Raw genomic sequence first — 56307 nt, 5'->3', positions numbered from 1 at the left:
TTCCGGACACACCTGATCCGCCTGATAAAGCCACGCTGCCTCCACCAGGGGCGGATATGCGCTGCGGACACGGCTGTCGGGTTCGGATGTGTCGTCTATCGCTGCCATGATTCATACGATGCCAGCACCGCTCGCGAGAGTGCCCGGAAAATTCAGACTGTCCCGGCAAACCGCCCTACAGCTGACCCAACTCATGCTGTTGCCCCGGTGACACTCCGCGACCGCTCCCCAAGATCTGTGCCAGAGCCCACGACCCGTGAATAAAGCCAACCGACCGCTACTCATGCTCGGACAAGCGGATCTCGCTACTCAGAGGCGTCTGCCAGGTCGACGGAGGGCTCTTGTCCACGCTGGAAGGCACGGCCGAAGTGTGGGCCGGAGCTGCCGACGGACAGGAGGTCCGGGCGTTTGGCCACGCGACCGTCTCCGGAGGAACGCCCACGCGCGCGCCTGCCGATCCACGGACCTAGGAATCCGGCGACCCAGCGCACCTCGGCTGACGCGGCACGCAAGAATCGTGCCCGACCAACAGGCAGGACGGGCAACGGGTGCGTCCAGGAGTCGTCAGTGTCTGGCAGGTTGAGCGAGTGAGCGAGCGCCGTCGCGATCCGCTGGTGGCCGAGTGGGCTCGAGTGGAGGCGGTCCTGACTCCACAGGCGTGGATCCGTGGCCACCGGATACAGGGTGACGTCGGCGACGACGACACCATGCCGGTGCGCCGCCGCGCGAACGCGGTGGTTCAGCGCCTCGAGACGCGGCCGGAGCGGACGGGCCAGTGGAGTGACGCGCGCGATGTCGGGAATGGTGAGCGTCGCCACGCGCGTCCCCTGGCCGGTGAGCGCGGCGAACATCGCCCTCAGATGCGCGGCCACCTCATCCGGATCGAAGCGGGGGCGCAGCATGTCGTTGACTCCGGCCACGACCGTCGCGAAGTCCGGCCGCAGCGCAAGCGCCGCGGGCAACTGCTCCGCGTGGACCTGCCCGGCCAGACGGCCCCGAAGGGCGAGATTGGCGTACCGGAGCTGCGGGCTGTGGCGAGCCAGGTGCTCGGCGAGCCGGTCGGCCCACCCGCGCAGGCCCGTCAGATCGTCGCCGTCGCCCACCCCTTCGGTGTGACTGTCGCCCAGGGCCACGAAGCGCAGGTAGCGGGTCTCAGTGCCTGACATGAGGGGCTGACTCCTTCAATCTGGCGTGAACCGCTGGATTTCTAAATGAGACAGGAGCTCTTGTATGGAAACCGGCGCATGACTGGTCTCCTGATTGCCGCAGAAGCCATCTTTCCGGCGGATCGCTTGGGCCGATGCTCATGCCTGGCCCCTAGAAACCATCACGAACTACCTGACAAGCGAACGAAACGCTCACTATGAGCTCGTAACAGGATCTTGTTGAAGTGCCCTGGTCGGACGTGACTGTTGTGACGATCCGGCGGTTCGGCAGGGTGTGACGACTCGGCTGTGGATCGTGGACGACGACTTGTGGCCGCTGATCGAGCCGCTGCTGCCGCCGTGGCCCGAGCGGTCACCGGGGCCGAAACCGGTGGCAGACCGGCTGTGTCTGCAGGGCATCCTGTACGTCTTGCACCAGGACATCGCCTGGCAACTCCTGCCCTTGGAGCTGGGGTTCGGCTCCGGACAGACCTGCTGGCGTCGGCTGGACAGATGACAGCAGGCCGGAGTCTTCGAGCAGCTGCACCGCATCTTGCTGGCGAAACTCAACGCGGCCGGCGAGTTGGATTGGTCGCGCGCCTGTGTGGACGGCTCCCACGTCCGCGCGAAAAGGGGGAGGTGCGACCGGTCCGTCGCCGGTCGACCGGCGGAAGACGGGCAGCAAACACCACCTGATCTGTGACGGTTAGGGCACCCCGTTCCATGTCATCACGACCGCCGCGAACGTCAACGACGGCACCAAGACCCTCGCCCTGGTCGACAGCATTCCGGCGGTAGCCGGACGCCCGGGTCATCCGCGTAAGCGCCCTGAGAACCGTCCTGGGCGACAAGGCCTACGACTCGAAGGCAGTACGACGTGCGCTACGACATCGCCGGATCCTGCCGGTGATCTCCCGCAAGGGCGCCCCGACATCAAAGGTCTGGGCAAGCTCCGCTACGTCGTGGAGCAGACTTTCGCCCTGTTCCACCAGTTCAAGCGCCTTGCCGTGCGCTGGGAGAGGCGCCTCGAACTCCACGACGCTTTCACCTCACTGGCCTGCAGCCTCATCTGCTGGAGGCGCCTCAAGAGGGTCGCATCGTGATCCATCGGGGGGGCCGTGGCTATGCCGAGGCAAGGAAGTCCCGGACCGCGTCCGCGAAGCCGACCGGGTCGTTGGCATACAGGAAGTGGTCCGTGCCCAGTTCGACGAGACGGGTGCCGGGCCGCCGGGCGGCCATCTGTGCTGCCTGCTCCGCCGGCAGGACACCGCCCTCGGCGCCGCGTATCAGCAGTGTCGGGCAGGCGGAGCCGGTCCAGTCGGCCCAGTGGTCGCCGTGGACCTGGTCCTCGGATTCATAGATGTCCTTGGGGTGGAAGTGCAGGCCCCAAGTTCCGTCCGGCTGCTCGCGAACGGCGGATTCGAGGAAGGGGGCGAACGGGCCCAGCTGGGCTACGAATGCCTCCCGGCTGAGGCAGGTGCCCTTCGGAAGGTTCAGCACGAAGGCGAGGGAATTGCTGCCGTCCAGGCCGAGCTCGGCGCAGCCCTCGCCGTTGATCAGCGCGGTGACGCGCTCGGGGTGGCGGGCGGCGAACTGGTAGGCGTTGATCGCGCCGAGCGAGTGGCCCACGAGGGCCGCGCGGTCCAGTCCCAGGTGGTCCATGAGGGCTTCCAGGTCAGCAAGGTAGCCCTCCCGGCTGTATTCGGCCGCCCGGTCGGAGTTGCCGTGGCCGCGCTGGTCGGGCGCTATGACCCGCCAGTCCGGGGCCAGGCGGGCGGCGAGATCGGCATACGACATGCCTTCGGACATGTGTCCGTGCAGGGCGAGCAGCGGGCGGCCCGGTCCCCCGAAGTCCACGTAGGACAGGGTGCGGCCGTCGATGGTGAGCGCAGAGCGCTTGGCGTTGTCGGTGTTCATGGGTTCACCGTAGACGATATCTATACGCTTGTACAAGACGTATGTGTGAGACGCGTGTATACATCTCGGTGCCGTGCGGTCGCCCAAACCGACTGATCGGCGGTGTGCGTGAACGGCTCCAGGTTCGCGCGAAAGAGGAGTGCCGCGCCTGGCCGCCTGCCGAGAGAAGCGCTTCGAACTCCACCGAGCCTTGCTCTCGTTGACCTGCAACCTCACCTGCCGGAGGTGCCTCAAAAGGGCCGGATCGTGATCGCGTTACGAGCTCTTAGCGAAGCGGTGGTTCTCCGGCGGATACCGACATGAGCCTCCGCGCACAGGGCAGGAGGCTGAAGTCTCGAGTCTCTCCCCTGCGGCTTCGACCGCATCGCGACTTCACCGCGAGGACTCCTGTCTGTGGCCGCTGCATCGTCGGCGGCCCGGCGCGGCGGCGCCGACGCGCGACACCGGCGCGCGCTCTGATCCCCGGCTGCGGCCTCGCCGCCCATCCCGCCCCTCCTCATCCTCAACTCCAGCCAGGGCATGGACGGAGGGGGGTCGCGCAACGGGGATGTCAGCGCCCGAACCATGCCGGACGGTGTCCGGCATCGTCACCACAGCCAGGCGTTGGAGTGCCGCAGCCGGGACAGGGCGCGGGCATCGCGGCGCGCGGCCGCGTTGCCGATCCGGTTCTGCCGTGAGCGGGGCCGGCGCGACTGCCCGGCGGCGAGTCGGCGCCGCCTGACTTTCTGGAGTCGCCGCCGCTGCTTGCGCAGCTCCTGCTTCTTCGCCTCCTTGGACTTCGGCTTCCGGGGGCGCTTCCAGATCGGCTGCCATCCCGGGGGCTCATCGGGCTCGGGCTCCTGGTCCTCGTCGAGCGCGGCGGCCATCTTCGCGCGGGCCGCGTGGGCGCGGGCGAGGGCTTCGTCGGGGTTGGGGCGTTCTTCCGGGGTGCTCATGCGACTCCTCCTGTGGTCCGGCCCGGTGTGTGCTGGGTGCCGGGCTCAGGAGCACTCTCCTCTTATGTGATCAAGCCTCGGACGCCCCACGATCTGGGTGGTGGTACGGCGGGCCCGTGCCGTCGAACAGCCCGTCCCAGTGGGCCCTTGTGGATAACCTGCCGCATACTGGAGAGCTCTGGGAGGGGAGGGGCGGCATGCTCGGTGCTTTTCTCATCACGGGAATCCCTTTTTTGTTGCTATTCCTTGGCCTGGCCATCAGCCAGTTGTTTCCCGAGGACTGGCGTCTGCGGTCGAGGTATGTGGTCCTGAGGCAGAGCGAAGCGCGCTTGGCACGCGAGGTCGCACGGGTTCTGCGGGCGCGTCGCCTCCGCGAGTTGACGATCCTTGCCGCCAGCCAAGGACCCATCGGGCTGATCGCCCAGGGCTCGGGCCTCTCGCCCCGACTGCGCACCGTGCGACGGCGAGTGCCGAACGCCTGCAGTTACTGCGCGGTCGAGAGCGTCGTCCGACGGCTGCCTGCCCACGTCCTCAAGTCGGTGAAGGGAGGCGCCGACCACGTCGTGGCGGACTTCCGCCAGAGCCTCGGCTCACAGCCGCATGCCGTCAGCATCCACATATACCGCGGCTTGCAGTGGTCGGTGGAAGCCATTCCAAGCCGGAGCAACTCGCCGCGTTACGAGCCCGTGGCCTGCCCCGTGCACATCAACGCTGCCACAGAGTTGCCATAGGCCTGGTGGGAAATCTGCCACCTGCCAGGGATCCGTGTAGCCGACTGCCTCATGCTCCGTATGCGGGGAGGCGGATGTTCGACGAACGTGCTGAGCTCTCGGCGCTGACAGTCGCACGCGCTGGTGACCGCTGGCATACCTGGGCTCCAAGGGCTGTAGACCATATGCACGAGCACAGGTGTCCGCGTGCGGGGTGGTGTGATATGCCGTAGCGTCGATTATGGGGACTTTCACTGTAGAACGGCAAACGTCAAATCTTGCAGTTTCTCTGTTGCTTCGGGAGCCTTGCATGTCTCGACGTGTGATTTCCCTTGGTGCCGCATTTGTGGCACTGTTCGCATTAAGTCCTTACATCCCTATTGCGGCTGCATCCGAGCCTCAGACGGCAACTCGCACTGACTCGGCAGTGGCGGGGCCGCACCCCGATGTCCTCCGCCCCATGTCGCAGCAAACGTTCGATGCGGCGTGCAAGGAACAGGGCTACGCCCAGGGCGTGACTACGGTCGGGAACGACGCGTACTCCATCCGGTGCGTCAATGAAGACGGAAGCCTCCAGACGTTCCGTCCACGAGAGGAAATCCACAACTTCGTAGCCCAGGCATGCCAAGACACGTATACCGATGTCAGAGTGACGGATCGCCTCGCCACTATGGGCCGGACCTACAGTGCTTGGGAATGTGCCGACTATGGGTCGTATGCAGGGGGCCCCGACTTCAAAAAATGGTGTGAGTCCAAAGGGCTCAAGCTCATCAGTAGTTCGAGTGCTAAGTACCCGGCCTACCAGTGGTTCTGTGCGAATTCATCGAGGACCAGAGTGGAAGGCATCCCCGTAGATGATGTCTGCGCGTCGCAATTCGATGAGTCCGCTCTGGACCGCGTGTTCAACGTGTACGGGAAGACTGTTGAAGATGCCTGGGACTGCTTCTATACCAGGTGAGCCCACCCGCCGGGCTTCCACCGATCCCTGACGACCCGGCTGTTTGTCGGCGATCCCCCGTGAGCCGGGCAGCGAAGATGCATGCCTCGGGGACTTGTGGTGTCCTGGAAGTGTCCGGAGGCTCAGTCGGGCCGGCTCGCCGTAATGCACGGAGCCACGGCTATGACCCGGAGCGCATGTCGAAGTCTCATCGCCCTCATGGGGGCACTCGTGGTCCCCGCCGGGCTGCTGGTCAGTGAGTCGGCGCCTGCGACCGCGGCACAGCCTTCCGCGCCAGCGCGCTGTCCCGTTCGCTTCCTCGGCCTCCATGGCCTGGATGAGCAGAGCGACCTGACGTCCCCCACCATCAACGCCACCTGGAAAGCGTTTCAGTCGGCCGTCACTGCCAAGGCGCTTCCCCCGAAGCGGGACTCGATCGCCTTTCCCAAGGTGACCAGGAGGGAATTCCTGGCCAGGAACATTGTGATCGGCATCGAGCCGGACGTGAACGTGGGGGTGGCGGCCATCCAGAGGGCCATGGACGGGGCCGTCAGGAATTGTTCGTCCACGAAGTTCGTGCTCACCGGGTACTCGTTGGGCGCGTGGGTCGTCGACAAGTTCCTCGTCACCGACATCCATCGACGGCAACTCGTCCGCGCCGCCCAGCTCTACGGTGATCCACAGTGGAGGGCCCCAGGAAAGGGAAAGGGCTTGGCCGTGGTTTTCAACCGTGGCCTGCGCACGCCTTATCCCCCGTCCGCCGACAAAGTGCACAGCCTGTGCAACCATCGCGATCCGGTTTGCGGGACCGGGTACCGAGACGACGGGCGCGACCTGGCACCCCGCCTCAAGGACCTGCAGGCCCCGATGAAGTGTCCCGGCTCGGCCCACTGTTACTCCGGCCGGTCCACCACCCAGGGCGGGGAGTTCTTGGCTTCACAGGTCGCCACCGACTGGAACAACCGTACCTACGGCGTGACCTGCGGCGACACCGTGAACAAGGCAGTACCAGTCACCGTGCGCAACGGCAGAGGCAACGTCAAAGCTGGTCGCAGCGACATCGGGAACTACGACCGCTGGGACGTGCGAATCCAGCGGATCGCCGCTGGAAGAGTGCCGCGTCTCGGGGACGTGACGGCCGTACTGTTCTGGTGCAGCCCCCAGCCGAGCGACTTCTCCCTCCAGGAACTACGGGTCTACCGCACTGCCGGCGGCCGGGAAGTGGGCCGGACGCCGGCGTTCGACGTCGACGGGCTCGCGCCCATCTACCAACCAGGAACCGTGACCTTCCGGAACGGCCGACTGCTTGCCGACGTCAAGTTTTATGGGCCGGATGACACACACGCCACCGGTCCCTCGATACTCCGCCATGTCACCTGGGTGTGGGACGGCAGCCGCTTCATCAAACGTTCCGAAGTCGATGCGAACAACCCCAGTCGCATGGACTTGAGCACACAGCGCATCACGGTGAACGGCATGGGGTTCCTGCGCCTGGGAATGAGCCGCGCGGAAGCCGAGCGCACGGTCGGCGCGCCGATCCCCGAAGGGCCGGGCGGGCCGGACTGTACGGACCTGTCCATCGATGGAGGACCGCAGGGCTTGTTGCTCCGGTTCTCCAACAACGATCGGCTCGTGGCGATTTACGTCCTGTCGCAGGCGTCGGAGTCGATCAGAACCGCCTCAGGAATCCACGTGGGCAGCACACGAGACGACGTGATCACGGCCTACAGCCCAGACCTTACGGTAAGCCAGGATGAACTCGTCTTCACACCCCAGGGGGCGCAGTTCCAGGGAAAGGTCATCACGTTCTTGATGAACGACCAAGGCACTGTGGAGTCTTTCATCGCGGGAGAGAGCAACTTCGCGGGCCCGCCAGTGCTGCCCTGCGGTGGCGACTAAGCGCTGTCCCGCAAATGATCTACGACGTGCTTGTTGACCCGTCCGTTTCTTCGTCATCCGGCGAGGACGAGGTTGTGCAGGCGGGCGATGCCGAGCATGGCGTGGTGGACGCCCTCGCCTTTCAGGCGGCAGTTGCGGAGGATCTTCCAGGCCTTCATGCGGGCGAAAGTGTGCTCGACGCGGGCGCGGACCTTGCGGTGTGAGGTGTTGTGTTCCCCTTTCCAGGCTGGGAGTTCGGCTTGGCCGCGCTCGCGGCGGTGTGGGATGACCAGGCCGGTTCCTCGGTAGCCGCCGTCCGCGATCACGGTCGTCTTGCCGACGGCAGCTTTGGCGCCGGACAGCTCCCATGCCTTGCAGTCATTGCGGTTGCCTGGCAGGGGCCGGCCGACCACTACGACGAGGCGGGTGTCGGCACCGATGACGACCTGGTGATTCGTGGAGTATCGATAGTTCTTCGACTGCTCGGCCACCGTGTGGTCACGTGTGGGGACCAAGGTCCCGTCCACGATCAACACAGTGTTCTTGCGGAACCGCTTGCGCGGCCGGAGCGCGAGCAGGGGGCCGAGGTGTCTGATGACACGGTCGGCCGCGGACTTCGATACCCCGAGGAGCGGAGCAAGCTGGCGCAGCGTCAAGTTCGTGCGCCAGTACGTCGTGACCAGCAGCACTCGGTCCTCCAGCGGCAGCCCCCACGGCCGACCCCGCCGCGCCTCATCGGCCCCCTCACTGCGCAGCGCGGTCACCAGCTTGTCGAAACAGCGCGGGCTCAGCCCAGTGAACGGGGCTATCCAGGACGGGGCCGACGCCGTGATCACTCCAGTCACAGCAAGATCATGACGCCAAGCCAAGGCCCTGTAGCACCATCCCGTCACGGGCCGCCTGGCCAAGTCCTCACCCAGCTGCACGATGCTCAAGGCACCGCCGGGCCGGCACAACGATCTGATAAGGAGCAGGACGTGGGAAGTCTCTTGAGAAGCGTCTCCGCGGTCCGCTGGGGAGAACTGTGCGATGCGACGGGCGCCGCGGCCGGCGGTATCCCCCCTCTGCTGTCCCGGATCGCATACGGGGATGAGGACACAGCTCGCATCGCTATCGATGAGCTGGGCGATGCCGTCTGTGCGCTGGGCTTCGTCGTTGGCGAGGCGACAGCTCCCACTGTTCCGTTCCTTCTCGAACTGGCCGGGTCCCCGCACGTCGCCTGCAAGGCCGAGGTGTTGGACCTGCTGGGAAGCATCTGCCGAACCGACCAGTGGCACTCCGCCGCTGCGGCGACCCAAGGCCGCAAGCACGACGCGAGCTACCGACAGCAGACCGGCTGGGAGGCAGCCTCAAGGATAGCCGTGCACGCAGGCCGGTCAGTCATCGAGCGTGTCGCCTCCTCCGTACGGCCAGAAGAAGCGACACCTGCTCGGAAGTTGTTGCAGGTGATGGACGAGACGCCGCCGTTCCCGGAGCCATAAGCGGTTATTGCGGGACAGCCCTTAGAACTCCTAACGAAATGAGTGTTGGAGAACGGTAGGCTCGGTGGCCATGAGTCACAGTGGTTCGCAAGCGGCGGCATTCTTCCGAGACGTCCGCCAAAGCGGCGTGGTCTGGCTTGTCCGGGATGACGACGGAAGCCCGACTCACCTCTCTGCGGACGGCACGCGAAGTCTTCCCTTCTGGTCGACCTCGCCCCGCGCCCAGAGGGCAGCAAAGATCTGGGGCCATGAGCTCCGCGTTGAGTCCATGCCCTTGGACACCTGGTGCGATCGCGTATTGCCCGATGCCGCTCGGGATGGACTCGTGATCGGCATCAACTGGAGCGGGACGCGCCTGGTCGGCTGGAGCTTCACCCCCAACGAAGTTCTTAACCGGCTATCGGCGGCTCGCACAATGACCTGAGTTGTCGTTGGGTGATCAGGCAGCACGCGAGCTTGAGGAAGGCTTCGTGGATGTCGGCTCGTCTTCCCCAGCGGATGCGGAGCCGGCGGAAGCCATGTAGCCAGGCGATGGTTCGCTCGACCACCCACCGGTAGGTGCCCAGGCCGGTCCCGTGCAGGGTGCTGCGTCGGGCAATGGCGGGAACGATGCCGCGGGCGCGGACCTGGTCGCGGTAGACATCGTGATCGTAGCCGCGGTCGGCGAACAGCGAGTCGGGCCTGCGGCGGGGATGTCCGACCCTGCCGCGCACCGGCGGGACGGCGTCGAGCAGCGGCAGGAGCTGGGTGACGTCGTTGCAGTTGCCGCCGGTCAGCAGGACGGCGAGCGGGGTGCCGTGGCCGTCGGTGATCACGTGGTGTTTCGACCCGGCCCGCCCTCGGTCGACCGGCGAGGGCCCCGTGCGGAGCCCCCTTTTAACGCCCGAACGTGCGAGGAGTCGACCACGCACCTTGACCAGTCCAGTCGCGCGGCCGCGTTTAGTTCGGCCAGGAGCACTTCGTGCAGGCGCTGCCACACGCCCGCCTCGTTCCAGTCGCGGAGCCGGCGCCAGCACGTCATCCCCGAGCCGAACCCGAGTTCCTGGGGGAGGTGTTCCCACTGGATGCCGGTGTGCAGGACGTACAAGATCCCGCACAAGACCTCCCGGTCTGGCAACGGCTTCCGCCCCGGATGCCTGAACCGCCTCGGCCGCTTCGGTAGCAGCGGCTCCAAGCCGTCCCACAACTCGTCCGGCACGATCCAAGGCGACGCCCCCATTGGGCTGAACGCTCAACTCCCTGCATGGACACGGCCAGCAGGACCGAACCAGCTCATTGTGCTAGCCGCTGTTAGCCGCCGAAACCCGCAGGTTCTTCCACCGCCGACAACGCCAACCTCACATCGCGCGCGGATACTTCGGCGGCCGACACGTCCGATATGCCATCGACGGGTGAACTCCATGAGTTTCTGATCAATAGCATTGGGATCGCCGGTTAGCCCAACCGGCGATCCCGCCCATCGTTGGTGTTCCACCGCCACTCTCTGCCTTTACTTCAAAGGCACGACTTGCCTTTAGAAGAAGTGCTTGCGTCCACCGACCGCGCGACCCGTCGCACCCATGATCCACAGGATGGCGCCAACCAGAATGAGGATGCCACCGATCGTCGTCAGCAGGCCCATGCCGACGAGCAGGCCGATAAGCAGCAGAATAAGCCCAAGAATAATCATCTCAAAACCCCATCGTTGATTCCGGCTCAAGCACTTGTGCGTTTAAGCTTCACAAGGGCATGAGTTCGTCCCTTGGTTGGTAGATCCCGACCGGCTGGGAAGGCCGGGCCCTCGGTGCGATAGTCCTTGTGCCCGGCGACTCGGGGTTCACGCACACCTTCGAGGCTTCGTTCTCGGCGTGATCGGCGCTCCGTTCGCCGACCTGGCCCTCGGCAGGTCGCCCACCGGCACGCAGGATCGGCTTCCGGCCTCTGCGGCCGCGGGCGTGGATGCGCAGCCGGTAGTCACCTGGACCGTTGAACGACAGGACGGGAAGTTCATCGTCCAGGTCGTCCATGATGCCGCGGACCATGAGTTCTCCGGAGGCGGAGTGCGCCGAGATTTCGCCGAGGTAAAGGACGGCGCTGGCCGCGAGCGCCCGGCGTGGGCCGAGTGCCGCGACGGCCGCACCTCCCAGCGCTAGGCCGAACAATTGCGCGCCGGCGGCAGCGATGTTGTTCAGTGACCGGCCCAGTACATAGGCGTCGCCCTCCAGCGACTGCGCGACCAGCCGACTCGACGCGCCGTGAAACACCGGTGTGGCGAGGGAGACCAGCGCCACGACACCAAGGCTTGCCGCGACCGGCATCTGCACCAGGGCGAGCAGCAGGGCGGCGGCGCACGTCAAGGCGTAGCCGCCGGTGATGAGCGCGCGGGGCGGCAGTCGGTCGGCCAGTGAGCCCAGCAGCAGCGAGCCGAACAACTGCGGGATGAAGCCGATGCCGAAGGCCAGTGCGCTCAGCAGCGCGGAGCCTGTGGCCGCGAAGACCAGCACCGAGAACGTGGTGATCCGCAGCGCGTCCGCAGTGATCGCGACGGCGCGGGTCGAGAAGAGCAGCCGGAATCGCGGCTCGGCCAGCACCTCCCGGTAGGTGGCACGGTGGTTGCCCTGCGCGGGCTCGGCGGTTGGGGTCATGACGGCCAGCCTCGCCATGCGCCCACACCCCTCACCGATGATTCGTCGCTGGACGAATCGGAACAGACGCCAGCGGTAGCATGGCGCGGTGCTCCGCTAGTCTCCGTCGAGGACCTGCTGCGCAGCCGCTTCGCGCTCTCCCCCGCCACGGGCCTGTGCTTCCTACTGCGCTCGCTCGCCGGCCAAGACCGGCCACTACCGCGAGCCTGGGCCACCCGACTCCTGCCGGCCTTCGAACGGCTTCGCCGCGAGACCGAACTGAACGCCGCCCTCGCCCTGCACACCACGCAATCCGGACCGAACTTCGTCGCCCCGCCCCCGCGCGGCCTGAACCAGACCTGGGCAGACGACCTAGGAGCGTGGGTCAGTAACGAGCAGGCGGCTCGGCTTCCTGTGGCCGGCGGATCGGTCGCGGCGGCCCTGTCGGGGCCTGTTGGGGCTCCGGTGGGGTCTGCCCGCCGGGTGTTCGGTCGGCAGGGCTCGCGACGTGGCCGGGGAGGCCCGGCTGGTCAGTCGGCCAGGGCGGCGATCCCTGCTGTCCCGGCGTGAAGGAAGATCTTGCGGTGGTTGTGGCAGGCGGCGAGCAGGCGCCACTCTCCTCGGGCGCCTTCCTCACCGCTCAGGAGGAGTTGGCGGCCGTTCTGGCAGGTCATGATCTGTCCGAAGACGGGTTCGACGAAGGCTTTCCGGCGGGCGTAGGCGGCCTTGCCGGGCTTGGTCCGCAGCTTGCGGGCCATGCGCTCCTTCAGGGTCGCGTCCTTGGGGATACGTCCGCGTGGTGTGGGCGGGACCTGTTCGTCGTGTCCGAGTCGGCCGGTAGCCATTAACGTGTCGGTGCTGCAGGCGAGGTGGCGATCCCGCGCGGCCTCAAGGTTCGTCTCGGAGCAGTAGCCGGCGTCGACGAGGGCCTGCTTGGGATGGGTTGCGGTGTTGGCGGCGGACTGGTCGAGCATCGTGGTGTAGTTCAGCGCGTCGGAGGCATTGGTCGTCACGTCGGCGGCAGTGATGACCTGGTGGGCCTCGTCCACGACGGCCTGAGCGTTGCAGGCCTGGATGTAGGCGCCGTCGCTGTTCTTCATGATCCGCGAATCGGGGTCGGTGAAGTCGGCCTGGGCCTTGGGCTTTGGCCGGGCCTTGGCGGCGGCGGCCTTGCTGGCGGCGGTGGCGGCCTGCTCGTCGCTGCTGCCAGCACGTGCCTGGCGGCGTCGCTCCTTGTCCTCGGCGTGGCGGCGGGCCTTGTCGGCGGCTTCGGCCTCGATCTGGCGCGGGCGGCCTGCAACCTGGCGAGGCGTTTCTCGCGGCGGTCGAGTTCGGCGGGCAGGTCGGTGTCCTTGCCATCGACGCCGAACGTGGCGTCCTCGGCCTCGTCGGTGGCCTCGGCGTCGGCGAGCAGGGCGGCGGCCTTCGCCTCCAGCGCGGCGATCTCGGCCTCGATGTGCTCTTCCTTGTCGATGAGGCGGCCGTAGCTCATCGCCTTGTGCTTGGAGGCGTTCGCTTCGAGTTTGGTGCCGTCCAGGGCTACGCGGCCCATCTTGACCAAGCGGAGTTTGATCGCGAGGTGCAGTGACTGGGTGAACAGGCCAGCCAGGGCGTTCAGGTGGCGGCGGCGGAACCGGGCGATCGAGCGGAAGTCCGGGGCTTGGTCGGCGGCCAGGAACCGGAACGCGACGTCGTCGGCGCACTTGCGCTGGATCGCCCGGGAGGAGCGGACACCGGTGGTGTAGCCGTAGATCAGCAGACGTACCATCAGTCTGGGGTCGTAGGGCGGGTAGCCCCGCTTCTCGGTGTAGTCGGCCAGGACCGGTCCCAGGTCGAGTACCTCGTCGACCAGGTCCGCGACGAACCGGGCCAGGTGTCCCTCGGGCAACCAGTCGTCCAGAGACGGCGCCAGCAGCAGGGCCTGATGCGGGTCGAACGCCCTGAACCGCTTGTCCGCTGCCGCCGTACGCGTCTGCGGCCGACTCTTCTCGATCGGCTCGACCTCGAACAGGCCCTCCCCATCACGCACCCCGTGATCATCTCGTATGAATGGTCACGGGATGCAGGCGAGGGCCGCCGGTTGCCTGCTCAGACGGTCGTCGACTGGATCTGGTGCGGCATGTTCCAGCCCTCGGCGAGTCTCGACGGGTGAACGTTGCGTCCCCCGCCGAAGAACTCGCAGAACTTCATGATCAGCGGATCCCAGCCGAGCGGGTCCACATAGTGCGTCCCCGGGATGACCAGGTCTTCCTCGACATGAGCGCGAAGGACCTCGACCTCGAAGGCAGTAGCATGCGGTTCGGGACCGCCGAAGGGATGGGCCGAGACGACCCGGCATTCCAGCTGGACCGGACATTCCGCAACCCTGGGGGCCCGGACCAGATCCGATGCCTGCTCGGTCAGCCGTGCGACCGAGAACTTGTCCGGCTCGTGCCGGTAGCCCTGCTTTGCCTTGTAGTCCGGCATGGCCAACTTTCCGGTGGTGAGCGCGATCCGGTCGACTGCATCGACCATCGCCGACGAGGGCAGGTTGAGCACGCACTCGCCCTCACGCAGCAGGTTCGCGGTGGTTTGGGCGTTGTTGCCGAGACCGAGCATGCAGGACTGGTCCAGCCACCACGCCGAGGACATCGGCGCGAGGTTCGCCGTGCCGTCCTCGTTGAGTGAGCTGACCAGCACCACCGGAGTTCCGAAGTACAGGACCTTGAGCCCGGGGACGACGTGCATGCGCTGTGCCTTTCGCGGAGTGCCAGACGGACAGGTCCGCGATCAGGAACACGAACCGTCGCTGACTCTCTCGTGAGTGAGACGCGGACGCTGGCGGAGATACGACATCGCGTTCCGGACGAGTGGAGTGATCATCCGATGACAGTGACAGGCCCGGCGTTGATTACTGGGACACGCTCCTAGCCATGATCCGGGCCACACCGCTGGGAGCAGCCCGCCACGAAATCGCCACCACCGCGACCGGCCCGTCCGCCCGCGATCCCCGCGTACGCGCAGTGCTGGACTCCACGGACGCCGTCTCCAGGATCGCCGAGACGATGGACCAGGCCTGGCACGAACTGCTCGCCACGGACTGGCCGCACCTGCGCGCGATCTGTGAGCGCGACGTCGTGCACCGGGTGGGGGTGATCGGCGAACACGGATGGGTCACAACCATCGAGAGCCTGCACCCGAGCATCGCCTGGCGCGCCGGCGGTATTGAGATCGGCTCCTTCCCCCCAGTCGGAAGTGTCCGCCTCGCCGGCGACGGGCTACTGCTGATCCCTTCGGTCTTCGTCGCGAATATCGCCGCCCACCTGGAAGACCCCTGGCCCAGGACCTTGATCTATCGCGCCCGCGGCACCGCCGCCCTGTGGGGCGAACAGGAGAGCGTCTCCCGACCGGACGCGCTGACCGCTCTGGTCGGCCGGGCCCGAGACCGGCTGCTGTTGGCGCTGGACGCCCCGGCTAGTACCAGCCACCTCGCCCGAAGCCTCGCCATGACACCCGGCGCGGTAGGAGACCACCTCGTCATCCTGCGAGGCGCGGGACTGCTCGTCAGCGCTCGGTCCGGACGGTCCGTGCTCTACCGCCGCACCCCGCTCGGCGAGGCACTGGTCGCCGGTGCGGGCTGAGGGCTCAGATTCAGCACTGCTTTCTTGAGGCGTCGCCAGCAGATGATTGCAGCCGAAGGTGAGGAAAGCCTCGTGTCCCGTATCTCCCAGCAAATCCGCAGGCGGCGAAACCAGTGCGGTTGGGCGAACGTGCCCTCCACGTCCCAGCGTTGGGTTCCGAGGCGTGACGTGCCGATGCCCCCACCGCATGGTTGAGCAGCGCCACCGGCCCCTCCGGGCGCAGTGCACCTCGGGATCTTCCCCACTTCCTGCGGGAGCCACCAGCCATCGGCCACACTCGTAACGCGGCGTGCACGTGTCGCCACTGACTGGTCGTCTCCTCGGGAGAAGTGCGATGACGTTTGGGCCTGGATCGCGGGAGCTACTGTCGCGCGTGGAGGAGCGGGCGCGTCTGCGGCAACTCGTCGCCGATGCCCGGCAGGGGCGAAGCGGCGTTCTCATGCTGCGGGGCGAGCCAGGGATCGGCAAGAGCGCCCTGTTGGAAGAGGCGGTGGCAGAGGCTGCGGGGATGACCGTGCTGCGGGCCACGGCCATCGAGATGGAAGCGGAACTGGCCTTCGCGGGGCTCTGTGAGCTGGTGCGTCCCGTGGAGCACCTCATCGACCAGCTGCCGTCGGCACAGGCGAGCGCCCTGCGCACCGCCCTGTCCCTGGAGGAAGGGCACACTCCGGACACGGTGACTCTGGGAGCCGCCACACTGACGCTGCTCACGGATGCTGCGGCCACGTCACCCGTCCTGGTCGCCGTGGACGACGCCCACTGGATGGACGAGGCGAGCGTACGGCCCCTGCTCTTCGCCCTTCGGCGCTTACAGGCCGAGGCGGTGGCGGTGCTGGTCACGGCACGCGACGGCGAGGAATGCCGGTTCACGGAGGCCGGCCTGCCGACCGTGGCTCTCACCGGACTCGAACCCGCCGCAGCCGCCGCGCTGGTGCGAAGGGTGGCTGACATCCCCGCCGACAGCGAGCCGTTCAAACGCCTCTACAGGGAGACCGCCGGCAACCCGCTGGCCCTGCTCGAGGCAGCGCCCGCGCTGGGCCATGCCGAAGGGGCCGTACAAGCCCCCCACGGTCCCCTGCCGGTGGGACCGCGGCTGACCGCCGCCTATTCCGCCCGGTTGGCCAGTCTTCCGGAGGCCGGTCGCCGCGCGGTGACGGTTGCGGCCGCGGGATACACGGAGGATGCAGCGGTCCTGGAGACGGCGCTTCATCAACTGGCCCTGGAAACACGAGTCCTGGGGGTGCTTGAGTCAGCGCACCTCATCGACCGGTCCGGCGGCAGGGTGAGATTCGTGCATCCGCTACTGCGCGCCGCCGCGTACCACACGGCGGGAGCCGAGCAGCGACGAGAAGCCCACCGCGCCCTGGCCTGGGCACTCGCCGACCGAACCGGTCCGGTGGACCGTGACCAACGCAGCTGGCACCTCGCCGCGGCGGCGGCCGGCCCGGATCGTGCCGCCGCATCAGCGCTCGCCGACACCGCGGCCAGTGCCCGCGACCGGGGTGCTCTGCCCGCTGCGGTCCGTGCCTTCGAACGAGCCGCCGATCTTTCGGCCGCCCCAGTCGACCGGGGCCGCTACCTGCTGGCGGCCGCCGAGGTCGCGCAGCTTGCCGGCCGAGGGGACCAGGCGCTGGCCTTGGCCGAGGCGGCGACGAACGCCACCGACGACGCTGCGGTGTGTGCTGGGGCAATCGGGATGCGCAGTCAGATCCTGCTCCTGCGCCAGCCACCGCGCCGTGTCCACGACCAGTTGGTCGACATGGCCGTAGGACTTGAGGCGGCGCAGGCGGTGCCGTTGCTGGTCGCCGCCGCGGGCGCGGCATGTATGGGGGGCGCGATCGCCCAGGCGCGCGTGACTGCCGATCGAGCCGCCGCGTCGGCCTGCGACAGTGACGCCTTGGCCTTCGATCACCCTGCGGCCCTGATGCGGGCCCATACGATGATGCTGGCAGGCGAACGCGCCGACGCCGCTGCCGTGTTGGATGCCTGCGATACGTTCCTCACCACCACCGACCCGCTCTCCATCGGCGTCGAGGCGACGAGCTTCTCCACGATGGATCTCATGTGGCTCGAGCGGTTCCCCTCCGCGCGGACGCTGCTGGAACGAGCCATTCGCAGTGCGCGCAGGATCGGCGCCTCCGAGCGGCTCGTTCCGTACCTGACCGTCCTGGCTGACACCCAGCTGCGCACCGGTTGCTGGGACGACGCCTACGCCCTGGCAGGCGAAGGTGCTGCCCTCGCCGCCGAGATCGGCCAGCCGGTCCTGCAGGCCTACGCCGTCTCCACGTTGGCCCGGATAGAGGCTGCGCAGGGACGCGCCGAGAAGTGCGCCGAGCACGCCCGCCAGTTTCGCGCACTCATCGAGGGCCGGGGCGCGGAACTGGTTAGCCCCTACTTGGAGGCCGCACTCGGCCTCCTCGATCTGGGCACCGGCAAGGACTCCGACGCCGCGGCCCGCCTCCATGACCTGCAGCAGCAGGTGACCGCTGCAGGACTGAGGGAACCGGTCGTGCTGCAGCACCAGCCCGACCTGATCGAAGCGTGCCTGGCCGCAGACGACTTCTCCGGAGCGCAGGCCGCGCTGGACGAACTCATGGGCCAGGTCCAGCAGGCGCCTTCCGCGTGGGGACGTGCCGTGAGCGCACGGTGCCGAGGGCTCGTTCACGCCGACGAAGACGCTTTCAAGGAGGCCCTGCAGCACCACGAGCAACTGCCCGATCCCTACGCCAAGGCCCGCACCGAACTCGCCTACGGCCGCTTCCTGCGGAGGAGGAGGAAGCGCGGTGACGCCCGCCGTCCGCTCGTCGCGGCCCGCCAGGTGTTCGAGCGTCTTCGAGCGGATCCGTGGACGGCGCTCGCCGAGAGGGAACTCCGAGCCGCCGGATTTGACACACCCAAACGCCGCGGCCATGAGCCCGTCGCGCTGACTGAACGAGAAACACAGATCGCGGTCCTTGTCACCAAGGGCCACACCAATCGCGAAGTGGCCGCGGCGCTCTTCCTGTCGGACAAGACGGTCGAGTACCACCTCAGCCACATCTACGCCAAATTCTCGATCCGCTCACGAGTCGAACTCGCCAGTCGCCTTGCCGTCGACTAACCGCATGAGTGGGCGCACGACCGCGCAGGGCCCGCGCACTCACGAGACCTCACATGAAGCACGCTCAAGGCTAGGGAGATCCCTGGTGTGTCCCCAGGGTGTCACTCCGTAGCGTGCACAGCGCTACGTGCTCTCTGCCGCGTGATCGTGATGAACGAGCCATCCCATGCGGACCCATGCGGACCCATGCGGAAATCCGTGCTCTTAACAATCTTGGTGGTGCGGCGACGACTTTCCCTCGCTCGCGTCGAGAAGGCGGGGGCGGCCCCCGCCGGACGCGAGGAAAGGCAGGACAGCGATGACAACCGACGACCGTGACCTGGTTGCCAGGTATCGCGCCGGGGAGTACGAGGCCGGCCGACAGTTGCTGGATCACCATTGGCACACCCTCGTCAAGGCGGCGCTGCCCAAGCTGGGCAACAACTGGCACGACGCCGAGGAGGCCGTCGTCGACGCCTTCGCCGCGCTGGCGAAGGACACCAAGCCGATCAGGAACGCGGAAGCCTGGCTGAGGACGGTGGTTGGCCGCAAGGCGGTGGACCTGATCCGAAGGAGGCCACCGACGCCGGCTGGCGAGCCCGAGGAATCTCTGCCCGTCGGTGATCTGGGAGTGGAACGGATCACCGAACAGCGGGCCTTCGTCGCCCTTCTGCAAGCTCTGGACCACGAGGAACGGCGCATCATGGCGGCGGCCATCGACGACGCCACCACGGACAAGCCGGCGCTCGAGCAAGCGCGGGCGCTGAATCTGCAACTGCACGCGGACTACTATCCGGGAACTCGTCGCGCACGGCAGCAGGCGGCCGACGCGCGGCTCCTGCTGCACATGCTGCAGGCGGCCGAGCCCTGCCCGGGACTGCTTCTCGCATGCGGAACGATGCCCGGCCAGGAGGGCCCCGGGCTGACCCCACAGGGTCGCAAGGACGGACTGGAGCACGTCGAGGAGTGCGGCGACTGCCAAGCCGCGCGGGACAGGGTGAAGCACCGCATGTGGGTGCCGGGAGTGGTGGCCGCCCCGTCGCCGGAACTGTACGACCGGATCCGCGAAGTCTGCGACGCGACGAGCCTGAAGTCCACGGGGACGAGCACGGCACAGCAGGAAGTGAACACCGGTGCCGGGCGCGGCTCCAAGAGTGCCGGAAGGCGCAGTGCCACCGGGGGCGCCCTCACAGGTGTCGCCACCAGGAGCGCGCGTCGGCGGCCGCGCCGACGGGTCGGCAAAGCCCTGACGGCGAGCCTCACCGCACTCCTCGCCGCCATCGTCTTCGCGAACGAGGGCAGGGGGAGCATCTCGCTGCCCGACATCAGCAGCCTTCCGGGGCTTGAGGAGATCACCACCCAGGGAGGTACGTCAGGGGAATCGATCTTCGGGAACTCCACCGGCGGGAACGGAAGCGTCGGAGGCGGGGGCAGCGAGAACCGACGCGCCGAGAACGGCGGTAAGGAGAAGGGGGGTAGCGAGAACGGGGGTAGCCAGAACGGCGGCAGTGAGAACGGCGGTTCGGGAAACGGCGGCAGCGAGAACGGTGGATCGGGGAACGGCGGCTCCGAGAACGGCGGGTCGGGAAACGGCGGCTCCGAGAACGGCGGGTCGGGAAACGCCGGCTCCGAGAACGGCGGGTCGGGAAACGCCGGCTCCGAGAACGGCGGGTCGGGAAACGCCGGCACGGAGAACGGCGGCAGTGAGAACGCCGGCACAGGGAACGGCGATACGGGCAACGGCGGAATCGAGGACACCACCGGTCCCACCGTCAGCCTGGCCGGGATCAGCACGGGCGCGGTCGGCCAGGAGGTCCTGGACAACCACGGCTCGCTGATGCAGACCTGCGGCCCGAGCGGAACACCCACCACCTACAGCGTGCGCGTGGCGGCATCCGATCCCTCGGGCATCTTCCGGCTGACCCTGTACATCCAGCACCCCACCGACGGGACGTACACGTCCAGCTCGGGCATCGCCGACGGCGATGCCGTCCGTTTCGACATCCCGGCCTACCGGACGGGTCCAAAGCCCCTGGAGACGGTGCAGTTGCGGCTCTACGCCATGGTCAAGGACATGAACGGCAATCGCACGGAGGCCGATTTCGGGACGCTGCCGCTGTACGAGTGCGGCGAGCCCGGCTGATCGGGGCGACCCGGGCCCCCAGCCGTCCCCGTTACCCTTCCACGTCCTCACCCCGGAGCAGCACATGACGTACGTGTCTTCACCCGGGCCGTCCGGCCCGCCCAAACCTTCGCCCGGAGCATCCGGCCCCCGCGAGAGCGGACCCTGCGCGGCCAGCCCGTTCCTGCCCCTGCACACTGCCCTGGTCCTGCTGACGGCGATCGTCATCGGTCTGATCGTCGCCATCCTCACCTTCCTCAGCGGCACGCCAGCCGCTGGAGCGGCCCTCGCAGGCCTGCTCAGCACCGGAGCCGGTATCCCCGTGCTGCGCACGCTCATCGGCTGACGGACCAACCGTCACCCGGGCGGGCTGTCCCTCCGGAACGGCCCGCCCGTTGGGGCGCCGGTGGCAGAGACCGCCAGCGCTTCGCACAGCGACACACGCCCGCTGCCGCGCCGGCCGGCCACACTCCGGCCGCGCGGCGTCACTGGAACGGAGAAGACGCATGCGCCGTAGAAGCACCCTCCTGCTCCTCGTTCTCCTGATCTCGCTCATCCCCGGCCCGACAGCGTACGCATGGGGCCGGGAGCGAGCCGTCCCGCCGTCCGGAGCCGTCGAGTCGAGCGGGATCGTCTCGCTGTCCCGCGGTCCGGGCCAGCTCGACCTGTTCTGGATCCGGTCGGACGGGGCGGTCGCCACCGCCTACTGGAGCGACGGCCGTCAGGTATGGGATCCGCAGCTGGTCGCACCACCGGGCTCGGCCTCGGTGGGCTCGCTCAGCGGCGGGCTCGCCGCCGTGTCACGCAACCCGAACCACCTGGACGTCTTCTGGGTCCGGCCCGACGGCGGGGTCTCCAGCAACTGGTGGGACGCCGCCTCCCGACGCTGGGCCACACCCTTCCCGATCGCTGCCGCCCGCAGCGCCCTGCCGGGCACGCTGGCCGCCGCGTCACGCAACCCGGACCAGCTCGACGTGTTCTGGATCGGGCCGGACAGGGCCATCGGCACGACCGCCTGGAACCCCTCACACGGCTGGCTGCGCCCGTGGCCGATCACGACACCGGCGGCCGCACGCCACCCGGCCGGCGCTCTGTCGGTCGTCTCCCGCGTACGCGACCAGCTCGACCTGTTCTGGGTCCGGCCCGACGGCGGGGTCTCCACCGCGTGGTGGAACGCCCGGGCCAACTGGCCCTCCCGGTCCATCGCGCCCGCCGGGCACGTCCTCGTCGGAGACCGGACCGCACCACAGCGCGCGGCGCTCACCGTCGTGTCGCGCAGCGCCGATCAGCTCGACGTGTTCTGGATCGGCCCCGACGGAGCGGTCGGCACCACGGCATGGAACCCACGGCTCGACTGGCCCGCGCCCTGGCCGATCACCGCGCCGGGCGCGGCACGGCCCGGGGCGCTCGCGGCCGTGGCGCGCACTCGCACGCGGTTGGAGGTGGCCTGGATCTCTCCCGGCGACCGACTGCACACCATGTCCCTCGACGACGATGTCCCTGGGGGCTGGTCGGGCTCGCCCGCCACGGCGGCGGGCAGCGCCCTGCCAGGCGCCGTGAGCCTGATCTCCCGCCGTCCCGGTCACCTCGACGCCTTCTGGGTCCGCCCCGACCGCCGGATCGGCACCGACACCTGGGACACCGAACACCTTCGGGTGCACGTCCTGCTGGTCGACCGCTCGGAGAGCGAAGCCGTCGCATTTCGTACCAAACTCGCTGACGTGACCGCGTTGTTCGGCAAGGTCGAGGTGATCGTCGACACCGTCTCCGTCGAGCACCGCGACATACCCGGCACCGAGAGCGTCGACGTGGGCGCCTGCGACGCGGAACATCCGCTGACCTCCGACCAAACTGAACTGTTCGGCCATCGCCCGGACGGCGTGCCCGACACGGATGTGGTCGTCTATGTCGTGGGATCACTGCTGCCCGTCACGAGCACCGGTCCGATCCTCGGGTGCGCGAGGCACCGGCCCGGCAAACCCGAAGCGATCGTCGACTCCGAGATCTCCTGGGGCGGCCTGGCACACGAGATCGGCCATCTCCTCCTGGGCCCCGGCCACGAGAACAACCCGGACAACCTCATGTACGGATCGGAGGAACTGCGCAAGGTGCCGCCGGACATCCTGTCCCGGCAGAAGACCAAGATGTACACCAGCAGCCTCACCAATCCCTGATCCCCGCGATGACCGTGCGTGCCGTGTGAGCCGATGGGTCGGACAGGCACCCGGCACGCATCGCGGCTGCGGCCAGGTCACGGACGCGGTCAGAGGCGGCGCAGAGGAGCCGTGCTATCGGTCCAGTGCCAGTTCACAGGCTGCCACTGCCGTTTGAGGTCAGCGCGATCCACGCCACCTCCGCTTCTGGTTCCGGTTCCCCGCTTCCGACTACACGAGCAGGGTCCGGGCCGGCCTGAGGCCGGTAGACGTTCACGCCGTCGTAGTGCATGGTCCGGTACCGGTGCGTGACCACGCCGCAGGCCGGGCACACCACGGTCAGCTTGCGCCCCCATGCCGGAATGCTGTCATCACCGAGTCCGGGCAGGGAGGGAACACTCACGCCGACCCTCCGGTCTAGAAGGGCCAGGGTGCCAGGGCTGTCGCCGTGCGCGAGGGAGCTGCAGGCCTTCCAAATCAGCTCGGCGACGTCCGCGCCCATGCCGTGGGTGCGGCCGGCCTCCTGGACGATGGACTCGTAGCTGGGCCGTGCCTTAACCGCCTTGCGCGCCTCGTCGGGGGTGGCTCCTGCTGCGACGATGATGTTCGTAAGTCGCTGAAACTGCTCCTCGGTGGTGTGGGTGCCCGGCGTGTAGACCAGTTTCCGGAGCCGGGCGTCGTGCTTGACCTCGCCGGCTTGCAGGCTCAGGCGCCGGGTGAGGCGCTGGAGGCGGTTGGCCGGCCCCAGCAGCCAGACGACGCGGGCCGCATTCTCGAAGACACCCCGCACGAGCGAGGCCTGCGCGTGGGTGTGGATGACGGTGGAGGCGTGCGTCGCGATCTGCGCCGCGAGGATGGAGGACCGCAGGCACTGGAGGTGGTCGACGGCCACAGTAAGGGCGTGCCACGCGCTGTGCGACACCTGGTACGGGTCGCTCTTGGCGTCGTCGCCTGTCAATGCGCTTCCGGACTGCACATGCCACTGGCCGTTGTTCTGCTGGGTGTACGCGTCGAACTGCCGCGCGTCGTCCAGGAGGGTGAGCAGCTGCCGGAGATACTGGTCGTGATGGCGCTCTTTGAATCTCCCCACCTCATGCTCAGGGTGGGACAGACCTGCTCTCCGAGATCCCCACCCGCGGCCCGCGGGTCAGGGGCGGAACGGTGCGTCCTTTGGATTCGCCCTGCAGCGGCCGCACTTGGGGCCGGGCTCGCGCGCCGGTAGACCTTCAGCATTGAACGCTACGGGGGTCGGCACGTTGAACTGGATCTGGATGACTGGCAGTCTGCGCTCTCGAGGATCTGATACTGGAGTCGTACGCGGAGTTCGACTTCATCAGCGGTGAGGGGTTCGCGGATTTTGGCCGCGGCAGAAGCCGTTGTCTTCGGCATCCTGCTCCGCCTCAGCCCAGGCCCGATACAGCCAGGCACGTGGTGCATCTTTCCGGCCCACCAACGACGACGCCCAGCGAGACGTGAGTCACATCAAAGGGCTGTCACGTCCGACGGTGGTTGCTTGTCCCATGGGCGTCACCGGCACCGAAGCCGGTGCCCGACCCTGGGAGATTGAGATGACCAACGGCCACCACGTCGTCGTTCTCGGCGCCGGCTACACGGGTATGTTCAGCGCTGTCCGGCTGGCCCACCGCACCCGCCGGACCGACGTGAAGATCACCCTGGTCAACCCTTCGAGCCGGTTCGTCGAGCGACTGCGGATGCACCAGATTGCCGCCGGGCAGCGGCTGGCCGACCACCAGATCCCCGACCTGCTCGCCGGTACTGGCGTCACGTTCGTCCAGGGCACCGCCACCGCTATCGATCCCGAGACCCGGCGCATCACCCTCGACGGCGCCACGTCCCTCGGTTACGACACGCTCGTCTACGCGCTGGGCAGCTCGACCGACACCGGGAAGGTCCCCGGCGCCGACGACCATGCGTTCACCCTCAACAGCCCGGAGATCGCCGGCCGGTTCGCCGCGCGGCTCACCGAGGTCGCTGCCGCCGGCGGCACGGTCACCGTTTGCGGCGCCGGCCTGACCGGCATCGAGGCGGCCACCGAGATCGCGGAGAGCCGCCCCGGTCTGCGCGTCACGCTGATCAGCCCGGACGAGCCCGGCGGCATGATGGGCGCCAAGGCCCGCGCCCACCTCTACCGCGCACTGGACCGCCTCGGCATCATCCTGGAGACCGGCGCCCGCGTCACCAAGGTGCTGCCCGAAGGCGTCGAGCTGGCTGACGGCCGGATCGTCCGATCCGACGCCTGCCTGTGGACCGCCGGCGTCAAAGTGTCGCCGCTCGCCACTGATGCGGGAATCGCCACCGACGACCGCGGTCTGATCCTGGTCGACGCCACGCTGCGCTCGATGTCCCACCCGGAGATCCACGCCATCGGTGACGCCGCCGCCGTACGCCTGGCCTGGGGACAGCTCCACGGCTCCTGCCAGAGCGGCCTGCCCACCGCCCAGTACACCGCCGACACCGTCGCGCGGCTGATACGCGGCAAGACCGTCAAGCCATTCCGCTTCGGCTACTACCACCAGCCGGTCAGCCTCGGCCGCCGCGACGCCGTCATCCAGTTCACCAGGACCGACTTCACTCCCCGCCGCCAGTGCCTCACCGGCCGCGGTGCGGTCATGTACAAGGAGATGGTCAGCGCCAGCCCCCTCACGACGTACCGGCTCAGCAAGCGCATGAACGTCACCACGATCGTCTCCAAGGGCGGCCGCGCCACCCGCAGGCCCGCGGCGTGACCGGCACACCCGCTCCCGGCGCCGTGATCCACCCCTTGCCGTCCGGTTCACGGCGCTGGCAGCATGAGCCGGTGATCGACACCGCCGGGCAGGACGACCCGTACCTCGCACACCGCAGGCTGCTGTTCGCCACCGCCTACCGCATGCTGGGCAGTGTCAGCGACGCGGAGGATGTCCTGCAGGACGCGTGGCTGAAGTGGAGCACGACGGACCGTGACGCGGTCAGCCACCCCAAGGCATACCTGGTGCGTACGGTCACCAACCTCTCCCTGAACCGGCTCACCTCCGCGCGGGCCACCCGCGAGACCTACGTCGGACCGTGGCTCCCCGAACCCCTGCTGACGTCTCCGGACATCGCCTCGGAGGCCGAATTGGCCGACTCCGTCTCCACTGCCATGCTGGTCGTGCTGGAAACTCTCAGCCCCGTGGAACGCGCCGTCTTCCTGCTCCGCGAGGTCTTCGGCTACTCGCACAGCGAGATCGCCGAGACCCTCGAACGCCCCGAGGCGACGGTCCGCCAGATCGCCCACCGCGCCCGCGCGCATGTCCAGGCCCGCCGCCCCCGTTTCGACGCCGACCCCGACCGGCGCCGGCAGATCACCGCCCAGTTCCTGGATGCCTGCGCGGGCGGCGACCTGAACGCCGTGATGGAACTGCTCGCTCCCGACGTTACCGCCTGGTCCGACGGCGGCGGCAAGGTCACCGCGGCTCGTCGCCCGCTCCACGGCATCGACCATGTCGCGCGCTGGCTCCTGGGCTTCCTGGCCAAGCCCGAACTGGCCGACCTGGTCATGGAGCCGGCCGTCATCAACGGCGAACTCGGCATCCTGGCCACCCTCGGCGAGCACACCGTAGGCGCCCTCTGCTTCGACATCGGTGGCGGCCGCATCCACAACCTGCGCTTCCAGGTCAATCCCGACAAGCTCGGCGGGCTGACCCCCGACAACAGCCTGGCGGTCCCTGAAGCGTTCAAGCCCGGAGCCATTCCGGCAGGGCCAGGGCCTCAGGCCACGGCAAGTCATCCAGGGCCGCCACAAACCGTCGCTTGCGACGCCGCCCTCGACGGAGCCGAATAGCCCCGAGGCCATCACATACGGACGCTTCCGGCTCCCATTGACCAAGGCAGCCGCCTGGGGAGCGAAGAGCATCGTCGGCCGATTTCAAAGAGCCGCATCAGTCGTCCGTCATCCTGCCGATGCTAGGGAGTACGGGAGGGGTCGGCCCGGCAATTGCGCCAGCCGACCGCGATCGCCTTCAGCGCCACGGGGGGGGCGGCGCGGGTGAGTCCCGCCCCGCCTGATCAGGCGGAGGAGGCCAGTGGGACCACGTGGTGACGGCCGTACAGTGCCTGGTGAACACCTGGTGCGCACGGGCTGCGCCGTGGGCGGCGACGACGGCTGTATCGCAGATGCCCGGCATCGCGCCACCGCCTTCCTCGACCAGGCCGTCCACGATCATCACCTGTCCGTGTCCGCTCACGCGAGGTACCTCACCCAGCTGGCGGTCAGCGAGCTGGTCACGAACGCCCGCAAATACGCTCCCGGACCCATCCTGATGGAACTGCGCATCACGGCCAGCACCCTGGAAGTCGTCGTCTGGGACAGTGATCCCTCGATCCCGACAGCCCGGGCCGCCGATCCCGGCCGGATCGGCGGCCACGGCCTGGAGATCGTGAAAGCCGCCGCTGAGCGCTTCGAGATACAACGGGAACAGGCGGGCAAACGAATCACCGCCCGCATTGCCCTCACCAATACCATCGGCGGCGCCTCCACCACTCCACGAACCGACCACCGTCACCTTGCGTGAACCGGAGACCTCGCAGAAGCAGCGGACAGCCAGCACCGGCCGATCCACACCAAGCCCGGCAGCGGCACCTCACTGCGTCGCAGCCCGGCACAGCGCTGGTCAGGCGGTCAGGGCCTGCTCGACGGTGGGATGACAGCCGATGACCTGGTCCAGCCCGACGAGCTGCAGGGTCCGCAGCACCGATTCCTGGGCGCCGGCGATACGCAGCCACCCCTGAGCAGCGCTCATGCTCTGGTGGGCGGCGATAAGCACGTTGATGCCGCTGGAGTCCATGAAGGTCACGCCGCTGAGGTCCACCACGATCTTCGGCGGCGCCGCTCCGCCATAGGACAGCAGGGCCTCGGTGAGCTCGTTCCTGACGGCGTGGTCGATCTCGCCGCGCAGAGTGAGTACCCGGATGTCGCCGACGGCGGTGTGGTCGATCAACAGAGGGCCGGGCCCGCCTGGCGCGTGGGTGTCTGTCACCGTTTCCTCGGCTGCGCTCGCTGATGGGGACTCCGGCCCCCGACACGATGTGCGTTGGCAGCCTGCCCCGATAATACGGTGAACACCTGTTCGACTCTCGGTGTAACTGAGCTCACGGCATGTGGCGCAGAAGCCGGGGTAGGCGCGGGCGGATGAACGGGGGAACAAGGGTGGATCCGGCGGAATCAGTCCCCGATGAAGACAGCGTGGTGCCTGGCGCCCCTCCGATACAGGACACCGTCGCCCTGGACGGTGACGGATCCTGCATCGCCGAGGCACGCCACCGAGCGGCCGGCTTCCTCACCCGCGTCCAGGCCGAACACGGTCTGCCGGTATCGGCACGCGCCATGGACCTGACGCAGCTGGTGGTCAGCGAACTGGTCACCAACGCGCTCAAGTACGCTCCCGGGCCGGTGCTGGTGGAGCTGCGCATCACTGGCGCCGTGGTGGAAGTGGTCGTATGGGACAGCGACCCGGTCCTGCCGGTGGCCCGGGCCGCCGATGCGGGCAGAGTCGGGCAACACGGCCTGGAGATCGTCATGGCCGTCGCGCAGGGCTTCGAGGTCCAGCGGGAGCCGGTCGGCAAACGCATCACCGCCCGCATCGCCCTACCCGACGACCCCGGCGGGGACATCACCGGACGCCGCCCCCAGTAGCCGGGCGGGCCGATGCCTAGCTGCCCTTGAGTCGCCGTCATAGGCGGCCGACGCCGACAGCGGATCACTGTCTCCGGTCTTCTGTCCCTCATCCCCCGCTGTCTGCCCCGTTGCCCCGCCCCGCCTCACATGACCGCCACAAGAAGTTCCCGCTGTGTCCCGGCAGGATGGCACGACCAGGAGACAGCGCCGATCCACCTCCCGAAAACGCTGTCGAATTGCGTTCGCTGCCGTGTGGAGAGCCAGACTGCCTGCTGGCTGCCCTGCAAAGGGCGATTCAGCCTGACTTCCCAGCCCTGTTCTCTTGGGCCCGTGACGCCTGCCCCGGCGCCGCGGTGACAGCGTCTCTGGCGCATGCCCTTGGAACGCCGCACAAGCCTCTGGTCTGGCAGAGCAGAGGCTGCTTACCTGTTCGCGGAGGCGGGTGGGCTGTCGGTCAAGGCGGCGACCGCGTCGGCGGTTGTTGCATGGACAGGCAGGAGTGAGTCGACGCCGGTCATGCTGAGCATGCGCATCAGGCGGTCGGGGACGGCGGCGAGGCTGAGTGAGCCGCCCGCTTCTTGGGCCGCGTGCCAGATGCCGATGATCGCGCTGAGACCGGCGGAGTCGCAGAAGCCGACCGGTGCCAGGTCCAAGACCAGGCGAGGGTGTCCTTGCTGGATGATCTCCAGGGCTCCGGAGCGCAGGGTGGGTGCGGTGTGCACGTCCACATCGCCGACGATCGTGGCGAGGGCGAGGGCGAGGCCGGGGTGGGGGTGCTGGACGGTCAGGTGAAGTGGGTGGGTCACGTCGGTCATCACTCCTGGCCGAAGTGTTCGGGTGCGGCGGTGGTGTGGGCGGTGGCGGCGACGCCGCTGTCGGGTGCTGTTTCGGCGTCGGGCACGGACAGGGACAGCAGGGCCACGTCGTCGCCGGCTCCGTCGGGCATTGAGGCCAGCAACGTGACGGTGTCTTCTACCAGGGTGGTGGCGGTGAGGGGGCCGGTGCGTTGGTGGAGGAAGCCGGTCAGGCCGTCCTCGCCGAGCATGGCGTCCTGGGTGGTGCGGGCTTCGGTCAGCCCGTCGGTGTAAAGGAACAAGCCCTCCCCGGGGGCCAGCAAGAAGGTGGACTCGGCGAAGAGTGCCTGGGGGAAGGCTCCGATGAGCATGCCGCCCTTGGGTCGGACCGCCTTGACCCATACCTCGCCGCTGTCGTCGGGGCGCACGTGGTAGGCCGGCGGGTGGCCGCCGGTGGCCACGGTGACGCTGAAACCGCCGTCCTCCCGGGGTGTCAGGAGGCCGAAGAGGGCGGTGCAAAAGCGGCTTCCGGCGGTGACGTCGGTGAGCAGGGCGGTGTTGAGCGTGCTCAGGACGGTGACCGGGTCCGGGTCGATCTGGGCCGCGGCGCGCAGGGTGTGGCGGGCCAGGGCGGTGACGGTCGCTGCCTCGGGGCCTTTGCCGCACACGTCACCGAGGAAGAACGCCCACCGGCTGCCGTCGACGGGGAAGACGTCGTAGAAGTCGCCGCCCACGTCGTGGACGGAGGCGGTGCGGTAGTGGCAGGCCAGCTCAAGGCCCGGCACGAGGGGAAGGGCCGGGGGCAGCAGGGTGCGCTGGAGGGTGGAGGCGAACGCGGCGATGGCGGTCTTGTCCTTCTCCGCCTGTTCCCGCGCCGCTCGTTCCGCCTCGGCACGCGCTCGTTCCATCTCGGCCTGGCGGCTTTCCGCCTCCCGCCGCTGCTGCTCATTGCGTAGTGCGCGCAACGCCGACAGCCGCAGCTCCATCTCGTCCAGGACGATCGCGGCGAGGTCGGCCAGTGTGGCGGTGTCGTCCTCGGTGATGGAGCGCGGTTTGGTGTCCAGGACGTTGACCGTGCCCAGCCGGTGGCCGTCGGGGGTGATGATCGGTGCGGCAGCGTAGAAGCGCACACCCATCTCCCCTGCGACCAGCGGATTGTCCGTCGCCACGGGATCACGGAGGGTGTCGGGGATGACCAGCGCGTCGTCGCGCAGAATCGCCGAGCCGCACAGGCCCGGATCGCGGCCGATCTCCTTGACGCCCTCGAGGCCGTGTGCGGCCTTGAACCAGATGCGGTCGGTGTCCACGATCGTGACCGTGGCCACGGGGACATCGAAGAGGCGGGCGGCCATCGCCGCCACCCGGTCGAACGCGCCGTCGGGCGGAGTGTCGAGGATGTCGTAACGGCGTACCGCTTCAATACGGGCCGCCTCCACATCCAGGTCCGGGACCAGCTCGGGGCGACGCCCAGAAGCCGGGTCGGTGGCCGAGGCCTGCTGGGTCATCGGCTTTCCTCTCCGTCGGTGGGCCGCCGCGAGCGGCATGAACCGACGCAGCCTAGATCGAGTACACGTCCGAAAGCCAATGCCAGGGACGTGATCGCACTGCGCGGGCTGCCGTGGCCAGACGAATCCGTGACCCCACCCAGGCGGCGCCCGGCCCCGTTCGGCTAGAAGAGGGCAAGATCGACGAGGCCTGGCCCTGATCGAGGTCACGTCCCGCGACAGCGCGGCCAGAGCAGCTGCCGTGCGCATGGCCAGCGTGTAGCGGTCGGTGAACTCCGGCCCTACGACGCCGAGCAGTCGGCGGCCCGGTGCCCAGAGCGGTCGTGCGAGCACTGACTTTAGTCCGAGATGGCATCCGCGACGCTGGCCCGGATGTCCAGGACGGTGTCGGCTCCGGCGATCTCAAACCCCCGCTTCAGCTGTGGCGTAGGCGCGGCCACACGCAGGCTCGTCATGGGGTGGATGTGCAGCAGCAGATTCAGGAACATTGAGTCCGCGAACGTGACCCCCGAAGCGTCCAGGACCACCAGGGAATGCTTCTGGGCGGCCGTCCGCAGCGCGTCGGCGAGCGGGCCGATGGAGTCCATATCGTAGTCACCGCCGTCGACGGCGAGGCAGAGCCGGTGGTCGTGAAGCTGGGCGTGTGGGTATCGAACACCAAATCGAGGCGGGACCGGCTTGCCCAGGAACAGCTGGACGCACTCCGGGAACTGGGCATCGACTGGGCATGACGCCGTCGCCCCTCCGGGCCACTGAAGCGGCCGCGAGGGCGGGGGATTCTGCAGTGACAGGTTGGTGCTGTCACGCCCGGACACGGCCCTGACTGTCCGGTCCAGCAGTGCACCCGCATCCCCTGTTGCCAACGTGAGCCTGGACGGAGCCCCGAGGCTTGGTGGTGCCTTCGAGGAACGCGTCCACTGTCGCGAAAAAATTTTGTGGGGGGAAGTGCCTCGTCTGTCTTAGGAGAGGGCGACTACAACTTCCAGTGCGAGGTGGATAGATGCCCGAACATGAAGTGGTCTGGCAGACACGTGACCGACATCACGCAAAGAGGCGCGGTTCCGAGCGATGCACAGATGACCGCGAACTGCTTGCTCGGCTCCAGGACGCGCGCTTCGAGGGTCTCCTACTCGAGCAGTTGGTGAATGATCTGTGGCAGTACGGCTGGCGATGCCTGCGTAGGTGGATGAGGGACGGCACCATCACGGCACAGTGCAAGACGAAGGGCATCCCGCTAACGTGCTTCGACAACGAGACGACAGAACTGCAGCGCAGCTCCGAGCTACGCGAGGACCTCGCTGCGACAGCAGTGGGCGACGCGGTGCGCTACTTCGTGGAGACAAGCCTTCCGTGTGGCTACTGGAAGCCTCACAAGGGCGCCAGCATGCGCACCTACTTCATTCATGACTGCCTCTACCGGTTCCGTAACGCCTTCAACGAGTGGGCCAGGCCGCGGCGCCGCATGATGGAGGCGCTCGCCCAGCCGTACCTCGACGACGACTGGCCGGCCTCTGCGGCCGCCTTCGAGGAGCAGGTGGCGCTGCGCGACGCAGTCCGACTGATTCTGCGGCGCTCGTCCGCAGAGGGGGCGGCAATCGTGGCGCTGATGTACCAAGAGCAATGCACGCAGAAGGAGATCGGTGTCAGGCTCGGTCTGTCCGTGCGTTCGGTTGAGGGGCACCTGCGCCGCGTCCGGCTTTTGGCCCGGGACATGCAACGCCGAGGACAGATCGACGTGCCGTTCGCAGTGCTCGACTCCAAGGCGGGGGCCCGATGAACCTGCGGACCGCAGTGCTGCTGCTCGCCGGTGCGGGCGCAACGTACATCGCGTTCAGGCATCCGGCGGTGGGGATTGCGGTGCTCGTGGGCATAGCGGTCATCACCGTGCTCAACGTCCTCCTCAGCAGCGAGACAGAAGAGGGAAACCGCAGCAGGCCACCCGGCGCAGGGCAGAGGGAAGACCCTCCCTCCGGTCCCGCAGGCTCTTGACCGTTTGCAGGCAGCACGGCTACGGCTTGTTGCACTGGACACCGGGTCTCTCCCGTGGTCGAGCCATCCGCCGGCCTGGCTCAGGCATGTTCGGTCCTCTGAGTGTGGTCGGTCTCGTGGGGCGAATTCCAGGGGTTGTTGCAACACCGCGGTGAGTTGATCAAATCGGGAGCAGTTTAGAAGCTGTTGTCTTTCCGGGTGTGATCGACGGGTTTCCGCTGGTCACGGATGTATGCGGTAGGCCCTTGGGAGTAGTGGCCTGTCAGGTCGTCACTCCACGGGAGGTCTCGAATGCCGTCAGTCGTTGGACTACTGGAACACCGCGAGCTCGCTGCTCGGCGTCGGGTGGATGGCCTGCGTGAGGAGGCGGACCGTGTCCATGCCGAGTTGGCCGCGGCCGAGGAGGAATGGCAGGAGTGGGTGATCGCCCGGCGGCGGGTCGATACGGTTCTGGCTCCGGACGGTGCCGCTGACGCCAGACCTCGGGCCGTGGCCGGTCCTCGGGAGGTGGTCAGGCAGCCGGTGTCCTGTGACGCGGCCAGACCGAAATCGCTGGTGCCGGTGCGGCGTGCGGGGATGGCCTCCTCGGTGCTGTCGCTCGACTACCAGCGCGTTCTTCAAGCAGTCGCGGACCGTGTCCGTCTTGGGCAAGGACCGCTGACCTGCCAGGAAATGGCCGCGGTGTTCGGTATGGACGTGGTGCCGGCGCGGGTGGAGGCATTGCGGTCGAAGGCGAAACGCCTGGTCGCCCGGGGCTGGCTGGCCGAGCCCACTCCCGGCCGGTTCACCCTCGCCCCCGGTGCGGCCGGGCCAGACGACGGATCATAGGAGCGATCATCGACCAGCTGATCATCGCCTCGGCGCTGGCGATATGACGCTCGAAGTCGCGGACCAGACGGCGGCTTCGCATCAGGTGCGCGAAAAGACGCTCGACGATCCACCGCTTGGGCAGCACCACGAACCCCTTCACGCTGTCGCTGCGCTTGACGATCGCCACAACCAGGGCGAACGCGGCTAGGCGGTGCTCGAGGAGGCTGCCGGTGTAGCCGCCGTCGGCCCAGACCAGGGCCAGGCGATGGTGGGCGGTGGCCACCCGTTCCAGCAGCACATGGGCGGCCGCCCGATCGCCCACATCCGCAGCGGTGACCATCACGCCCAGCAGCAGGCCGAGGGTGTCGACCACGACGTGCCGCTTGCGTCCGTTGACCAGCTTGCCGCCGTCGAAGCCACGGCTGCCGGCGCCAACCACAGCGCCTTGACCGATTGCGAATCAATCACGCCAGCCGTCGGCAGGGCATCGCGTCCTGCCCTCTCCCGGACCTGCCCGCGCAGCCGGTCATGGAACTCCCGGACCAGGTCGTGGTCGCGCCAGCGGCGGAAGAACGCATAAACCCGGTCCCACGGTGGGAAGTCGGCCGGCATGGCCCGCCACTTGATGCCGTTATCCACGAGATAGCCGATCGCGTCCAGCATCGCGGGGTGGCAGTACGCCTCCGGCTGCCCGCCTCGGCCCCGCATCCAGCCCGGCACCGGCAGCAACGGCCGTACTCTCGCCCACTCCGCGACCGACATGTCGGTCGGATACCGGCGCTCACGCAGGGGATTGTCGGCCGCGTTTCCGAACCGGTGAGCCAGACAGTCACACTCCCGGGTGCCCGCGGTGGACTGCACGGGCATCGGCGCACAAGACTGCGACACCAGGGCCTCCTGATGCTCGGTGATTCGATACCAGCGAGCTGTTCAGGAGGCCCTCCTCGCATGCACCGAGCACCCGACGACTACCCATTCGAGGCGTCTGTTCGATCACCAAGTCCCAAGAGCATTACGACAGCAGCTGCTTACGCGTCGGGATGTTCCGGCAGGGCGAGCCAGTCCGACCAGGAGATCTCGCGCCCGAGGAAACGCGGCCGCTCGAACGGCCAGTCGGCGGCGATCCACTGCGGCACCAGCGTGTCGAGGGCTTGCTCGACCTTGCTGCCCACCAGCTCGTCCACCACCCACCAGGAGATCTCGCCGTCGGCGCCGGCCCTCTCCGGCGGGTCGATGTAGACGCAGCCGAGCAGAGCTGTCTCCGCCGCGTCGAACAGCGCGTAGTTGAAAGACTGGTGTGCGGCGATCTCCTTCTCGTGCCGCAACAGGTCGGCCTGGTCGGCCTCGTAGGTCATGGTGGCCGCGGGCCAGCCCCAGGCCGGGCCGAAGATGGTCCACAGCCGCTCGCGCGAACCCATCACAGCCGGATAGTCGAGCGGGGTGTCCGCCTCCCGGATCGGCCGCAGGTGATGACCACCGCCCGGCAGCCGTACCAGGACGGGGTGGACGAAGTCATCGGGAAGCCAGCTCATGGCGCCCGACCGTAGCAGCGCGCGGCCGTCCGCTCCCCCGAATTCTCCCCGTACCGCCAAGCCCTGCTCTCATGCCGGGCAGGGCCCGCGATCAACCGATCGGGACTCCCGTTCGATCGACGGACTCTGTGATCGATATGGCAACGGCTTCTTAGAGGTCCTAACAAAGGCGTTGGACGTAGCGGTGGGTGATGAGGCAGGTGGCGAGGCCGAGGAAGGCTTCGTGGATGTCGTCGCGTCTCTCCCAGCGGATCCGCAGGCGGCGGAAGCCGTGCAGCCAGGAGATCGTCCGCTCGACGACCCAGCGGAAGATGCCCAGGCCCGAGCCGTGCGGCTGCCCGGGTTCGGCGATCAGGGGCCGGATACCGCGTTTCCACAGCAGCCGCCGGTACTTGTCGTGGTCGTAGCCGCGGTCAGCGAAGAGCATGTCCGGCCGTCTGCGTGGCCGTCCGACGACGCCAGCCACGGGTGGGACCTTGTCCAGCAGGGGCAGGAGTTGGGTGACGTCGTTACGGTTCCCACCGGTCAGCGACACCGCGAGCGGGACGCCCTGGCCATCGACAAGGACGTGGTGTTTGCTGCCCGGCCGTGCGCGGTCGACCGGGCTGGGACCGCTTTTGGGCCCCTGCGGGCCGCCCGCACGTGGGAGGAGTCGATCACCGCCCGCGACCAGTCCAGCTGCTTCGCCGACCGCAGCTTCTTCAGCAACACCAAGTGCAGCTGGTCCCACACGTCGGCCTCGTTCCAGGCGGCCAGGCGTCGCCAGCACGTCATACCCGAACCAAAGCCCAGCTCCTGTGGCAGGTACTCCCACTGGATGCCGGTGTGCAGCACGAACAGGATCCCACACAGGGCCTGCCGGTCCGGCACTCGCGGCCGGCCCGCCACCAGCTTCGGCCCTGGCTCGGGCAGCAACGGCTCGATGAGCGACAGTTCGTCCGACACGATCCACGGCCGCGACTGACGTTTCCCCACGACTCGACCAACGAGCAGACAAGCCGACGGTCACTTGATCAACAACTTTCGTTAGGGCCTCTTAGCTGTCTCCTTGGTCAGTGCCGTGTCCAGATGAGGATGGCGGCGAGGTGGAGTGCGGCCTGGTAGGCGATGGCGAGTTTGTCGGTTCGTGTGGCCAGGCCGCGTCACTGCTTGAGGCCGTTGATGCACCGCTCGACGGTGATGCGCTGCTTGTAGGAATCCGCGTCGAAGCCGGACGGGCGGCCGCCTTGGCGGCCCCGACGCAGACGGTGGGCGATCTGGTCCGACGGTTGCGGATGACTGCGCGGATCTGCGCGACGCAGTGGCCACGGATCGCGCGGGATGAGTAGGCGCGGCTGGCCAGGACCATGGCCGGGCGGGTCCGGGGACGGCCGGGGCCGATTCTGGGCACCCGGATGCGGGCCATGACCGTCTCGAAAGCGGGCGCGTCACGCCAGTAGTCCTCGGCTTCCTCGAGGAGCAGGACCCGCTGTCCGCTGTGCGCCCAAGCCGCCGCGATCCCGCCGGCCAGGTGGTAAAGGTTCCCCGAGCGCTCAGCCAGGAACCGCAGGACGTGCGGTGCGTGCGGCACATCGCCGGTCGTGGCGCGGCGCAGGGCTTCGGTGTGCTTGTTCCCGTTCTGGCTCGCCCGGCGGGCGCTCTGCGCGGCGGTGGACTGGTTCTTCGGCATGACGTACTCCTTGGCCGTGCCGGGCCACGCCCCCGGCGCAGGCTCGTACGACTGCCGTGGAGACAACGGAACCCAAGAACGGGAAGGGGCGGGCCCCGCAGGACCTTGACCTCCGCGTCCGGCGGCGTGGCTCCGAAAGCGGCCGGTGATCGGCAGGACGCCACTAGCCGGGCAGGATGATAACCGGCTCAGCCGGACCGGTCGAAGCCACGAGTCGCCCATTCCCTCGAACGGGCGAGGTTTCCGGTCGGCCGTGCGTGCTGGGCGAGCTGTGCTGCCGTCAGCGCCCTGCCGGTTCGGGGTATCGGGCGCGGCGCCGGTCCGGGTCATCGACGCCGTTTTCGTACAAGGGCTCGCCGCGCTTCAGCCGGGGCAGGGTGTTCACCCAGACCGCGACGGTGATGCCCTTCACGTCGGCGGCGAGCGCCTGGAGGCGGTTGTCGAGCAGGTGCTCCTCCTTGCCCGCCAGGACGACGTGGAGCCGCGGGAAGGTCTTGGAGCGGGTGTAGCGGTGACGCTGCCAGAAGGGGAAACGTGGTGCCATTCGTGCCGCGGACGCCTTCCCAGACGTGGTACCCGGCGTAGCGCTCGTAGTCCCAGACCTCACGTGCGAGGCGGGCCTGGGACATGGTGCCGTTGTCGAGCTCGAAGAGGCGCACCTCGCTGGTCTTCCCCTTCGCCGACATCACAGGGGAAGGGAGAGAGGTGTCAGCATGCCGGGAGGCCCCTTGCCTGCTCGCGCCCTTGCCGCTCAAGCGGACAGTCGCAGCCCGATGTTGCTCCGATCGGGTGGTACAGGCCGCTGCCGGCGTCAGGCTCCTCTGGCGATGGACAGATCGGGGCTACGGTCGCCTGCTGACTGCATAGGCAGAACACGGTGAAGCACTGCGGGGAGACGGCATGAGGTACAGCCCTGGCTTGACGGCCCGCGTGAGCGTGTTTGCGGCGGTCCTCGGGCTCGTCGCAGCGTGCGGTTCGGGAGGAGGGGCAGAAGACACTGAGGAGAGCCCCACTCCTTCGCGGCCAAGCTCCACCCTGACGTCGCCGTCACCCTCGCCGTCACCGACGTCGCCGTCCCCCTCGCCGTCGCCTTCCGGCAGTTCTTCTTCCTACAGTGGCGAGTCGATCCCTCCGCCCGCCCCCGTGCCGTCGAACACGGGCCCCTCGGATGACGGAGGCGCGGACATCACTCCGCCTGAAGACACTCCGCCTCCGGCCTGCCCCGGTGATCCGGAGTGCCCGCCATCACCGGACGGTACGTGAACGAACCAGGGCCCCGTTCTTCAGTGGGGCTCGAACGCACAGACCCGCCAGCCGGGACGCCCCCGACGGCGCTGATCAACATCGTGGTCGCGCAAGCGTCGTTCATCGCCGCGCTGATGTTCTACGTGGGGGTGATCTACACAGGCGCGTACTACGGTTACTTCCACCTCTCCCCGTTTGCGCTCGGCTTCGGCTTCGGTGAATTCGTTTTGCACAGCCTGCACTTGGTGACGTTTCCGGTTCTTGTGGGCGCCGCCGCGCTGTGCTTCGTCGTGGCGATCGCCGGACATCAGCCGCAAATGGGACTCCACGTCCTGATGCGCAGCGCCGGACGGGGGGCGTCGGCTCTGGCCCGCCACTATCTGATCGTCGTGGCCGCGGGCTTGCTTCTGCTCGTGCTGTGGTGGCAGTGGCAGGTGCTTCTGCCGTACCGCTGGGTGGGACCCCTCCTCGTCGGTTTCGGCCTGGTGCTCGGAGTGGTACGGCAGGCTGGCCTGAGCCGCCCGAGGAGCCCGTGGCAGATGGCTGCGCTCGTTCTGGCCGCCGGATTGTTCCTGCTCTGGGCAGTCACCCTTGTCTCCGGCCAACTCGGCGAACGGAACGCCAGGAACGACGCGCGCAACGTAACTCTGCGCACCGGTCTGGTGGTCCACAGCACCCAGTCACTCGGCCTCTCGTCGTGGGCGCCCGGCCTGCGCCACCGGGATCTCGGTGCGGGCGTCCACTTTCGCCACCGCTACGAGGGCCTGCGGCTCATTGTGGAGCGCGCCGGGCGTTACTACGCCGTGCCCATCGGCTGGCGGGCGCGAACCGACCACGTCTTCATCCTCAGGGAAGGCGAGGGTGTGCGCATTGAGCTCACGCCCGGTGTGCAGTAAGACTGGGCTCGCCCCACCGCCGCTGATCCCGCCGCGGCACCGAGGCGAACACATCGGCAACGAACTCCGATAACTCACCCCGGAGTCGTTCCACTTCCCCCAGCCTCATGCCAAGAAGCACCTTCGACCACTACCGCCTCGAGGGCCGCGCCACCGTCCGCATCCACACCGGCATCGGCCTCGACCGCAGCACCGACCTCTACCAGGACCGCCGCCACTACGTCTGGGACAACCGCTCCGACACCGCCACCCTGCGCAACGACCGCGGCCGCTTCATCGACGACGCCTCCTGGGGCCACCACCGCCACGGTGGCGGTCACGGGCACGGGCACGGGCACGGGCACCGATGACCGGCAGGAGCCGCAGAGCTGAGAACCTCGTCGACGCACTGACGCGACGGCGGCGCCCCCGGCCCTGCAGGGCCGGGGGCGTCACCGTGGCCGTCAGAAGGCGCCCCCCCCCCAGCGCCGGCATTGGCCTGCGCGTGCTCGGTCGAGCGAAACGACGTGGTGGACGGAACCTGCACCGGTAGGGCCTCGTCATGCCGGGCATGAAACCGATCAACGAAGCGCATGTGGCGCAGCCGGGCCTGGCCGTCGTCGAGGTTGCGGCGTGCGACGACCAGACCGCGTTCGCCGTCCAGGAGCTGCTCGCCGGGCGCTGGGCGACCGCGACGACGGATAGGACAACCCGGGTGCCGGGCGAGCCCGGTGTGCGGCTGCGTTGTTACCTGGACGTGCGCCAAGAACTCACCCCGCAGCACTGAGGCTCACTGCCTACTCGGCCGGCCCGTAGGTGACGCTCTGCAGCGGGCAGTTGCCGGCCAGCTCCGCAGCGCCGCCAGCTCGGTCTCGTCCACGGTCAGATTCCAGCGCAGCTGGGTGGCCACCCACTCCCCCACGTAGTGGCAGTGCACGTCAGCCCCGGGCGAAAGCCACTGGGCGGGGTCCTGGTCGGCCTTGCTGCGGTTGGAGCGGGCGGTTACCGCGACCAGCGACGCCTCCTGCCCCTGGTCGTTGACGTAGCCCTCGCGGCACTGCGCGACCCAGCCGACGCGCCGCTGCCCGTACCCCATACGACGAGACCTCAGACAGCTACCTTGTCGGCCTCCACCTAGGCGCCTTGATGATCTGAAAGACCTCACCCGGAGCGGCGGCGCTGTCACGTTGTTGGGCACGTGGGTATCTGACGTGGTGCCAGAGTGTGGCTCCCAGGCCTTCAGTCTTGATTCAAGCTGCGGTGGACTGGCCGACGGTGCCGGTGATCTGGTCCCAGATTGCGAAGCGGGTGGTCATCTCGGTGCGGTGGTCGGGGGCGTTCATCAGGTGCCGTCGGGGGCGGAAGTGGGGCGAGATGCCGCTGAAGGCGGACAGGAACCGCTGGGCTGCGCCGACGCTGCGGAAGCCCTTCATCGCGCGTTCGCGTTGCCTGGTGGGCTGGTGGCTGTTCTCGGCCCGGTTGTTCAGGTACTGCGACTGCCGATGTTCGACGGAGGGTATGACCTCGCGGTGGGCCGCGCCGTAGGAGCGCAGCTTGTCGGTGACGATCACCCTCGGCACCGTGCGGGTTCTTGTGAGAAGACGGCGGAAGAAGCGCCTGGTCGCAGCCGTGTCCCGCCGGTTCTGCACGAGGATGTCGAGGACGTTCCCGTCTTGGTCGACGGCCCGCCACAGGTACTGCAACCGCCCGTTGATCTTGATGAAGACCTCGTCCAGGTGCCACTTGTCTCCTGCCTGGGGCTGCCTGCGGCGCAGCGCATTGGCGTAGGTCTGCCCGAACTTGGCGCACCAGCGGCGGATCGTCTCGTAGGAGACGACGATCCCGCGCTCGAGCATGAGCTCCTCAACATCGCGGAAGCTGAGCGGGAAGCGGTGATACAGCCACACGCAGTGGGAGATGACCTCGACCGGGTACCGGTGGCCCTTGTACGACGGCGGCGTGCTCTCCACGTACGGCCCCTCCAGCGTGATCAACCCGAAGATCATCCCACAGTCAACGTGACAGCGCCGTCCGGCGGGCAGAACCTCTCGTACACCCAACTGGCAGCCCTGAAGGAGGAGATCGGCGCCAGTGGGCGCGTTCTCTCGCACAGCGTGCTCGGGGACATGGGCGGCCCGCTGCGCGCTGGCGACATCCTCAAGCACGCCACCCGGCACCAACTGGACACCTCCCTACTGCCCCTGCTCCGCGGCGAACGCGCCTGCTGCTTCTCCCTCACGGAGACCGACGCGGGCTCCGATGTGCGCTCCATGCGCACCGTCGCGATCCCTGACGGCGACGGCTACCGCCTCTCGGGCACAAGGTGTTCTCTTCGGCAGGCCCGTTCGCCGACTTCGCAACGTCGGCTTGCCCTGTGCGCCGACGGCTACACGGCGCCCACTCTTGCGAGGTTCGCCATGCACCTGGACCCCATGGTCTTCCGCTTCACCGCCAGCGGCCCCAGCGCCGAGAGCGCATTCACGAACCACGCCGCCAAGGACCGGACACTTCCGGTCGACCCGTTCGCCCGGCGCGCAGACCTGACGAAGGTCGGCCGCGTCACCGCTGGTGTGGCTCGAGGGCGGGCTACCAAGCCCTCCTCCGCTGGCGCAAGGAGAACGGCATCACCGGCCTGTACGCCGTCCCGTACGACACCGAGGTCGAGGTCGGCGTCACCAAGGACTTCCCGCTGGGGCGGTGGGTGCACCAGCAGCGCAAGACGCTGCGCGCCGGTGAGCTCGATCCGCACCGCAAGGAGCTGCTCGACGCCCCGGAGGCCGGGATGGTGTGGGAGCCGGGCGAGGAGGCGTGGGAGGGCAAGCTCGCCGCGCTCCGCTCGTACCGGCGGGCGACCGGGCATCTCGCGCCGCGTCAGGACGCGGTGTGGGGCGAGGGCGAGGCAATGGTGCCCATCGGGCAGCACATGGCGAACCTCCGGCGGAAGGGCGGCCTGGGCAAGGACCCGAAGCGCGCGGAGCAGCGCGCGGCGCAGCTGGCGGAGATCGACCCGGACTGGAGCTGCCCGTGGCCGCTCAACTGGCAGCGCCACTACCGCGTCCTGGCGGACCTGGTCGACGCCGACGGCGCCCTGCCCTACATCGCGCCGGGCGTCACGTTCGACGGCGATGACATCGGCACCTTGAGGTGGCGGCAGCAGGACCCGGGCACCTGGGCGCAGCTCCTGCCCGAGCAGCAGGAGCGGCTGACCGCGCTGGGCGTACAGCCCGACCAGGCCGTCCCGGCGGCGGCGCGTGCGACGAAGGGCCCGAGCAAGGCACAGGCGGCGTTCCAGCGCGGCCTGGCAGCCCTCACGCAGTGGGTCGAGCGGGAAGGCGCGGACCGACCCGTACCGAGGGATCGGAACACCCCCGCGTCGGCGGGGAGGACACCAAGGGACGCCAGGCGCGCTCCGCCGACCATCCACGGTCCCCCGCCGTGCCTTTAGCGGTCTCGCCGGTACGGCGAGCGGGACGCTCAGGGTCTTCGCCCCAGGGTGAGGTCCCGCGGCATGGTCAGGGGTCAGGGCCACAGGTTCGCCAGGCAGAGGCCGAACGGCTGTGGCGGACCCTGGACTGTCACCCGTGCGTCCGTGGCGACTGCTCCTGGGCGGGGTGGGGTCCGGTGCTCAACGGGCGACGGTTGTTCACCACCCAACTCTTCAATCGGCCGGACGGGTCGCATTCATGGAGCTGCAGGGCTGACCAGCTCGACGGCACCAGCCACATCGCGGCAGCGGCTGCTCCCCCTCGACCACGGCCGGCGGTGCGGTCTCCTCACGCGGCCGCATCCGCGACGGCGGTAGTACGGCGCCCGGCCCGACTCCGGCGGGGTCGACGGCGAACCGGTCCGCCCCTCCCCCCTCCCGTAGCCAGCCTCTTCTCCAGCACCACCGATCCGCCGCAGACGGCTGCGCCCGCGCCACGTAAACCGCCCACCGTGTCCGTAGACCCCCGTCGGCCAGGCGGAATCATCTGGGCACCATTCGGAGCTGGCCGGGCGGCATGACGTCTGAGCTGGGGTTTTCCTGTGCCGGGGTGCGAATTTTCGCGAGAGTTGCAGGGCTAACCCTCGCGTACCGCAAGGTGCGGTCCTGACGCGGACGGACCGCGTCTCATCCGGCCTTGGAGTCCAACGTGAACGGTCTCGACACCCGCACCGCTGTACTGCTGCTGGCGGGCGTCGGTGGTCGGCCGTGGGCTCAGCCAATGTCGGTCCGCCGATCCGGATCTACTGTTCGTTGACGGCTGCCCCCATGTCGCCAGGCCGAGAAACCTCGCCGAAGATCATGCGATGCCCGCGGGCTGTGTCCATGTACTCGCGGACACGGTGGATCAATCCGTCCCGAAGCTCGAAGACGAAGCAGTAGTCGTTCGCGTAGCGGCTGCCGTTGGCCAGAGTCGCCGTCATGGTCTCTTCCACGACCACCCGCTCGCCGTCGGCGTAGAACCCGTGAAAGGTGACGGCGACGTCGCGCACGAAGAAGCGGGGAAAATCCTCGGCGAGGAAGTGCACGATCGCCTTCCTGCCGACCAGATGGCTGGGGCCCTCCAGCGCGACGGCAGTAGCGTTCCCCGGGGGCGCCAGCCACTCGGCGTCCTCGGTGAAGACCGCGGAGATCCGGTCGGTGTCGTGGCTCGCGAACGCCTTCCAGGCGTTCTCAACGATGGCGCGGCTCTGCTGTGACATGCCCGCGACCCTAGGCAACCGAAGACGCAGGGGCTGGCGGTTCTCCGACATCACCCCCGGGATCTCGGGGCTGACGCTCCCGCCGTGCGCAGTCCGCACAGCTCGGCGGGTGCATGGGTCGTCGTCCACCTCTGGAGCACGATCTGTGTTCCTCCACCGACTACCGTCCGTGACACCAGAACTGGCCGTACGTGGGAAATTCGAACTGGCCGCTGTCACCCGCCCACACCGTCAACCAGCGTTCTCCCAGCTCAAGGGCTTCCCTGGAGGAGAACTACACCCAACTGAGTTTCCGCCAGCAGCAGACAGCCTCAAGACCGGGCACATAACGATCTACGGCTGGAGTACTAGTACTCCAGCCGGACTTCTGTATTTGTCCTGGTCAACGGCTCGGCGGTGGGGAGGGTAGCGGGGGCTTGGCATGCACGGGACGGTCTTGGGCCGGCTGTCCCACACCCTGGAAGAACCCGCGTTGTCAGTGGCGGCTGCAAGGCTTGGTCGGATGAACGGCGACGAGCAGCTGCTGAACGGCCGGGTCTACGGCGCGGAGCACGACGACCCCCACACCGGACCTACGCCGAACTGGTCGGCGGACCGGTGGACGGTCTGCTGCTGGACATCCACGGGTGGCGAACCGAAGAAGTCGACGACGGCGTGGCCCTGTCCCCCGAACTTGGACGCTGGCCCGGCGGCCGCGCCCTGTACGACCCCCGCCCCGGCGAACCCCGCACACCGGGCCCGGGTGTGAGCTGCCGCTTCTACTACTCCGGCGACACGCCCTGACCATCAGCAGCCCGACCACGGCAGGCCAGCCGCGGCGTTGGTGGCTGCTGTCGGATGCAACCAGGGCGCGAGGCGCTGCGTCGATCACTGACGGAACTGCTGACGCACATTGATGAAGGAGTGAGTGATGTTACGGACGAGCGGCCCTCTTGCCTCGGCTATGAGCCGGCGCATGCTGCTTGTGGCCGGTACGGCCACCGCGACGGCCCTGCTCACGACCGCGCCCGCCCGCGCGTCCGCCGGTGTCACCGGCGGTCTTCGCGCTCTGGAGGAGGGGTACGGGGCCCGGCTGGGGGTCTACGCCCACAATGTCCGTACCGGGGAAACGATCCGGCACCGTGCCGACACGCTTTTCCCGATCTGTTCGCTGTTCAAGACGCTCGCCGCCGCGGCGGTGCTGCGCGACCTGGACCGCGACGGCGAGGTGCTGGCCCGCCGGATCCACTACACGGCGGCCGACCTCCTCGAGAACTCGGACGTGACAAGGGATCACCTGGGCACGGGCATGACGATCGCCGAGCTGTGCGACGCCACGATCCGCCACAGTGACAACACCGCGGGCAATCTGCTCCTGCGCGAACTGGGCGGCCCCACGGCGATCACCCGTTTCGCCCGCTCCCTCGATGACCCGGTGACCCGGCTGGACCGGTGGGAGACGGAGCTGAACTCGGGCGAGCCGTGGCGGATCACCGACACCACCAGCCCGCGCGCGATCGGCCGCACCTACGCCCGGCTCGTCCTCGGCGACGCGCTCAGCCGGCCCGACCGCGCGCTGCTCACGCACTGGCTGCTGCACAACCAGACCAGCAGCACCCGCCTGCGCGCGGGCCTGCCGTCCTCGTGGGCCGTCGCGGACAAGACGGGTGGTGGTTCCTACGGCACCAACAACAACGTGGGTATCGCCTGGACCGAGGACGGCAGCCCGCTGGTCCTCTCCATCATGTCCCGCAAGTTCGACCAGGACGCCACGACGGAGAACAAGCTGATCGCGGACACCGCGCACCTCCTGGCCGGCGCCCTGCGCTAACACCACCTCCCGCACGTCCCCGTCGACAGGTGCCCGGCCCTGACGCGAGCGTCAGGGCCGGGCACACGGACGGTTCTCAGGAGATGGTGAACATCTGGTGGTCGCCGCCGTCGAACGGGCGTTGCTCCAACTGGTCGCCTTGGGCGTCGTCTGCGGTGAGGTAGAGACCGCTGTGGCGGTTGAGGAGCCGGACACGGCCGTTGCCCGCGTCCTCAGCCAGCCATTCGTCGTTGGGGCGTTGTCACGTTGTTGGGTGTGTGACTGCCTGACGGCGCGTGGGGGCAGGGTGGGCTTGGGAGCTGGGCCTGTGCTCAGGCCACGGTGGCAAGGCCGACGACGCCGGTGATCTGCTCCCCGATGGCGAAGCGGACGGTCATCTCGGCTCGGTAGTCGTGGGCGGGCATCAGATGACGGCGGGGCCGGAAGTGGGGCGAGATGCCGCTGAACGCGGACAGGAACCGCTGGGCCCCGCCCACGGAGCGGAAGCCCTTCATCGCCCGTTCGCGCTGCCTGGTGGGCTGGTGGCTGTTCTCCGCCCTGTTGTTCAGGCCCTTGTGCGAGCGGTGCTCGACGGAAGGCATGGCCTCGCGGTGGGCCGCGCCGTAGGAGCGGAGCTTGTCCGTGACGATCACCCGCGGCACCGTGCGCGTCTTCTTTATCAGGCGGCGGAAGAAGCGCCCGGCCGCGGCCTTGTCCCGCCGGTTCTGTACGAGGATGTCGAGTACGTTGCCGTCCTGGTCGACGGCCCGCCACAAGTACTACAGCTCACCGTTGATCTTGATGAAGACCTCGTCAAGGTGCCACTTGTCGCCGGTCCGGGGCCGGCGACGGCGTAGTCCGTTCGCGTAGGCCTGGCCGAACTTGGCGCACCAGCGGCGGATCGTCTCGTACGAGACGATGATCCCGCGCTCGAACATCAGCTCCTCGACCTCACGGAAGCTGAGCGGGAACCGGAAGTACAGCCACACGCAGTGGGAGATGACCTCGACCGAGTAGCGGTGCCCCTTGTACAACGGCGACCTGCTCTCCACGGGCACCCCTCCAGCAGGATCAACCCGAAGATCCTCCCACGCCATAGCCAACGTGACAGCGCCGGGAACACAGCACAGCGTGACGAAGCAGGAAGCCACGGATTCCCGCCCGTTGCTGTGTCACGTAGCGGCACAGCAACGGACGGGAAGGCCGGAATTCCCGGGCTTCAGCCCGAGGAGCACGTCAACGCGGTGCGGTTACGCGGCGCGGGTGAACTGCCACCAGTTGACATTGAACAAGAAGCCGCTGCCGCCGCTGAACGTCAGGTAGAGGTCACGGGTTCCCGTCACGCCGCTCACTGGGCAGGTCACCGTTCTCCAGGCCTGCCAGCCACCGGTGTTCGGCACACCGCACCGGCCCACGATCGACCCGCTCGGACTGTCCAGGCGCACTTCGAGGGTGCCGCCGCTGGTGGCCGAGGCGACGCGTGCGGCGAAGGAGGAGGCGCCGGCCCCGAAGGCCACTCCCTTGACCTTGATGTAGTCGCCGTTCTCGATCCAGCCGACGTCCATTCCGCCTTCACTGTTCCATTCGGTCTCGATCCCGGAACCCCAGGCGATCGTCTCGGCCTCCTGGCGGACGTACGGATCGAGCGAGCCGGCCTGCGGGGCACCCGCGCTCGTCATGTTGATCGTCGGAATGCTGCCGTCGGCGTTGTAGGAGAACTTCTCCACCGCAACCGAGCGGGTGAAGCCGCCTCCGCCCGGGAGGGCGCCGTTGTGGTAGAAGAAGTACGAACTGCCCTTGAAGTCCACGATGCCCGCGTGGTTGGTGAAGCTGTTGCCCTGGGCGGGCATGACTGTTCCACGGTAGGTCCAGGGTCCGGTCGGGCTGGGTGCCGTGGAGTAGGCGATGAACTCCTGGCAGCACCTGGCCGCGTACACCAGGTAGTACAGACCGTTCCGCTTGTAGGCCCACGGCCCTTCTTCGTACAGCGTGGGACGGTTGGTGTCGCCGGTGCGGGTGCCGAATCCCGAGGTGGTGAGCGGGATCTTGGTGGGGCTGCCCGAGAAGGAGGTCATGTCGGCGTTCAGCTTGACGTACCAGAGGTTGGGGTTGCCCCAGTAGAGGTAGGCCTGACCGTCGTCGTCGATGAAGACGGTCGGGTCGAACTCGGTGTTCTCCAGCAGCGGGTGGCCGAGGGCGTCCCGGAACGGTCCGGTGGGGCTGTCCGCCACCGCCACGCCGATGGCGAATGCGCCGGTCGCCCGGACCGTCACCGGTACGTACCAGTAGAACTTGCCGTTCCGTTCGATGGCTTGGCCGGCCCACGCGTTGGCGCCCGCCCAGCTGAAGGTGTTCAGGCTGAGCGGTGAGCCGTGGTCGGTCCAGTTGACCATGTCGGCGGAGGAATACACCCGCCAGTCCTTCATCACGAAGGAGGAGGTGGAGCCGTCCTCGTCGTGCCCGGTGTAGAGGTAGACCCGGCCGTTGTACACCAGCGGGGCGGGGTCGGCGGTGTAGACGTTCTGCACGATCGGGTTGTCGGCCCTGGCCGCCGTGGGATGCACCGCGGCAGGAAGGACGGCGAACGCCAACATGAGGATCAGCACCCAGGTTGCCCGGGCGAGTCTCGTACCGGTGGCGGGTGATCTCACTGCGGTCGGGGGAGCCATTGGCCTGTGGACGTCGGTACTGGACACGGTGTGGTCCTTCCTGGTGCTGCGGCTCGGGGACTGAGCAGCCGGTCAGATGCGGGGAGAGGGACGTTGCCGAGCTCGGGGTGTGGTCAGCGCGAACCGTGCGATGCGGACGGAGTCGCCGGGTGTCCGCGTGGCGCAGTTGGTAAGGGCGAAGCGGCAGCCCATGAAGAACTGCCAGGTGTCGCCCATGGTGAACACGGGCCCCAGGCGGGTGAAGTTGGTGCCGTCGGGGCTGTGGAGAAGGTTCCCGGACGGGAGGCGCCGGGGCGGATGTCGGCGGCCGCGCACGGCGCTGGTGGTGGCCGCCTGAGCGGGGCTGGCGGGGAGCGTCGCCGCCAAGGCGGCCGGGGCGGCAACGGTAGCCACGAGCACCGCAGACGGGTGTTTGCGGCTGAAACTACGTCTGGTGCATGCGAACCTCGTCATCCCTTGAACTGGCGGTACCGGTGCGCCCGTCAGAGGCTGTCCGGAATCCAACGGGGTGCGACCCTGATGTGTTCGATATGTCGAACACAGGTCGAAGTGTCGATCGACTGGATCATAAGGTCCGGGTGAACTGCGTCAATATTTTTCGCACGATTCGCGAGCCAAAATCGCAGATTGAACCAAGCGGCTTCGGGCTCCGTGGTTATGCGGGTCTCTTGGCGCGAGGGGGAGGTAGCAGCGTGTGCGGGCGCGGGCTTGGTGATCATTACGGGCCACGCCGGCGGGTGCGCCGACCGATCAGGCGCACGTGTGCCTCGCTGCCCTGCTCTGGCTCGAGACGCTCGAAGGCACCGGCGTTGAGGGAATCGTGGCCAAGCCGCTCCCGTCGTCCTACAAGGCCGGCCGTGTGGGCGAAGGTCAGGCACGCGGACACAGTCGACGCCACCGTGGTCGGCTTCACCGGCACAGTCCGGCATCCGAAGGCGCTCGCCGTAGGGCTCCCTGACGGACGGGTGGCGCTGTCCCAGCAGCTGACGACGGCACTCGCGTCCGTCATCGACCCGCGCCTGCCCCCAGGCCAAGGCGGGCGTTCACGAAGGCCGGCGACTCCTACACGCCCGCCCTCTGCAACGTGGTGGTGGGTCGTGACGGGCACGACGAGGCGACCGCTGTCGCGGTGTGCCCGGGCAGGGCGAGACCCTGGCTTGGATGTGGCGCCCCCTCCAAGCCAGGACACGCGCGCGCCCGGCGGATCCGCCGGGCGCGCAGCCGGTTCAGGAGACCCGCTCAGGCTCCCTGTGCTCCGCCTCGGGGGCCTTCTGGAGGCGGGTGCCCTCGACGTCGAGGTCGGGCAGGAAACGGTCGAGCCAGGCGGGGAGCCACCAGGCGTGGCGTCCGGCGAGGGCGAGGACGGCCGGGACGAGGGTCAGGCGGACGGCGAAGGCGTCGATGGCCACGCCGACGGCGAGGGCGAAGGCGATGGGCTTGATCAGGGCGTCGTCGAGGGGGAAGAAGCCGGCGAAGACGGTGAACATGATCAGGGCGGCCGCGGTGACGACCCGGACGCTGTGCCGCGCGCCGTCGGTCACCGAGCGGCGGGCCACCCCGGTGTGCACCCACTCCTCCCGCATCCCGGAGACGAGGAAGACCTCGTAGTCCATGGCGAGTCCGAAGAGCACGCCGATCAGGATGATCGGCAGGAAGCTGACGACGGGACCGGTGTGGGCCAGGCCGAGGACGTCGGCCAGCCAGCCCCACTGGAACAGGGCGACGACCAGGCCGAGCGAGGCCGCCACCGACAGCAGGAATCCGACGGCGGCCTTGAGCGGGATGACCAGCGAGCGGAACACCATGGTCAGCAGGATCAGACTGAGGCCGATGACGATCGCGATGAACGGCAGCAGGGAGGCGCTGAGGCGGTTGGAGACATCGATGTTGACGGCGGTGGTACCGGTGACGGCGACCCTCGCTTCGGTGGTTTCCCGCAGTTCCGGGGCGGCGGCACGGATGTCGTGGACGAGCCGGTCGGTGCGGACGCTGTCGGGGCCGGTCTCGGGGACGACCTGGATGACGGTCTGCGCCGAGTCGCGCGTGGGAACCGCCGGCAGCACTGCCCTGACGCCCTTGAGGTCCCGCAGCTTGCGGGCGACCTCGGAGCCCGCCTGCGCGCCGGGACGGCCGTCTGTCTCGGTCAGCACCAGGAGCGGGCCGTTGAAGCCGGGGCCGAACTTGTCGCTGATCGTGTCGTAGGCCTTGCGCTCGGTGGAGCCGACCGGGGCAGAGGCGTTGTCCGGGAGGGCCAGGCGCAGGTCGGCGGCCGGGAGGGCGAGTGTGAGAAGGAGGCCCGCGACGGCCAGGACGGTGAGCAGGGGCTTGGCGACAACGAACTTCACCCAGCGGGCGCCCAGGGTGGTCTGTCCGGCGGATCCGTCCGGGTCGGTGGCCTGCTGGGCCGCCTGACTGCCGGGCTTCGGGGTCAGCCGGGCGCCGGCGAATCCGGCGAGGGCCGGGACCAGGGTGACCGCGGCCAGGACGGCGACGAGGACGGCTCCGGCGGCACCGAGGCCCATCACGGTCAGGAACGGGATGCCGATGACGCTGAGTGCGGCCAGGGCGATGATCACGGTGCTGCCGGCGAAGACGACGGCGCTACCGGCCGTACCGTTGGCCAGCGCCGCGGATTCCTGCGGCTCGGTGCCGCGAGCGAGCTGCTGGCGGTGGCGAGAGAGGATGAACAGGACGTAGTCGATACCCACGGCCAGCCCCAGCATCAGCGCGAGGGTGACGGCGGTGGAGGAGATGCTGACCGCCGGAGCGAGGGCAAGCAGTCCGGCGAGTCCCACGGCCACGCCGATCAGGGCGGTCAGCAGCGACATGCCCGCGGCAAGCAGGGAGCCGAAGGTGACGACGAGGACGAGCAGGGCGACGGCGACACCGATGATCTCGGACGGGCCTATGTGAACGCCCTTGCTGCCGTAGACACTGCCGCCGACGGAGGTCCGCAGCCCGTTCTCCTGGGCCGCGTGGGCGGCCCGCTCTATGGCGTCCAGCGACGAGGCGCTTACTTCGGCCCGTTGCACGGAGTACTGCACCTGCACGATCGCCGTGCTCCGGTCGGCCGAGACGGCGCCGGTGACGGCCGGGCCCATGACGGCGCTGACCTGGGGTGCCTTCGAGGCCGCGGCCTCAGCTTTGGCGATGGCCGCGGTGAAGCGGGCGTCGGTGACCCGGCGGCCCTCGGGTGCGGTGACGACGATCTGGGCGTTCACCCCCGAGGCTTCGGGCAGTGTCCTGCCGAGCGTGTCCAGCGCGCGTTGTGACTCCGTCCCCGGCACGGTGAAGCGGTCGTCGAGCTTGCCGCCGAAGACGCTGACACAAGCGATGAGCGCGGCCAGGACCACGAGCCAGATGCCGAGCACGAGCTTGCGGTGGCGGTAGGCGCTGCGGCCCAGCCGATGGAGCAGGACTGCCATGGCGAACTCCCAAGGTCGGTGAGGCATTCCCGGTGGTCCTGACGCGGACGCGGGACGAAAGGCGGAACGGGTCGGCCCTGCGCCGTTGAGCGGCTACGGGCATGAGGCGTGGAGGTGCCGCCGGGCGGCATCCGAGCTGCTTCGCCACCGACTTTATCAACCGATCATGTCGGTTGACCAAATCACCCAACTAAAGCTTCTGACATTGTCACTCGACCATGTCGTGTGTATGGTGTGGTCACCGGAGCGCACCACCCTCGGGAAAGCCAGGTCATGGGCCTGTCCCCCCTTTCCCTACGGGCACTTAGGCAGCGCCGGGACCGCCCCCATGACAAGGAGTGATCATGACCAGCACGCAGGACCGGGACACCACCAGGTCACACCAGGCCCGCAGGGCGGATGTAGTCGTGATCGGTGCCGGGCTGGCCGGTCTGACAGCGGCGCGGGAGCTCGTCGCGGCGGGCAAGTCGGTGGCCGTGCTGGAGGCCCGGGACCGGGTCGGCGGCCGGCTGCTCAACCACCACCTCGGCGACGGACAGGTCACCGAGATCGGCGGCCAGTTCGTCGGCCCCACCCAGGACCACATCCTCGCCTTGGCCAAGGAGGTCGGGGTGGACACCTACCAGGCCGCCGTCCCCGGCGAGACCGTCTACGTCAACGACGGCAAGGCCAAGCGGTTCACGGGCCACACCCCGCCGGACCTGTTCGCGCTGCCGGACATGGGAATCGCCCTGGCCCGCATCGGCCAGGCCGCGGCCAAGGTGGACCCGGCGGCACCGTGGCGGGCCCCCAACGCCCGTGAACTGGACGGCATGACCTACGAGACCTGGCTGCGCAAGGCCGAGATCACCGGCGACGCCGTCGACATGATCAACCTGTTCCTGAACTCCGCCTACGGCGGCGAAGCCCGCGACGCCTCCGCCCTGTTCAGCCTCTGGTACGTCTCCACCTTCGGCAACGAGACGCACCCCGGCACCATGGAACGCGGCACCGGTACCACCGGCGGTGCCCAGGACAGCCGGTTCGTCGGCGGCTCCCAGCTCGTCGCGCAGCGCCTCGCCGAGGAACTCGACGGCCGCGTCCACCTGTCGGCGCCCGTGCGGCGCATCAGCCAGGACTCCACCGGCGTCACCATGGTCTGCGACGCCGGCGATTGGCGGGCCGAGCGGGTCATCGTCGCCGTACCGCCGCTGGTGGCCTCGCGGATCGTGTGGGACCCGCTGCTCCCGGCGCAGCAGGACCAGCTCTTCCAGCGGCTGCCGTTCGGCACCCTCATGAAGTGCGTGGCCGTCTACGACAAGCCCTTCTGGCGCGAGGACGGGCTGTCCGGCATGGGCCTGCTGCGCGGCGGCTCCCCCATCCGCGAGATGTTCGACAACACCCCGCCCGGCGGCGGACCCGGCGTCCTGATGGGCTTCCTCGGCGGCCGGGAATGGCGCAAGTGGGCCCACCGCCCGGCCGCCGAGCGCCGCGGCGCCGTCCTGCGCTGCTTCGCCCAGGTCGTCGGGGACCGCGCCTTCGACACCGTCGACTACGTCGAGCAGGACTGGACCGCCGAGCAGTGGACCCAGGGCGGCCCCACCTCCGTCGCCGCCCCCGGCGTGCTCACCGACTTCGGCCAGTGGATGGGCCGCCCCCACGGCCGCGTGCACTGGGCGGGCGCCGAGTTCTCCCCCTACTGGAACGGCTACATGGACGGCGCAGTGCGCTCCGGCCGCCACACCGCCAACGAACTCCTCCACCAGCACTGAACGCGAGAACCACCGACCAGCAAGGAAACCCTGCCATGAACCGTTTCGTCGTCGCCGAGACCGCCGTCATCGACGCCCCCCTCGGGCGGGTGTGGGACGTCATCTCCCGCACCGACCGGTACGCCGAGTGGGTCGCCGGAGCCATCGAGGTCACCGACCACCACGGCGTCGCCACCGTCGGCAAGACCTACTCCGAACACAACCGCACCCTCGGCCCCCTCAAGACCAACTCGGTCTGGACCGTCCAGGAGATCGAACCCCTCAAGCGCCGCGTCGACACCGGCACCGGATTCGCCCCGCTCCAGGACGTCACCAACATCTTCGAGTTCCGCCCGGTACAGGCTGCCGACGGCCGGGAGGCGACGGAGATGCTCTACCAGGTCGAGTACACCATCGGCCTCGGTCCACTGGGCCTGCTCCTCGACTCCCTACAGCAGCCCGCGATGCGCGCTGGCATGCGCACCTCCATGGCCAACCTCAACACCCTGCTCCGGTCCGAGCGCTCGACGACGGTACGTTGACATGTCGGCGACGCATGAGTCTGCCGAAGAACAGCGTGGCGCTGTGGCGGTGGCGTGCCATCGCCTTGCCACCGAGGGACTGTTGATCGGCACGGCCGGTAATGTGAGCGTGCGTGACGGCGATCGGATCGCGGTCACCGCGACCGGCACGGTCCTGGGAAAGTGCACGCCTGAACAGGTGACGGTGGTCGGTTTGGACGGCGGGATGCTCGCCGGGGACCTGGAGGCGACCTCCGAACTGGAGCTGCACCTGGGGATCTACCAGCGGTACAGTGCCGGCGCGGTGGTGCACACTCACTCGCCTCAGGCCACCGCGCTGTCCCTGGTGCTCGACGAACTTCCGTGCGTCCACTACCAGCAGTTGCTGCTCGGTGGTTCCGTACGTGTGGCGCCGTTCGGCGTCTTCGGCACCCCGGAGCTGGCCGAGCACGTCCTGGCGGCGCTCGACGGCAGGTCGGCGGCGTTGATGGCCAACCACGGCGCCGTCACGTTCGGGCCGACGCTCGCCAAGGCCGTGGAGAACGCGCTGCTACTGGAGTGGCTGTGCGGGCTTTACCTGCGTGCCGCCCAGATCGGTACACCGCGGCTCCTGGATGACAACCAGCAGACCGCCGTCGTCACCGCGGCGTTGCGGCGCGGCTACGGCACCACCCGTCCCAGAGGAGAGGACAGCACCCGATGAGCCAGACAGTCATTGCTCTCGGTGCCCACGTGTTCGACGTGCAGGTCCGGCCCGTCGAGGGCATTCCCGAAGGCCAGGGCGCGGCCCTGGTGGACCAGATCCGGTTCGGCCCGGCAGGCACGGCTGCCGGTACCGCGCTGATACTGGCCAAGCTGGGAGCGGCTGTGCGCACCGCAGGCGCGGTGGGCACCGACCCGATCGGCGACCTGCTGCTGAGCATGCTGGCCGGCCACGGCGTGGACACCTCTCTCGTCCTGCGCCGCGACGACACGCAGACCTCGGCCTCGGTACTGCCCATCCGACCCGACGGCAGCCGCCCCGCTTTCCACGTCCTGGGCGCGAACATCGCCTACGGGCCGGACGACGCCCCCCACACGGAGATCGCCGAAGCCACCCATCTGCACATGGGCGCACCCGAGCTGATGGGCGGTGAGGCTGCGGCGAAGATTCTCGCTCGCGCACGGGCCGCGGGTGTGGTCACCTCCGCCGACCTGCTCGTATCCGGCGACAGCGGCTTGTTCGACTGGATCGCGCTCGCGCTGCCGTATCTGGACTACCTGCTGCCCAACGAGGACCAGGTGCTCGGCCTCACCGGCGCAGCAACGCTGGAGGACGGTGCGCGCAGATTCCTCGCGGAAGGGGTCGGCTGCGTCGCAGTCACCCGGGGAGCACGCGGTGCGCTGGTGGTCACGAAGGACGACGTGATCGAGATCCCGGCCTTCGCGGTCGACGTGGTGGACACCACCGGCTGCGGCGACGCCTTCTCTGCCGGCTTCCTGCGCGGACTCGGCCTGGGACGCGGACTACGGGAGTGCGGCGTGCTCGGCTGCGCCGCCGCCGCGCTGGTGGCACAGGGACTCGGCAGCGACCACGGCGACTTCGACCTCGTCACCGCCGACGCCTTCGCCACCACGGCCGCCATCCTTGAATGCCGCTGACATGGACGGCATCGACACCACTCAGACGCCCGGCGCTGAAGCCGCGGCCACCGTTTCCCGACTGCGTGCCGTATTCGACTCCGGCCGCACGCGGCCCGTGGCCTGGCGTCGCGCCCAGCTGCGGGCTTTGCGAAGCCTGTTGACAGATCACGCACCGGAGCTGGGAGAGGCTCTCAAAACCGATCTCGGGAAGAGTCCGACGGAGGCGTTCACCACCGAGATCGGGTTCACTGTCAACGAGATCGACCACACGCTCGCCCACCTGAACGCGTGGACGCGTCCGCGTCGGACCGGTGTTCCGCTCGCGCTCGCGCCCGCCCGCGCCCGGCTGGTTCGGGAGCCCTTGGGCACCGTTTTGATCATCAGCCCGTGGAACTACCCGGTGCAGTTGGCACTGGCGCCCCTGGTCGGCGCACTGGCCGCGGGCAACTGCGCCGTCATCAAGCCCAGCGAACTCGCCCCCGCCACCTCCGCGGCCCTCGCCCGACTGCTGCCGCTCCACCTCGACCCGCAGGCGGTGGCCGTGGTCGAGGGCGGCGTCCCCGAGACCACGGCCCTGCTGGAACAGCGTTTCGACCACATCTTCTACACCGGAAACGGCACCGTCGGCCGGATCGTCATGACCGCCGCCGCACGCCACCTCACCCCGCTGACCCTGGAACTGGGCGGCAAGAGCCCCGCCGTGGTGGAACCCGGCACCGACCTGGCCACAGCCGCCCGCCGCATCGTCTGGGGCAAATTCATGAACACCGGCCAGACCTGCGTCGCACCGGACTACGTCCTCGCCGTGGGCGAGACGGCCAGCGCCCTCGAACCACACCTGGCCTCAGCCATCCGCGAGATGTACGGCGACGACCCGGCCACCAGCCCCGACTACGGCCGGATCGTCAACACCCGCCACTTCGACCGGCTCGTCGCCTTCCTCAAGGACGGACGCACAGTCACCGGCGGAGACCACGACCGCGACAGCCGCTACATCGCCCCCACCATCCTCGCCGACGTCGACCCCTGCGCCCCGGTGATGAACGAGGAGATCTTCGGACCAGTCCTGCCCATCGTCGCCGTCCCCGACCTGGACACCGCCATCTCCTTCATCACCGAACGCGACAAGCCCCTGGCCCTCTACGCCTTCACCGCGTCCTCCCACAGCAAGCACCGCCTGACCACGCAGACCTCCTCCGGCGCCCTGGC

The 56307-nt window shown here is 68.5% G+C and carries 45 protein-coding genes and 11 pseudogenes (1 of these 56 cut by a window edge); 28 read left to right on the top strand and 28 right to left on the bottom strand.

Translation table 11 applies throughout. From position 1 onward, the window contains the following. Window positions 1–305: 305 nt before the first annotated feature. The gene (locus ACFY9E_RS18960) at window positions 306–1166 is read right to left on the bottom strand and encodes a GDSL-type esterase/lipase family protein (protein WP_390985039.1); all 861 of its coding nucleotides are present in this window, start codon (window positions 1164–1166) and stop codon (window positions 306–308) included. 286 nt (window positions 1167–1452) lie between these two features. On the opposite strand from ACFY9E_RS18960, the pseudogene ACFY9E_RS18955 reads away from it, so the two are divergent. Next, a pseudogene (locus tag ACFY9E_RS18955) lies at window positions 1453–2248 on the top strand (IS5 family transposase). 19 nt (window positions 2249–2267) lie between these two features. Here the strand turns inward: ACFY9E_RS18955 and ACFY9E_RS18950 are convergent. Continuing rightward, the gene (locus tag ACFY9E_RS18950; RefSeq protein ID WP_390985036.1) at window positions 2268–3062 is read right to left on the bottom strand and encodes an alpha/beta fold hydrolase; all 795 of its coding nucleotides are present in this window, start codon (window positions 3060–3062) and stop codon (window positions 2268–2270) included. Window positions 3063–3649: 587 nt separating this feature from the next. Then, entirely contained in the window at window positions 3650–3997 is a 348-nt protein-coding gene (locus ACFY9E_RS18945) for a hypothetical protein (protein WP_390985033.1), read from the bottom strand. 197 nt (window positions 3998–4194) lie between these two features. Here ACFY9E_RS18945 and ACFY9E_RS18940 point away from each other — a divergent pair, with 197 nt between their 5' ends. After that, window positions 4195–4728: a hypothetical protein gene (locus ACFY9E_RS18940; RefSeq protein ID WP_390985030.1), complete on the top strand. Its 534-nt coding sequence runs from the start codon at window positions 4195–4197 to the stop codon at window positions 4726–4728. Window positions 4729–5863: 1135 nt separating this feature from the next. Next, on the top strand, window positions 5864–7543 hold the full coding sequence (locus tag ACFY9E_RS18935; RefSeq protein ID WP_390985027.1) for a cutinase family protein: 1680 nt from the start codon (window positions 5864–5866) through the stop codon (window positions 7541–7543). Between the two features lie 53 nt (window positions 7544–7596). Here the strand turns inward: ACFY9E_RS18935 and ACFY9E_RS18930 are convergent, their stop codons facing one another. Then, window positions 7597–8367, bottom strand: a complete 771-nt coding sequence (locus ACFY9E_RS18930; RefSeq protein WP_390985144.1) for a transposase — start codon at window positions 8365–8367, stop codon at window positions 7597–7599. A gap of 132 nt (window positions 8368–8499) precedes the next feature. On the opposite strand from ACFY9E_RS18930, the gene ACFY9E_RS18925 reads away from it, so the two are divergent. Both ACFY9E_RS18925 and ACFY9E_RS18920 read left to right on the top strand, forming a co-directional pair. After that, the gene (locus tag ACFY9E_RS18925) at window positions 8500–9003 is read left to right on the top strand and encodes a hypothetical protein (protein WP_390985025.1); all 504 of its coding nucleotides are present in this window, start codon (window positions 8500–8502) and stop codon (window positions 9001–9003) included. A gap of 70 nt (window positions 9004–9073) precedes the next feature. Then, window positions 9074–9427: a DUF2750 domain-containing protein gene (locus tag ACFY9E_RS18920; protein ID WP_390985023.1), complete on the top strand. Its 354-nt coding sequence runs from the start codon at window positions 9074–9076 to the stop codon at window positions 9425–9427. Here the strand turns inward: ACFY9E_RS18920 and ACFY9E_RS18915 are convergent. The 5 genes and pseudogenes from ACFY9E_RS18915 to ACFY9E_RS18895 all read right to left on the bottom strand — a co-directional run bounded on the left by ACFY9E_RS18915 (window position 9393) and on the right by ACFY9E_RS18895 (window position 14333). Further along, a pseudogene (locus ACFY9E_RS18915) lies at window positions 9393–10222 on the bottom strand (IS5 family transposase). The gene ACFY9E_RS18920 and the pseudogene ACFY9E_RS18915 sit on opposite strands and share 35 nt — an antisense overlap. A gap of 294 nt (window positions 10223–10516) precedes the next feature. After that, window positions 10517–10672 (bottom strand): hypothetical protein, encoded by a 156-nt coding sequence (locus ACFY9E_RS18910; protein WP_390985020.1) that lies wholly within the window; start codon window positions 10670–10672, stop codon window positions 10517–10519. A gap of 385 nt (window positions 10673–11057) precedes the next feature. Beyond that, window positions 11058–11627, bottom strand: a pseudogene (locus tag ACFY9E_RS18905) (MFS transporter); the annotation flags it as partial. Window positions 11628–12136: 509 nt separating this feature from the next. Then, window positions 12137–13617, bottom strand: a pseudogene (locus ACFY9E_RS18900) (IS1182 family transposase). Window positions 13618–13694: 77 nt separating this feature from the next. Further along, window positions 13695–14333 carry a flavin reductase gene (locus ACFY9E_RS18895; protein ID WP_390985018.1) on the bottom strand — a complete coding sequence of 213 codons (639 nt, stop codon included), beginning with the start codon at window positions 14331–14333 and terminating at the stop codon, window positions 13695–13697. A 185-nt stretch (window positions 14334–14518) separates the two neighbouring features. Between ACFY9E_RS18895 and ACFY9E_RS18890 the strand changes: the two genes are divergently transcribed. The 5 genes from ACFY9E_RS18890 (at window position 14519) to ACFY9E_RS18870 (ending at window position 22601) form a co-directional block, all read left to right on the top strand. Further along, complete coding sequence (locus ACFY9E_RS18890) at window positions 14519–15226, top strand: ArsR/SmtB family transcription factor (RefSeq protein WP_390985015.1); 708 nt, start codon at window positions 14519–14521, stop codon at window positions 15224–15226. Between the two features lie 373 nt (window positions 15227–15599). Continuing rightward, on the top strand, window positions 15600–18326 hold the full coding sequence (locus ACFY9E_RS18885) for an AAA family ATPase (RefSeq protein ID WP_390985013.1): 2727 nt from the start codon (window positions 15600–15602) through the stop codon (window positions 18324–18326). 298 nt (window positions 18327–18624) lie between these two features. Beyond that, window positions 18625–20448, top strand: a complete 1824-nt coding sequence (locus ACFY9E_RS18880) for a sigma factor (protein WP_390985010.1) — start codon at window positions 18625–18627, stop codon at window positions 20446–20448. A 64-nt stretch (window positions 20449–20512) separates the two neighbouring features. Further along, a complete protein-coding gene (locus ACFY9E_RS18875; protein WP_390985007.1) occupies window positions 20513–20773 on the top strand; it encodes a hypothetical protein in 261 nt (86 codons plus the stop codon). 160 nt (window positions 20774–20933) lie between these two features. Beyond that, window positions 20934–22601, top strand: a complete 1668-nt coding sequence (locus ACFY9E_RS18870) for a hypothetical protein (RefSeq protein ID WP_390985004.1) — start codon at window positions 20934–20936, stop codon at window positions 22599–22601. A 133-nt stretch (window positions 22602–22734) separates the two neighbouring features. On the opposite strand, the gene ACFY9E_RS18865 is transcribed toward ACFY9E_RS18870, so the two are convergent. Then, entirely contained in the window at window positions 22735–23670 is a 936-nt protein-coding gene (locus tag ACFY9E_RS18865; protein ID WP_390985001.1) for a hypothetical protein, read from the bottom strand. A gap of 478 nt (window positions 23671–24148) precedes the next feature. Between ACFY9E_RS18865 and ACFY9E_RS18860 the strand changes: the two genes are divergently transcribed. From ACFY9E_RS18860 to ACFY9E_RS18850, 3 genes are all read left to right on the top strand, one after another. Further along, window positions 24149–25327 (top strand): FAD-dependent oxidoreductase, encoded by a 1179-nt coding sequence (locus ACFY9E_RS18860; RefSeq protein ID WP_390984999.1) that lies wholly within the window; start codon window positions 24149–24151, stop codon window positions 25325–25327. A gap of 143 nt (window positions 25328–25470) precedes the next feature. Beyond that, window positions 25471–26403 carry an RNA polymerase sigma factor SigJ gene (sigJ, locus tag ACFY9E_RS18855; RefSeq protein ID WP_390985142.1) on the top strand — a complete coding sequence of 311 codons (933 nt, stop codon included), beginning with the start codon at window positions 25471–25473 and terminating at the stop codon, window positions 26401–26403. A gap of 304 nt (window positions 26404–26707) precedes the next feature. Continuing rightward, complete coding sequence (locus tag ACFY9E_RS18850) at window positions 26708–27133, top strand: ATP-binding protein (RefSeq protein ID WP_390984997.1); 426 nt, start codon at window positions 26708–26710, stop codon at window positions 27131–27133. 99 nt (window positions 27134–27232) lie between these two features. Here ACFY9E_RS18850 and ACFY9E_RS18845 read toward each other — a convergent pair whose 3' ends face one another. Then, a complete protein-coding gene (locus ACFY9E_RS18845) occupies window positions 27233–27598 on the bottom strand; it encodes an anti-sigma factor antagonist (RefSeq protein WP_390984994.1) in 366 nt (121 codons plus the stop codon). Between the two features lie 152 nt (window positions 27599–27750). On the opposite strand from ACFY9E_RS18845, the gene ACFY9E_RS18840 reads away from it, so the two are divergent. After that, entirely contained in the window at window positions 27751–28254 is a 504-nt protein-coding gene (locus tag ACFY9E_RS18840; RefSeq protein WP_390984991.1) for an ATP-binding protein, read from the top strand. A gap of 404 nt (window positions 28255–28658) precedes the next feature. On the opposite strand, the gene ACFY9E_RS18835 is transcribed toward ACFY9E_RS18840, so the two are convergent. From ACFY9E_RS18835 to ACFY9E_RS18825, 3 genes are all read right to left on the bottom strand, one after another. Then, window positions 28659–29051: an anti-sigma factor antagonist gene (locus ACFY9E_RS18835; RefSeq protein WP_390984989.1), complete on the bottom strand. Its 393-nt coding sequence runs from the start codon at window positions 29049–29051 to the stop codon at window positions 28659–28661. Beyond that, window positions 29051–30535: a SpoIIE family protein phosphatase gene (locus ACFY9E_RS18830; protein ID WP_390984986.1), complete on the bottom strand. Its 1485-nt coding sequence runs from the start codon at window positions 30533–30535 to the stop codon at window positions 29051–29053. The genes ACFY9E_RS18835 and ACFY9E_RS18830 overlap by 1 nt, the downstream gene beginning before the upstream one ends. Before the next feature lie 338 nt (window positions 30536–30873). Then, a complete protein-coding gene (locus ACFY9E_RS18825; protein ID WP_390984983.1) occupies window positions 30874–31122 on the bottom strand; it encodes an STAS domain-containing protein in 249 nt (82 codons plus the stop codon). Window positions 31123–31535: 413 nt separating this feature from the next. Here ACFY9E_RS18825 and ACFY9E_RS18820 point away from each other — a divergent pair, with 413 nt between their 5' ends. Then, window positions 31536–32312: a hypothetical protein gene (locus ACFY9E_RS18820; protein WP_390984981.1), complete on the top strand. Its 777-nt coding sequence runs from the start codon at window positions 31536–31538 to the stop codon at window positions 32310–32312. A 503-nt stretch (window positions 32313–32815) separates the two neighbouring features. Further along, window positions 32816–33352 carry a hypothetical protein gene (locus ACFY9E_RS18815; protein ID WP_390984978.1) on the top strand — a complete coding sequence of 179 codons (537 nt, stop codon included), beginning with the start codon at window positions 32816–32818 and terminating at the stop codon, window positions 33350–33352. Here ACFY9E_RS18815 and ACFY9E_RS18810 read toward each other — a convergent pair. The 6 genes and pseudogenes from ACFY9E_RS18810 to ACFY9E_RS18785 form a co-directional block, all read right to left on the bottom strand. Then, the gene (locus tag ACFY9E_RS18810) at window positions 33309–33707 is read right to left on the bottom strand and encodes a transposase (protein WP_390984975.1); all 399 of its coding nucleotides are present in this window, start codon (window positions 33705–33707) and stop codon (window positions 33309–33311) included. The two genes, ACFY9E_RS18815 and ACFY9E_RS18810, sit on opposite strands and share 44 nt — an antisense overlap. Continuing rightward, window positions 33674–34201, bottom strand: a complete 528-nt coding sequence (locus tag ACFY9E_RS18805) for a transposase (protein ID WP_390984973.1) — start codon at window positions 34199–34201, stop codon at window positions 33674–33676. Before ACFY9E_RS18805 ends, ACFY9E_RS18810 begins: the two co-directional genes overlap by 34 nt. Before the next feature lie 161 nt (window positions 34202–34362). After that, entirely contained in the window at window positions 34363–34866 is a 504-nt protein-coding gene (locus ACFY9E_RS18800) for an N-acetyltransferase (RefSeq protein ID WP_390984971.1), read from the bottom strand. 160 nt (window positions 34867–35026) lie between these two features. Next, window positions 35027–35814 (bottom strand): IS5 family transposase gene (locus ACFY9E_RS18795; RefSeq protein WP_390985140.1). Its coding sequence is split into 2 segments (ribosomal slippage): window positions 35027–35496 and window positions 35496–35814, totalling 789 coding nucleotides; the frame shifts between segments, so codons are not numbered across the junction. Window positions 35815–35918: 104 nt separating this feature from the next. Continuing rightward, window positions 35919–36535: pseudogene (locus ACFY9E_RS18790) on the bottom strand (hypothetical protein). A 280-nt stretch (window positions 36536–36815) separates the two neighbouring features. Further along, entirely contained in the window at window positions 36816–37079 is a 264-nt protein-coding gene (locus ACFY9E_RS18785; RefSeq protein WP_390985157.1) for a hypothetical protein, read from the bottom strand. 742 nt (window positions 37080–37821) lie between these two features. On the opposite strand from ACFY9E_RS18785, the gene ACFY9E_RS18780 reads away from it, so the two are divergent. The 3 genes and pseudogenes from ACFY9E_RS18780 (at window position 37822) to ACFY9E_RS18770 (ending at window position 39442) form a co-directional block, all read left to right on the top strand. After that, a complete protein-coding gene (locus ACFY9E_RS18780; RefSeq protein ID WP_390984968.1) occupies window positions 37822–38676 on the top strand; it encodes a hypothetical protein in 855 nt (284 codons plus the stop codon). Between the two features lie 119 nt (window positions 38677–38795). Next, a pseudogene (locus ACFY9E_RS18775) lies at window positions 38796–39026 on the top strand (lamin tail domain-containing protein); the annotation flags it as partial. Window positions 39027–39226: 200 nt separating this feature from the next. Continuing rightward, on the top strand, window positions 39227–39442 hold the full coding sequence (locus ACFY9E_RS18770) for a DUF6207 family protein (protein WP_390984965.1): 216 nt from the start codon (window positions 39227–39229) through the stop codon (window positions 39440–39442). Window positions 39443–39452: 10 nt separating this feature from the next. Here the strand turns inward: ACFY9E_RS18770 and ACFY9E_RS18765 are convergent. After that, window positions 39453–39724: pseudogene (locus ACFY9E_RS18765) on the bottom strand (HNH endonuclease); the annotation flags it as partial. A gap of 181 nt (window positions 39725–39905) precedes the next feature. Further along, entirely contained in the window at window positions 39906–40661 is a 756-nt protein-coding gene (locus tag ACFY9E_RS18760) for an IS6 family transposase (RefSeq protein ID WP_390984962.1), read from the bottom strand. Between the two features lie 578 nt (window positions 40662–41239). On the opposite strand from ACFY9E_RS18760, the pseudogene ACFY9E_RS18755 reads away from it, so the two are divergent. Further along, window positions 41240–42010 (top strand): annotated as a pseudogene (locus ACFY9E_RS18755) (helicase associated domain-containing protein); the annotation flags it as partial. Window positions 42011–42882: 872 nt separating this feature from the next. On the opposite strand, the gene ACFY9E_RS18750 reads toward ACFY9E_RS18755, so the two are convergent. Further along, entirely contained in the window at window positions 42883–43341 is a 459-nt protein-coding gene (locus tag ACFY9E_RS18750; RefSeq protein ID WP_390984959.1) for a nuclear transport factor 2 family protein, read from the bottom strand. A gap of 502 nt (window positions 43342–43843) precedes the next feature. On the opposite strand from ACFY9E_RS18750, the pseudogene ACFY9E_RS18745 reads away from it, so the two are divergent. Further along, window positions 43844–44124: pseudogene (locus ACFY9E_RS18745) on the top strand (hypothetical protein). Between the two features lie 172 nt (window positions 44125–44296). After that, the gene (gene bla / locus ACFY9E_RS18740; RefSeq protein WP_390984957.1) at window positions 44297–45151 is read left to right on the top strand and encodes a class A beta-lactamase; all 855 of its coding nucleotides are present in this window, start codon (window positions 44297–44299) and stop codon (window positions 45149–45151) included. Between the two features lie 76 nt (window positions 45152–45227). Here the strand turns inward: bla and ACFY9E_RS18735 are convergent, their stop codons facing one another. From ACFY9E_RS18735 to ACFY9E_RS18725, 3 genes and pseudogenes are all read right to left on the bottom strand, one after another. Next, complete coding sequence (locus ACFY9E_RS18735) at window positions 45228–45371, bottom strand: RICIN domain-containing protein (protein ID WP_390985139.1); 144 nt, start codon at window positions 45369–45371, stop codon at window positions 45228–45230. A gap of 91 nt (window positions 45372–45462) precedes the next feature. Beyond that, window positions 45463–46227, bottom strand: a pseudogene (locus tag ACFY9E_RS18730) (IS6 family transposase). A gap of 153 nt (window positions 46228–46380) precedes the next feature. Further along, window positions 46381–47724: a family 43 glycosylhydrolase gene (locus ACFY9E_RS18725; RefSeq protein WP_390984954.1), complete on the bottom strand. Its 1344-nt coding sequence runs from the start codon at window positions 47722–47724 to the stop codon at window positions 46381–46383. On the opposite strand from ACFY9E_RS18725, the gene ACFY9E_RS18720 reads away from it, so the two are divergent. Next, on the top strand, window positions 47723–47863 hold the full coding sequence (locus ACFY9E_RS18720) for a hypothetical protein (protein ID WP_390984951.1): 141 nt from the start codon (window positions 47723–47725) through the stop codon (window positions 47861–47863). The genes ACFY9E_RS18725 and ACFY9E_RS18720 overlap by 2 nt on opposite strands. An 8-nt stretch (window positions 47864–47871) precedes the next feature. Here ACFY9E_RS18720 and ACFY9E_RS18715 read toward each other — a convergent pair. Together ACFY9E_RS18715 and ACFY9E_RS18710 are read right to left on the bottom strand one after the other, a co-directional pair. Beyond that, window positions 47872–48110: pseudogene (locus ACFY9E_RS18715) on the bottom strand (hypothetical protein); the annotation flags it as partial. A gap of 915 nt (window positions 48111–49025) precedes the next feature. Beyond that, the gene (locus tag ACFY9E_RS18710) at window positions 49026–51224 is read right to left on the bottom strand and encodes an MMPL family transporter (protein WP_390984949.1); all 2199 of its coding nucleotides are present in this window, start codon (window positions 51222–51224) and stop codon (window positions 49026–49028) included. A gap of 344 nt (window positions 51225–51568) precedes the next feature. Between ACFY9E_RS18710 and ACFY9E_RS18705 the strand changes: the two genes are divergently transcribed. The 5 genes in view from ACFY9E_RS18705 to ACFY9E_RS18685 are tightly spaced (at most 35 nt apart) and all read left to right on the top strand, a layout consistent with a single transcriptional unit that may run on beyond the window. Beyond that, window positions 51569–52975: an FAD-dependent oxidoreductase gene (locus ACFY9E_RS18705; RefSeq protein WP_390984947.1), complete on the top strand. Its 1407-nt coding sequence runs from the start codon at window positions 51569–51571 to the stop codon at window positions 52973–52975. A 35-nt stretch (window positions 52976–53010) separates the two neighbouring features. After that, the gene (locus tag ACFY9E_RS18700) at window positions 53011–53496 is read left to right on the top strand and encodes an SRPBCC family protein (RefSeq protein ID WP_390984945.1); all 486 of its coding nucleotides are present in this window, start codon (window positions 53011–53013) and stop codon (window positions 53494–53496) included. Between the two features lies 1 nt (window position 53497). Further along, window positions 53498–54178 carry a class II aldolase/adducin family protein gene (locus ACFY9E_RS18695; RefSeq protein ID WP_390984942.1) on the top strand — a complete coding sequence of 227 codons (681 nt, stop codon included), beginning with the start codon at window positions 53498–53500 and terminating at the stop codon, window positions 54176–54178. Next, complete coding sequence (locus ACFY9E_RS18690) at window positions 54175–55116, top strand: PfkB family carbohydrate kinase (RefSeq protein WP_390984939.1); 942 nt, start codon at window positions 54175–54177, stop codon at window positions 55114–55116. The genes ACFY9E_RS18695 and ACFY9E_RS18690 overlap by 4 nt, the downstream gene beginning before the upstream one ends. Before the next feature lies 1 nt (window position 55117). Beyond that, on the top strand, window positions 55118–56307 hold the 5' portion of the coding sequence (locus ACFY9E_RS18685; protein WP_390984936.1) for an aldehyde dehydrogenase family protein. It continues 214 nt past the right edge of the window; 1190 of the gene's 1404 nt are visible here — the first part of the coding sequence; its start codon is at window positions 55118–55120; its stop codon lies beyond the right edge, outside the window.

It is taken from the genome of Streptomyces sp. NPDC012466 (genome assembly GCF_042955215.1).
Lineage (GTDB): Bacteria > Actinomycetota > Actinomycetes > Streptomycetales > Streptomycetaceae > Streptomyces.
This window is presented reverse-complemented; position numbering and strand designations above follow the sequence as displayed.

What these genes read in the sequence shown, in the direction of transcription:
- ACFY9E_RS18785 (WP_390985157.1), bottom strand. Translation starts at nt 37,079, where the DNA reads ATGGCACCACGTTTCCCCTTCTGGCAGCGTCACCGCTACACCCGCTCC.
- ACFY9E_RS18705 (WP_390984947.1), top strand. Translation starts at nt 51,569, where the DNA reads ATGACCAGCACGCAGGACCGGGACACCACCAGGTCACACCAGGCCCGC.
- ACFY9E_RS18960 (WP_390985039.1), bottom strand. Translation starts at nt 1,166, where the DNA reads ATGTCAGGCACTGAGACCCGCTACCTGCGCTTCGTGGCCCTGGGCGAC.
- ACFY9E_RS18835 (WP_390984989.1), bottom strand. Translation starts at nt 29,051, where the DNA reads ATGACCGACGTGACCCACCCACTTCACCTGACCGTCCAGCACCCCCAC.
- ACFY9E_RS18920 (WP_390985023.1), top strand. Translation starts at nt 9,074, where the DNA reads ATGAGTCACAGTGGTTCGCAAGCGGCGGCATTCTTCCGAGACGTCCGC.
- ACFY9E_RS18830 (WP_390984986.1), bottom strand. Translation starts at nt 30,535, where the DNA reads ATGACCCAGCAGGCCTCGGCCACCGACCCGGCTTCTGGGCGTCGCCCC.
- ACFY9E_RS18725 (WP_390984954.1), bottom strand. Translation starts at nt 47,724, where the DNA reads ATGTTGGCGTTCGCCGTCCTTCCTGCCGCGGTGCATCCCACGGCGGCC.
- ACFY9E_RS18690 (WP_390984939.1), top strand. Translation starts at nt 54,175, where the DNA reads ATGAGCCAGACAGTCATTGCTCTCGGTGCCCACGTGTTCGACGTGCAG.
- ACFY9E_RS18940 (WP_390985030.1), top strand. Translation starts at nt 4,195, where the DNA reads ATGCTCGGTGCTTTTCTCATCACGGGAATCCCTTTTTTGTTGCTATTC.
- ACFY9E_RS18815 (WP_390984978.1), top strand. Translation starts at nt 32,816, where the DNA reads ATGCCGTCAGTCGTTGGACTACTGGAACACCGCGAGCTCGCTGCTCGG.
- ACFY9E_RS18890 (WP_390985015.1), top strand. Translation starts at nt 14,519, where the DNA reads ATGATCCGGGCCACACCGCTGGGAGCAGCCCGCCACGAAATCGCCACC.
- ACFY9E_RS18860 (WP_390984999.1), top strand. Translation starts at nt 24,149, where the DNA reads ATGACCAACGGCCACCACGTCGTCGTTCTCGGCGCCGGCTACACGGGT.
- ACFY9E_RS18770 (WP_390984965.1), top strand. Translation starts at nt 39,227, where the DNA reads ATGAAACCGATCAACGAAGCGCATGTGGCGCAGCCGGGCCTGGCCGTC.
- bla (WP_390984957.1), top strand. Translation starts at nt 44,297, where the DNA reads ATGCTGCTTGTGGCCGGTACGGCCACCGCGACGGCCCTGCTCACGACC.
- ACFY9E_RS18805 (WP_390984973.1), bottom strand. Translation starts at nt 34,201, where the DNA reads ATGCCCGTGCAGTCCACCGCGGGCACCCGGGAGTGTGACTGTCTGGCT.
- ACFY9E_RS18800 (WP_390984971.1), bottom strand. Translation starts at nt 34,866, where the DNA reads ATGAGCTGGCTTCCCGATGACTTCGTCCACCCCGTCCTGGTACGGCTG.
- sigJ (WP_390985142.1), top strand. Translation starts at nt 25,471, where the DNA reads ATGCTGGGCAGTGTCAGCGACGCGGAGGATGTCCTGCAGGACGCGTGG.
- ACFY9E_RS18760 (WP_390984962.1), bottom strand. Translation starts at nt 40,661, where the DNA reads ATGATCTTCGGGTTGATCACGCTGGAGGGGCCGTACGTGGAGAGCACG.
- ACFY9E_RS18695 (WP_390984942.1), top strand. Translation starts at nt 53,498, where the DNA reads ATGTCGGCGACGCATGAGTCTGCCGAAGAACAGCGTGGCGCTGTGGCG.
- ACFY9E_RS18880 (WP_390985010.1), top strand. Translation starts at nt 18,625, where the DNA reads ATGACAACCGACGACCGTGACCTGGTTGCCAGGTATCGCGCCGGGGAG.
- ACFY9E_RS18870 (WP_390985004.1), top strand. Translation starts at nt 20,934, where the DNA reads ATGCGCCGTAGAAGCACCCTCCTGCTCCTCGTTCTCCTGATCTCGCTC.
- ACFY9E_RS18820 (WP_390984981.1), top strand. Translation starts at nt 31,536, where the DNA reads ATGCCCGAACATGAAGTGGTCTGGCAGACACGTGACCGACATCACGCA.
- ACFY9E_RS18750 (WP_390984959.1), bottom strand. Translation starts at nt 43,341, where the DNA reads ATGTCACAGCAGAGCCGCGCCATCGTTGAGAACGCCTGGAAGGCGTTC.
- ACFY9E_RS18720 (WP_390984951.1), top strand. Translation starts at nt 47,723, where the DNA reads ATGAGGATCAGCACCCAGGTTGCCCGGGCGAGTCTCGTACCGGTGGCG.
- ACFY9E_RS18950 (WP_390985036.1), bottom strand. Translation starts at nt 3,062, where the DNA reads ATGAACACCGACAACGCCAAGCGCTCTGCGCTCACCATCGACGGCCGC.
- ACFY9E_RS18945 (WP_390985033.1), bottom strand. Translation starts at nt 3,997, where the DNA reads ATGAGCACCCCGGAAGAACGCCCCAACCCCGACGAAGCCCTCGCCCGC.
- ACFY9E_RS18710 (WP_390984949.1), bottom strand. Translation starts at nt 51,224, where the DNA reads ATGGCAGTCCTGCTCCATCGGCTGGGCCGCAGCGCCTACCGCCACCGC.
- ACFY9E_RS18825 (WP_390984983.1), bottom strand. Translation starts at nt 31,122, where the DNA reads ATGGACTCCATCGGCCCGCTCGCCGACGCGCTGCGGACGGCCGCCCAG.
- ACFY9E_RS18935 (WP_390985027.1), top strand. Translation starts at nt 5,864, where the DNA reads ATGGGGGCACTCGTGGTCCCCGCCGGGCTGCTGGTCAGTGAGTCGGCG.
- ACFY9E_RS18910 (WP_390985020.1), bottom strand. Translation starts at nt 10,672, where the DNA reads ATGATTATTCTTGGGCTTATTCTGCTGCTTATCGGCCTGCTCGTCGGC.
- ACFY9E_RS18875 (WP_390985007.1), top strand. Translation starts at nt 20,513, where the DNA reads ATGACGTACGTGTCTTCACCCGGGCCGTCCGGCCCGCCCAAACCTTCG.
- ACFY9E_RS18895 (WP_390985018.1), bottom strand. Translation starts at nt 14,333, where the DNA reads ATGCACGTCGTCCCCGGGCTCAAGGTCCTGTACTTCGGAACTCCGGTG.
- ACFY9E_RS18840 (WP_390984991.1), top strand. Translation starts at nt 27,751, where the DNA reads ATGAACGGGGGAACAAGGGTGGATCCGGCGGAATCAGTCCCCGATGAA.
- ACFY9E_RS18700 (WP_390984945.1), top strand. Translation starts at nt 53,011, where the DNA reads ATGAACCGTTTCGTCGTCGCCGAGACCGCCGTCATCGACGCCCCCCTC.